The following is a 43,867-nucleotide window of genomic DNA, read 5'->3' as shown; positions in this document are numbered from 1 at the left end:
GGCATCTTGAGCAATAGCTTGCCCCAAAGTCATTGGCGTTACAGATAGGCGGCAAGTAAACAAATCCCGATGAGCGGACCCAAGTCAGTGATTCGGGTGCGTGAACGCAGCCAACAACCCTGCGGCGTTAAGGACGAAGGGGCCACAACCAGGCGGCACCACGAACCCCACTAGAATCCCCATGCAATGCCTTGCGGATTGGCGTTTCACACTCGCCACCGAAAACCCAGGGGCTGATTAATGCCGGTAATGTTTTATAAAGCCGATCGACATTACTCATTCCGCCGCCCAATACCACTACATCTGGATCAAATAGGTTTATGACATTCGCTAAGGACTTAGCCAATCGTTGCTCATAATTGGCCATAGCCTGCTCAGCGATGACATCACCTTGCTCGACCAAGGTCATAATTTCATCACCTTTAAGCGGTTTACCACTCAGCCGGAAGTAATCAGTGGCAAAGCCAGTTCCAGAAACAAAGGTTTCAATACAGCCTTTTTTACCGCAGTAACAAGCAACTTCCTGTTGATATTGCCGCTCTTCATCATTCTGCCACGGCAATGGGTTATGTCCCCACTCACCGGCGATACCATTCCCACCGGCATGAACGCGCCCATCAATAGCAATACCAGATCCACAACCCGTGCCAATAATACCCGCAAATACTAAATGCTTCCCGACACCTGCGCCATCAGTGGCCTCAGACACCGCAAGACAATTGGCATCATTAGCCAAGCGCACCGGGCGGGAAAGTAACCCTGAAAGATCTTTATCTACAGCCTGACCATTGAGCCATACCGAATTGGCATTTTTGACTTTGCCGGTAAAAGGCGAAAGTGTGCCAGGAATACCCACACCAACACTGCCCTGCTCCCCGGTAGCTTGTTCCGCATCTGCGACTAACGCCGCAATTGCCTGCAAGGTTTTTTGATAATCATGGCGCGGAGTATCGACTCTTTTACGAAAAAGTTCCTGTCCATCATTGGCTAAAGCAATAACCTCTATTTTGGTACCACCCAAATCTATACCAATGCGCATAGCGCCTCACCTCATTGACAGGTTCATGATAATAAGAGTTCTCTTCTTTCAGTTTGGACAATAGCTTGCCGTGACACAATCTTTGTCACCTGCAATTTTTCATTATGCGGTGTTTGAGTTCCTTCAGATAACAGAATTGTTTATAGAATTGCAGGCTGGCTCGGTTTTTTTCTTATTCTTTTTACTAGGGACAGGCGCATCAATTCGTTATCATGCCGCCCTGCGTTTGATTAACTCGCGCGCTTTAAGCGCGCCCGAGCCAGGGACAACACTATGCTGTGGTTTAAGAATTTAATGGTTTACCGTTTGAGCCGAGAAGTTTCACTGTCTGCGGATGAAATGGAGAAACAGTTAAGCGCCCTTAGTTTCACACCATGCGGCAGTCAAGATATGACGAAAACCGGTTGGGTCTCACCGATGGGATCACACAGCGATGCATTAACGCATTCGGTTAATGGTCAAATCGTCATTTGTGCCCGTAAAGAAGAGAAAATCTTGCCATCCCCGGTGATTAAGCAAGAATTGCAGGCCAAAATTGAGCGCCTTGAAGGCGAGCAACATCGCAAACTGAAAAAGACTGAGAAAGACTCATTAAAAGATGAAGTTCTGCACAGTTTGTTGCCACGGGCATTCAGTCGATTTAATCAAACCTTCTTGTGGATTGACACTGTCAATGACTTGATTATGGTCGATGCCGCCAGCGCCAAAAGAGCTGAAGATACCTTGGCATTGCTGCGTAAAAGCCTAGGTTCCCTGCCAGTAGTGCCACTAACATTAGAAAATCCTATTGAACTCACCTTAACTGAATGGGTTCGCAGTAAAGAATTACCTGCTGGTTTTGCCTTAATGGATGAAGCTGAATTAAAAGCTATTTTGGAAGAAGGTGGCGTGATCCGCTGTAAGAAGCAGGATTTGTTCAGTGATGAAATCGCGGTGCATATTGAAGCAGGTAAGTTAGTCACTAAGTTAGCGCTGGATTGGCAAGAGCGCGTTCAGTTAGTGCTGTCCGATGATGGTTCGCTAAAACGCCTGAAATTCTCAGACACCTTGCGTGACCAGAATGAAGATATTGATCGGGAAGATTTTGCTCAGCGCTTTGATGCTGATTTTATTCTGATGACCAGTGAATTGGCCGCCCTGATTAAAAATCTGATTGAAGCTTTAGGTGGCGAGGCGCAGCACTAGTAGCGCAGACACTTAAGGAAAGACATCGCCCTCTCTGGCATGGAGAGGGCAAAAATCAAAGAATCTATTAGCTCAAATATTTACACAAATACGAAGATGCTTCAGCAACTTGCAAATTAAACTCACTTTCCCCTGGGATATAGAAAGTCTCACCTGGCTTAAAAACTTCCCAACCTGATGAACCAGGAATAAGTACTTTTAAGCTACCGGTGATAACTGTCATCTCTTCCGCTTTAGCCGTACTAAAGGTGTACTCACCTTTTTCCATCACCCCAACGCTAGCTGGCCCAATGCTGTCACTGTCAAAACCAATTGATTTCACTTTCCCGGTAAAATACTCATTAAATTTCAGCATAGTTTTGCACCCGCGTATTAATCAATATTGAACTTTCATATTAGAGTCTCTGTAAACGCTCTGTCACTGATTATTATAGCGAAATGGGATCATAACCGGATTCACCGGTAAAGTTGCAGTAAAAACATACAATCGTCACCTAAACCCTACACTTTTATCCCCACCGTGAGGCGCTGTCCGAAGAAAATGAGCAATAGCAAACACCTTCACAGCTATGGGTGAAGGTTATTAGTAGAAAAGAAGAGTGATATTACAGGTTACGTAAAATATACAGCGCCAGCGAAGTTTCAAAGACCACTATTAATATTGACCAAAAAGCAGGCATAAAATTAGTGTGTTGGTGGATAAACAGTTTGAAGGTTCTCATCGGCCCGCCTTGATCGGCCTTGCCTTGATTGGCATTAATTGACGCAAATGATTTACGTCATAATTACTATGTAAGTAATAATTATACGCTTCGCGTAATTATCAGGCAATCAGCAGGGAAATATTCACCCTGCTAATAATCATTCCCAACTATTTTACTTTTTCATCAGCCAAAATCTGTAAAATTTGTTCAACAACATCTTCCGGCCGTTGGGTGGCATCCAGCACATGATGAGCAACTTCCTGATATAACGCCTCTCGGCTGGCCAGGACATCCAACATTTCCTCAACAATAGGTTTGCCAGTAAGACTTGGTCGCTGGGCATCCTCAGGATCTTCCGCTAATCGCTCAGCTAATACATTAGCAGAGGCTTGGAGATAAACGACCAGCCCGTGATTGCACATAAATGTCCGATTCTCATGGGACAACACCGCGCCACCACCAGTAGCAACCACAGTTTTAGGAGCGGTTACAGTCTGTAGAGCCATGCTCTCTCGCAAGCGAAAGCCGTCCCACCCTTCACGGGCGACAATATCGGCAACACTTGATTGCAAACTTTGTTGCATAAACAGATCTGTATCAATAAACCGATATCCTAGCGCTTGTGCCAACGCTTTCCCTATTGTTGTCTTACCTGCACCGCGCGCGCCTACCATGAAGATAGTCTGTGTCATTACTTGAAAGTCCTTTAGCATCAACTTCTGAGGATAAATTCTCAGTATTAAAAACCCGTCATCATTATTGGCGGGTTAAACAGGATTAACACTCAGCTCTACGCTGTAGATGCAAATCATACCTATAATTGAGGGTAGTGCAAACTTTACAATTTCGTAAATTTTACGATACAACGTATATAAATAATATTGTACAACAGCTAAGCATGCAGCATTACTTCACAGCTGGCGATGATTACAATTTAGAACTCGGTACTGGCATGCACCACAAGCCACCCACTCTCCGTCCCCTTAAAACCACCATTACCAAAGAGTTTAGGACTAAATAACTCACTATTATTGCCTTAGCAAAGAGCGCCTGACAGCAGTTGATGGGCCATACTGATGGCGTTAATTTACTGTCTGAACTAAGAGTGTTGGTGATAAAAGACCGACCTTTACCCGCAATAACATCAAAATTAACGTAACGAAAACCTGCCAGTAGCAGCGGTTTATGCATCAACTCAATGGCGTCATGCATAAACCAGGCGTAATTTTACATACTCTCATCCCAATGACTGTCTTTCTCACTCGCTGACATTAAAAACCTTATCAACCCTTAGATAAATAAAGATTTTTTAGCGGCTAACGCGGTTGGCAAATGTAAACCAAGGCAGGAGGGAAATTACGTACCACGCGGATTTTTCTCCATGTGAAATAGCGAGATAATAGGTGCTCGGAAAGATGACTATATTGGAATAAGACCAACACCCCTTGGTTTGCACGTAAACGTTGCTGGGACTGTTGTAATATCTTAATACTGATCTTGGTCGGGATAGAGAGTAATGGCAGGCAACAAAACACGACGTCGTAATCTTGGTCCAACTGCTCAGCAGATCGAAAAGCCACCTGCAAACGCGGGTCATTTATCTGATGTAATGCATGCACAAAGTGGGGTTGAATCTCGTATGCCTGTAAGCGGGAGTTTACTGACATATGTGACAGAATACGCTTTGTCAGCACTCCATCAGCAGCCCCTAACTCAGCAATATTACAGTCTTGTTTCCAATCTACCTGATTCAACATCGCCTGACATAGCCAAGGCGAAGACGGTGCCAATGTGCCAACAGTACGCGGCGAGGCAAGAAAGCGCTGCAAATAAGAGAATTGACTTTTAAAATTACGCCGAACAGTGTTTAACATAGCCGCTCCTCAGAAACTCAGATGGACTACAATAACACCTTATATTCCTGAAGTTATCATTAAGATTGCTCTAAAAACCAATTACTTTTAGTAGGTAAAATAGCAAAAAAAAGCCATATAAAGATGGCCAATATTGCAATAATTAGGCGCAATATGATAATGGATTTCTATCATCATATTGCGCTAATAATTAACGATAAATTTCGGCACTGGCACTGTAATTGCTTGAATCCCCTGGGGTACTCATACCAATTATCCGATAATGGCTGGCACCATCAGCACTCGCTTTCGCATTAAGTGCTGATTCTACATCCGTCGGTGAACCACTGACATTGGAAAGAGAAATGACACCCATACTTTGTAACTTAGCGGCTTGCTCCGAGCTGACTTCTTGTGCGGCCTGAGTGGCGAATGAAGCGGTAGCAATAAGTGCAGCAGCAATGACGGGTAATAGTTTCATAATAAACTCCAACTAGCAGATTAGATGTAATGACTTAGTGATACTAATTATGAGCGGAGCAATGCAAGGGGACGTAATGCTATGTAAAGAAACTCAATCATTGTGAGAGGAATAAGGAGGAAGTTAATCAAACCGTGTCAGAGTTAAATAAATGAGGAATAAAAATGCGGACACCGATATTTTATTATCAGCATCCACATTAACAGATGATTAATTACGTTTTGCAACAATCATCATAATATCGCTAGTAAACGAACCTTCATTTTGGATCTCATAATGATTAATCACACTGTCAGAGGCTGATTTTTGCAGTTCACGGATCGCAGTAGCAAAATACTCCGGTGTGCGCATTCTCGCAATCCAACTACTGAACTCTAAATATAATCTATCGGTAGTCACTTCATTAATGACCAATCCCGCCTCAGTAAACAGTGCCAGCCACTCACCAGGGGAATAGTTTCGTACATGGGAGGTATCACGTAAAACTTCCACCGTTTGCAGATAAATATCTAACACTGGCTGACCGGGGGAAACAACATCCATAAAAATAACCTTACCAGAGGGACGTAATACCCGTTTTACCTCACGTAATGCCTGGCCAACATCATGCCAGTGATGAGCTGAATATCGGCTAATAACAATATCGAAACTCTGATCATCAAAGGGCAATGATTCAGCGAGCCCTTGTGTCACTTCGATATTGGGCAATTTTTTATCCAATATTTCCTGACTTACCACTTGCAACATTTGCGCCGAAAGATCATAAGCAACCACCGACTTTACCGCAGCCGCCGCAGTAAAACTCGCATGTCCTGCACCACATCCAAGATCAAGCAGACGGGCATCACCATGAGGTTGCAGTAGTGTCGCCAGGCGCTGTAAATCTTTGCCCTGTGCATGAACCCTACTGGTTAAATAAGCATTGGCTTGATCACCAAATTGCCTTTCAACGGCATCTTTATGGCTATTTTTTATTGTCATTGCATCCCCGCCTGTAGTTAACCTTCTGATTTAGTTTATGTATCTTATTTCCTGTAAAGCGTTAATATATTAATCTCGAACGGCATCCGCCATATAGACCTAACTACCACAATAGCGCGATTTCATTAAGGAAAACATAATGGTAATACTCAGAGCAATGCAGTCTGATGAATTCAATGACTATCGGAAGATCTTTATCACCGAATATATGCAAGATTTATCATCTAACAGTGGTTATAGCCCAGAGCAAGCCCTGGCTCATGCAACACATAGTTTTGATAGCTATCTACCGGCAGGAATTAATAGCCCTAACAACACCTTATATTGCATCGAAAACCAAGATAATCCCCGTCAACTGGTTGGCTATTTATGGTATGGCCTAGGTAAAGATGATAACGCGGCCTTTATCAAAGACTTCTATGTGCTGCCGCAATATCAACGCCAAGGTTATGGTTCGTCGTGTTTACAAGAATTGGAAAGACTCTTAGTTGCTCAGGGGATATTTGAGATAAAACTGCGAGTTGCGGCTGATAATCCGCAAGCAAAAAGATTATATGAGCAAATGGCATTTGTCGTAACAGGCTTTAATATGTCCAAGTCATTGGAAGCGACAAACAGGTAATATTAGGAATAAGGACAATATTTATGAGTCGCTTGCAGGGTTGCAAACGAAAACGATGCAAAGGCTGAAGATCGGACAAACAGCATGTCAGGTGCTTTACCTGCTGTTCCTCTGAGAAATCAGTCAAATGGGACTGGCAACATTGGATTAGATTATTTAATCTCCGCCCATTTTTTGCAGCTGATTTTTATAGGATTTCACTTTCTGGCGTTTCTTCATCCAGATAGAGAATGATACGATAAAAATCCCACCAGCTAAGGTTAACACACCCAATTCATGCTGATAAAACAACATGATAACAAAATAGACAGCAGAAATTATTGCTACCCATTTAGCCGAATGACCAATAGAGCTTTTCTCATCAGTCAAACGGCGAATATTCTCTTCCTCGCTGATTCCCATGCTTATCACTCCTTAGTAACGAGCTTATAATATTGGGTCAATCACATGATAATTCAATATAATTTTTGTATTTTTTTGTTTTGTTGAGAAAGAGTTAACATTCTACTTCAAGCTGGCCCATGACATTTTCTTTGGCATTGCAGCAATAATCACTGTAGCAACGCCAATAATATTTAGTCTGGGTGTATTCAAAGACTAGATGCTGTCTTGAAATTTTCTCGCTTTGGCCATTTGCTGTTTTTCCAGTTCAAAAATAGCGCGTTGTAAGCCCTTTTCCTGTATTGGCGTTAAACAAGGGAATTTAAAACTCAAGCGCTGCACGGTGAGCGTTTCACCTTTGTTATTTACAATTTGTTTATCGATAGCTCGGATAAATTGTAAATCCAACTTAAAAATACCAAAACCACAGAGATCAACGGAGACATCGCGCAAGATGCCGCATCCCTGAATGGGGAACTCACTGCCTTTTACTGCATACAACCCTATTCCACCCAAAGAAACATCTGCCAGGGTATATGAGAACTTACTTCCATCTGCGAATTTTCCTGAACAATAATAAGCAGGCCATTGTGGAATATTTATCCGGAAATACTCTCGTCGTTGAATAAAATAGAGGCTATCTGGAATAGCAGTGCTAAAGGCGGGTAAAGATAAGTATTGTATTTCTTTCAGATGATTGCAGGTGAATTCAATTTTTGCCCCTGTAGGTTCTGCAATTACTGTCAGCTGATTAGCTGCAAGAGCTGAGATGTTTTCATGGGCTACACTACCGAAATCGAAAATAAATTGATTCGTTTCAGGTACCACATCCAGAATACGGCTAATAAATTGCCCACGAGCATGAATCATCATCACTGCAGTATCATTCTTCTTTAAGTCACGAAGAATTGCACAAATCGCTAATTTATTCGTTTTTATAAAATGCTCTTTAGACGCTTCGCTCACCTGCCATTCCCCATCTTTAATTTGTTGCTCTGGCTACCCAGATTATTATTAATATAGTATATAAATATCATAGATTGTTATCGGCAGAGCACTGGAATACTTTAATTATTTTTCTATAAAACATGGAGCTACAACATAGTGTTAGGCCATAATAGCAGTGGATCAATATCAGCACCTCCTCCTCAATAATTTTTACCACTCATCAAGGCCAATTTATCCCCGCCGGTTATCACGTTATTCGCCCTAAACTTCACTTTTACTTGTTCATTTTCCGGCAAGATGATTTTGAACACCTGTTTTCGCAGCTCAAAGCTTCGGGACTCAATTTGAGGCCGAACATGATTCAGACGGGTTATGACGTGGCGACTTAGCGAGGTTAAGATATTCTTGCCGATTATTGCCAACCAAAAGTTAGCGCTACAATTTTATAGCGCCCGCGAGTGTAATTATTGGCAGTCCCCAATAGTGATAATTGTGGATTTTTGGTAGTTAGTTTTAATCCGAGAGATTATAAAACTAATGACTATTGGGTTATCTATCCCATTTGGATGAGTGCATTAATCTTTTTATCGATAGATTAATGCACTAAGAATTATATTAATAACCGCCCGCATACTGACAGATGACGGGGATTAACTGCGGACTAAGTCATCGCCATAACCAATCCACTTATACGTCGTCAAGGCATCCAACCCCATTGGGCCACGCGCATGAAGTTTTTGCGTACTAACAGCGACTTCTGCACCCAAACCAAATTGACCGCCATCAGTGAAACGGGTACTGGCATTGACATAAACCGCTGACGAATCAACCGCGTGAACAAAGTATTCAGCACTGCTAAGAGAGCGAGTCAGAATAGCGTCAGAATGGCTGGTGCCATGTTCACGGATATGGTCAATTGCTGCATCAATATTGGCAACAATATCCACGTTGAGATCCAACGATAACCATTCATCATCGTAATCTGCGGCCTCCACGGCCACGACCTTAGCCTTACCTGGTAGCAGATACGGCATTGCCTGAGGACTTGCGTGCAGTGTAACGGCATGCATTCTGGCGCTCAATACCGGCAGAAAACGCTCGGCGATGTTCTGATGAACCAGCAAGGTTTCCAGTGAGTTACAAGCACTTGGCCGCTGGATTTTAGCATTTTCGATAACCAGCAAAGCTTTCTCAATATCGGCGCTTTCATCAACAAAAGTATGGCAAACACCAATACCGCCGGTAATCACCGGAATGGTCGATTGTTCACGGCACAGTTTGTGCAAACCGGCCCCACCGCGGGGGATAAGCATATCGATATACTGATCCATACGCAGCAATTGATTCACCCATTCGCGATCCGGGCTTTCAATCGCCTGCACCGCCGCCGCCGGTAAGCCGCATTGCTCCAATGCTTGCTGAATAACTTTCACCGTGGCCTGATTGGTATGGTGAGTCTCTTTACCACCCCGCAAAATAACCGCGTTACCGGTCTTTAGACATAAGCTAGCCACATCAATCGTAACATTAGGGCGGGCTTCATAAATGACAGCAATCACCCCCAATGGCACACGGCGACGTTCTAATTTTAGGCCGCTGTCGAGCAAGCTCCCATCAATAATCCGGCCAACAGGGTCATTGAGGCGGCATACCTGGCGCACATCATTAGCAATGGCAGCTAAGCGAGCAGGCGTCAGCAACAACCTGTCCAGCAGTGCTTCGCTCATGCCGCTGTCACTTGCGGCCTGCATATCTTGTTCATTAGCTTGTAAAATTGCCTGACTTTCAGATTCCAGCAAATTAGCTATTACTGCCAGCGCCTGATTTTTCTTTGCCGTGCTTAGCATGGCTAATTGCCAAGAGGCCTGTTTCGCCGCTTTTCCCATCTGTTCCAGCATGTTCATTCTTGCTCCTTAGCTGACAATCATATCGTCACGATGAACAGCCACCGGGCCGTATTCATACCCGAGGATTTCACTGATTTGTTGTGAATGGTGCCCTGCCAATAAGCGCAGCGCATCGCTGTTATAGCGCGACACGCCATGAGCTAAATCGCGCCCACTGAGATTGCGGATACGAATAACTTCACCGCGAGAGAAATTCCCTTTTACACTGCGAATGCCTTTTGGCAGCAATGAACTCCCCCGCTCCAGCATCGCGGCAACAGCACCATCATCAATGGTTATTTCACCCGCCGGTGGTGCGCCAAAAATCCAACGTTTTCGGTTTTCCAGTGGAGTTTCCAGTGCATGGAATCGGGTGCCTACTGGCGTCCCCTCAATCACATCAGCAATGACATTCACTTGACTGCCCGCAGCAATCACGACGTCAATACCGGCACGGCATGCCACATCTGCCGCCTGCAGTTTTGTCGCCATACCGCCAGTCCCAAGCCCTGAGACACTGTCGCCAGCAATCTCACGCAAAGCATCATCAATTCCATGGACTTCACGGATCAGTTCAGCGGCTGGATTATTACGCGGATCAGCTGTGAATAACCCTGACTGGTCAGTCAGTAATAACAGCTTATCAGCACCCGCCAGAATAGCCGCCAGTGCCGAGAGATTATCATTATCACCGACTTTGATTTCAGCGGTGGCAACAGCATCATTCTCATTGATAACAGGAACTATGCGATTATCCAGCAAAGCATTCATGGTATCGCGCGCATTTAAGAAACGTTCACGGTCTTCTAAATCAGCACGGGTCAGTAACATCTGGCCCACATGGATGCCATAGATGGAAAACAGTTGTTCCCAAAGTTGAATAAGCCGGCTTTGCCCCACTGCGGCTAATAATTGTTTTGAGGCAATGGTGGCGGGTAATTCTGGGTAACCCAAGTGTTCACGCCCCGCAGCAATCGCCCCGGAGGTGACAATAACAATACGATGACCTTTTGCGTGTTGCTGGGCGCATTGGCGCACCAGTTCAACAATATGGGCGCGGTTAAGACGACGGGAGCCGCCAGTCAACACACTCGTGCCCAATTTCACAACCAAAGTCTGGCTGCCACTCATAATTTTTCTGCCATTGAAATGAATAAAAGAAATGATTCAGGGATCGTTTTAGCAGGCGCGAGGCATTATGCCAACAGGCATAATGAGAAATTCCCCTTTTTATTGTGCTAAAGAGGAATTTTTCTTCTTAAATTACTGTGCAGGGGTGTTAGCTATTGTTCATACAACCGAATAACTTCCTCATGAAAGCTTATCGAGATGAATGATAACAACTAACAACTCTGCCTATTGAAAGGTGACGAATAGCTGTTTTATGCAGATAACTTAACCGGATGCTCGCTAAAATCCTGTGCTGGCAACAAGTTCATTTCAATCGACGTTAGCATCTCAGCAAGACGTTTGTGGAAACCACGCAAGGTAGTCTCCAATTTCTCTTGCACTTCAGGGTCTTTAATCTTTTCTGCTTTCCAGCTGCCATCTTTATTAAATAAGCCGAACTGGTAAACATAGGCAAAATGGTCAGGTGCCGGTGTCAGCTCTATCCACCATCCCCAAAACTCACGTTTTTCTGGAGCAAGTTTCACATTGACGCACACCGCTAAGCAATCAAAAAAAAACCGGTCGTTCTGGCACTGCCCTTCGCGCAAATATGGCCCTAAAGCTGCGAAACGTTTCATAAGCTTGCTTTTAGGATGAGCACTGGTTGACGTCATTCTTAAATCTCCTTATGTAGACTCACCTTTTTAGCAAATTGTTAAAAATTAGCAACTCATTAACGCATTTTATCTTCTAACCATTGGCTGGTCTGCAATAACGCGCGATGGAAATTGTCATACAATGGGGTTGATGCTATAGGTAATAATTTGCCGTCAGATGAAGAAGAACAGATAAGCTTGGATTCTTCTTTCGGGCTGAAAGGGTCGTTTTCCCAGAAACCTGCCAACATAGGTGTTTGACAGCGCCGCCCAAGCAATCCCTGTGTTTTCAATGAATAGCGGTTCATTTCTGTTTTAAGAATTTCATCTGATGCATCTGCCATACCCAAACGGCTGGCCATCACATCCATATACATATCTGGCACTTTGCGCTGCAAATCACTGTTACACAATAGATGATGAACAATCGGCCCAAGACAGGCCACGGCCCGCACCCGCTGAGGTTCCAAATACCCCAAACGCACCGCCACATTGGCACCAAAACGGAAACCGAAAACACTAACGCGTTGGTGATCAACCCAAGGGATATTCGGCAATGCGTGCAATACCTGTTGGTGTAAGAAGCTGGTGTCCTGAGTGAGTTTCCAACGCGATGACGCCCCAACAGAAGGCATGTCGATGGTCAACATGGCGATGCCTTTTGGCGCAAGATAGTCACGGAACAAGCGGTGATAATCACTTTGCAATGTATCTAATCCGCCACACATCAGCACTGTCGGGAAGGGCGCGCTACCGACGGTCGGCATATGCAAGAACCCGGTCAGGGTGCCGCCATCAGAAATCGCAAAACTAAGTTCTTTTAAGGTGTAAGGCAAATGCTCAGCGGCAGATTCATAAGCTCGGTTAGATAACACCTCGATTTGCTCGGCCAACTCATCGCCTTTTAGATGCGGATAACTGGCAATGCTGTATAAGTTCGCCGCATTTAGCCAATATTGGCCCGCTTTCATCGAGTCTGTTGTTTCCATGGCTTTTTGCTGCCAAAGCATCCCTTGATGGGCCCACTCATAAATCCAGTTACCATTGCGGTAACCCACCACGGTATCCAGTAATTCGTTATCGCTGTGCTCCGCCTTGGAGCAGGCAATGCGGGATAATACCTCTTCGATTTCCAGTGGATCAACCCCACGCCAAGTCCAGATAAGGCGGTTTATCATACGATACCAATGGCTGGCTGTATCTCCATCCAATGCTGAGTGAACACTCATAGGATGGTTACAATGGGCATGCCGCACCAGAGTCGAGGTTTCAGGATGCTTGAATTTGGGTTTGAACAGAATTTCAGAAAGGTTGGCTTGTGCCATGATAACAATAGCCTCCATAAGCCGTGATTCAGGCCCGATAAGGGCTGGTCAGATGGGGATAAGTGTACTCATACTGCGGGGAAAATGAAACGCCCGGTAAAGAGGTACCAGGCGTTTAAAATCGATTAAATTACTTACCGCTCAGAGGTGGGACGAAAGTTACCGCCATATCCCACGGCTGTTCAATCCATGTATCCTGAGGGATATCAACAACATAACTATCAACCAATGGACGACCAGCAGGTTTGGCAAACACAGTGACAAAATGTGCTTTCGGATACATGGCGCGAATGGCGACCGCAGTGCTACCGGTATCAACCAAGTCATCAATCACGACGAAGCCTTCACCGTCGCCTTCAGCGCGCTTTAAGACCTTTAAATCGCCTTGGTTATCATGATCATAGCTAGCGATACAGACAGTGTCTACATAACGAATACCCAGCTCACGCGCCAGAATACCAGCCGGTACTAACCCACCACGGCTAACCGCGATGATACCTTTCCATTGCTCGGCTGGCAGTAAACGCTGTGCCAGTTTGCGGACGTGAATTTGCAACATATCCCAGGTAACGACGTATTTTTCGCTCATAAAGTGTAATCCCAGCCAGTATAGGAGTGGCTTGCTATGTATCAGAAGGGGAAAAAAGGTTGCGCGAGATTATAGAGAGCCAGCCGAATAAAAACCAGCAATTATCCTGCTAATTAATCAGTTTTGGCGGAGGAATTGTGCTGTGATGCGCGCGCGAAGCCAATGAAAGTGATATTCTCAAACTATCTCGCCATCTTAATGGCGGTTTGTTGCAACCCCTAAAATCTTTAGTCATCAACCCAATAGCATCCTCCATTGTAAAGGAAATGCTATTACAGGAGACTTACAGTGTCTGAACTGTCTCAACTTTCGCCTCAGCCGTTGTGGGATATTTTCGCAAAAATCTGCTCTATCCCGCATCCGTCTTATCATGAAGAAGCGCTGGCACAGCATATTATGACGTGGGCCAAGGAAAAAGGCCTGCACGCCGAACGTGACCAGGTTGGTAATATCCTGCTGCGTAAGCCTGCGACCCAAGGGATGGAAAACCGTAAGCCCGTGGCACTGCAAGCCCATCTGGATATGGTTCCGCAGAAGAATAATGATACGGTGCATGACTTTACCAAAGATCCCATTCAACCTTATATCGACGGTGAATGGGTTAAAGCCCGTGGCACAACATTAGGTGCGGATAATGGCATTGGTATGGCCTCTGCGTTGGCCGTCCTGTCCGACGACAGTGTCGAGCACGGCCCACTGGAAGTGCTGCTGACCATGACTGAAGAAGCCGGTATGGACGGCGCATTCGGCCTGCAACCTAACTGGTTAAAAGCGGATATCCTGATCAACACCGACTCCGAGCAGGAAGGTGAAATCTATATGGGTTGTGCCGGTGGTATTGATTTTATCACTAGTATGGCGCTGAAACGGGAAGCTATCCCTGCCGGTTACCAGACACTAAAACTGACCCTTAAAGGCTTGAAAGGCGGTCACTCAGGTGCTGATATTCATCTGGGATTGGGCAATGCCAATAAACTGCTGGCCCGTTTCTTGTTCGAACAGGCAAAAGATTTAGACCTGCGGGTTATCGACTTGCATGGCGGTACGCTGCGTAATGCAATCCCACGCGAAGGTTCGGTAACCCTGGCCATTGCCGCAGATAAAGTCGAGCAGCTGAAAAAATTGAGTCAGGACTATCTGGCAATATTGAAAAACGAGCTTGCCGCAGTCGAAAAAAATCTGACTGTCTTGCTGGAGCCGGTTTCCACTGATGCAAAAGCGCTGACAAAAGAGACTCAGCAGCGCTTGGTTGCACTATTAAATGCCACACCAAACGGTGTTATCCGCATGAGTGACGCAGTGAAAGGCGTGGTTGAAACCTCACTGAATGTGGGTGTGGTTACCATGAATGAAAACGAAGTAGAAATCATTTGCCTGATTCGTTCTCTGATTGATAGCGGTAAAGATTACGTGGTGAGCATGCTGACAGCCGTGGGCCAGTTGGCTGGCGCAGAAACCTCACCCAAAGGCGGTTACCCTGGCTGGCAGCCTGATCCTAGCTCACCAGTCATGGCGTTAGTGCGGGAAACCTACCAGAAGCTATTTAACAAAACGCCAAATATCATGGTTATCCATGCGGGTCTGGAATGTGGTTTATTCAAAAAACCTTACCCAGAGATGGATATGGTCTCTATTGGGCCAACCATGACTGGGCCACATTCACCGGATGAACAAGTTCATATCGAGAGTGTGGGCCAATATTGGCAATTGCTGACAGCGCTGCTAAAAGCCATTCCTGAGCGCGCATAATATTCGGCATGCTACAAATTGCGGGATGTTGGTTTCATTCCCGCACCCCGGCCACTTACTCAAGTAAGTGACTGGGGATTTGCCCCCTTGCCATCCACCTGCAATTCGAATTATCTAGCGCTTATTAATATCAACCATGAGGGCCATACTGGCTCGCCCTTCTAGGGTTATTCCAAGCTCAACAGTAATTGCCGCTCAAGTTGTGGGTCGAGCAACGTCACATGTAACCCCACCAGTCGGACACCTCTACCGGCGCGCCGCTCATTCCATGCGGCTCGCGCGACGTGCAATAAATCAGCTTTATTCAGCTCCGGCCAAGCATGTTCTTGAGTCGTTTGCTGAAAATCATGAAATTTTAACTTAACGCCCTGCCGGGCAATATGCAGATCTGGCCTGACCTTACGCAAACGGGTTTCCAGTTCACTGTAGAGCTGCTCAATTAATGACTCACAGCTTTGCCAATCATGAATATCCTCCGCCAGGGTTCTCTCCACCCCGACGGATTTACGCAAGCGGTCGGGGGAAACTTCGCGCTCATCAATCCCGTGGCTCCGCTCCCACAGCACATGACCGAATTTTCCAAAGCGCTTTAATAATTCAGCCTGCGAAAAATTTTGTACATCACTACAGGTTATCAAACCCAACTCTTGTAATCGTTTGGCGGTTACTTTCCCCACCCCCGGAATTTTACTCAACGGCAAATCATGCAGAAAAGACAAAACCTTATCCGGCGTGATTACATACTGACCATTAGGTTTATTTAAATCAGAGGCTATCTTGGCCAAAAACTTAATCGGGGCAATCCCCGCGGAAGCCGTCAGATTCAGCTCCATCGCAATAGATTGGCGGATTTCCTGGGCAATTAATGTCGCAGAGCCGCTGCAAACCTGGCAATCGGACACATCCAGATAGGCTTCATCCAACGACAGCGGCTCAATTAATGGGGTATAGCGCGCAAAAATTTCACGGATATGCAGCGAGGCCTCTTTATAGGCCGCCATTCTTCCGGGGATAACTTTCAGTTGGGGGCAAAGTTTAAGCGCCATTGCGGTGGGCATAGCACTGCGCACACCATAACGCCGTGCCGGATAATTGGCGGTGCTTATCACACCACGTCGATCCCGGCTCCCGCCAATAGCAATGGGAATATCACGCAAGCTGGGATCGTCACGCATTTCAACTGCCGCGAAGAAGCAATCCATATCGACATGAATAATTTTTCGCATATTTATCCCCCCAACCAAACCACTGTATAAGAATACAGTTAAATGAGGATAATTCAAGATTATCCTCATTGCTGTCCGGCCACATTCTATTATGCCGAGAACGTGTTATGCACAATATACCCGGTTGGGAGACCTGCATGGGCGGAGCTCGCCGCCGAGCAGCTTATTGAAAAATAGAACTTTTCAGCGATTTATCTTGCTGGTGGCGATCTACAGCTAACTCAATAAGTGTGGTGATTAATTCCGTCGAGCCAATCCCCGTGGCGCGCCATAATTTGGGATACATGCTGATATTGGTAAATCCTGGCAAGGTATTTATTTCATTGATAATTACAGTATTGTCGGGCGTCAGAAAAACATCAACGCGCGCCATTCCCCTGCACTCAAGAGCACTAAAAGCCGCCAATGCCACGGCGCGGATGCGGTCGCTAGCATCAGTGTCTATTGCTGCCGGGATGATAACCTGTGCGCCACTTTCATTAATATATTTTGTGTCATAGGAATAAAACTCATCACTTATCACCACCTCGCCACACACACTGGCTTGTGGGGAGTCATTCCCCATCACGGCGCATTCTATTTCGCGGCCAACAATGGCGGATTCGACCAAAACTTTATGGTCAAAATCAAAAGCTAACGCTACAGCCTGTTGATACTCGGCGGCATTACGCACCTTACTGACCCCCACGGACGAACCTTGATTTGCTGGTTTAATAAATAAGGGTAAGCCGAGTTTTTCCGTGACCTGCTCAAAGCTATAGTTATCTTTGTTAGACCGCGTCAGAGTGATAAAAGGAGCAATATTCAGCCCAGCATCCCGCAGCAAGCGCTTGGTGATATCTTTATCCATACTGACCGCTGAACCTAAAACACCCGAGCCGACAAAAGGAATATTCGCCATTCGCAGCAGCCCTTGCAGGGAGCCATCCTCCCCTAATGTACCGTGTACAATCGGAAAAATGACATCCAACTGGGCCAACACAGCAGCATTGTCTGCCGCAATAAGTTGTTGATTTTCTTGCCCCGGAATTAATGCGACATTGCGGTTTGAATGGTTCAGAGAGATAAGTGCAGGATTTTCTGCATTTAACAAGTAACTGGATGCATCGTTAACATGCCATTTCCCTTGTTTATCAATGCCTAGCAGCATCACATCAAATTTATCGGTATCAATCGCCTCTACGATGTTTTTTGCCGACTGTAATGACACTTCATGTTCGGCTGATTTACCGCCAAAAATCACACCAACCCGCAATTTCGACACACTGCATTCCTTCTTAAGACCTGAGACTTAGGGCATAAACACCCAATGAAATTGCACATAACACTAATACAACCTTTGTATGCTTCACCAATCTTTTTTAAGATTACTTGGGAATTTTCTTGCCACACAGATTGATGAACACATTGCGTGTCAGGGGATGCTGTCAAGAAGGCGCTATCTCTTCAAAGAACAATGTGCCAAATGGCTAAAAGTCATAATCATCCTAATCAAAATGCCATTTAATTCAAAAAATAACAGAATTGAATTCTGTTATTGCCATATTTAGCCTTTCTGTCATTTATTTTTAATAAAAAATCATTAAATTTGACAAAGCAAAATAATATTATCTATATGATTAACATCCCTATAAAAATTCATTTAACAACAATGAATGGAAACTAAATATTATGCGAAATTATATAATGGCTACCTTATTACTCTCTACTGCTTTTGTAACACAGGCTAATTCAGTGACATCCACTGCTGTTATGCAGCCGCCCCAAATTATTGCTCACCGAGGTGGCACTGCCGATGCACCTGAAAACACCTTACCCGCCATCGAGAAAGCATTGGCAAATGGTGCCAATGCTGTCTGGATAACACTACAGCTGTCAAAGGATAATGTTCTCGTCTTGTATCGCCCTTCTGATCTTAAGGAATTGACCAATAAGTCTGGTAAGGTTTCTGACTATACAGCCGCACAACTCGCCCAGGTTGATGCGACTGTCGGCTACAATAAAAAGCATAATATTGTCACTAAGTCCGCTTCAAACGTGGGTATTCCTACTCTTGATGAAGTATTGAAAAAATTCCCAACCACGATATTTTATCTCGACATTAAATCCCCGGATGCAGACCCTGCCACCTTTGCCAAAGCCCTGCAAAATACCTTAACTGAGGCATCCAAAGGTGAAGACAGTCGCCTGGCCAGAACCCGCGTCTATTCAACTAATGATAACTATTTAAATGCCTTAGATGCGGTAAATCAGCACAGTGATAACGCACATAAAATTCAACGTTTTGAAAGCCGTGATTTTACTCGAACGCAATTAGCCAACATTACCATGGATCATAAATGCGAATTACCGACAGATAATAAAGAGCGTTGGTATGGTTTGGAATTGCACCGTAACGTCGAGGTCGTAGAGAAATATACCTTGGGTGAAGGGCGCTCAAATGCCATATTAAGTTGGGATAAGGAAGCGGTTGATTGCTTCCGTAAAAATAGAAATGCGCATATTATTTTCTTCGGCATTAACACGCCTGAAGATTATAACAAAGCGAAAGAATTAGGTGCTAATGGTGTTATGGTTGACTCGCCAGAATTGTTTAAAAAAATAACCAATGAAAATCAGCCTAAATAAGAAAGTCATTAATTTTCAATAGAGACCAACTGCCATAATGTAACAACCCCCAGTCAATATATTATTAACTGGGGGTTAGTTACCAGATTACCTGCTGCATCCCGGTTATTCATTGCCAGTTCTATGCAACAACTTGAATTCTGACTATAAAATACGATACTGCTCCAGCGCTTTCTTACGTGCCGCTTCTTTAGCCAAGCGTTTCTTACGCGAATCACAAGGCTCTGGGCAATCACAAACTTTCTCCATCCCCAAAGCCCCAATGCCACCGCAACTGCCCTGCAAGGTTTTACGTTTTATAATATAACCCAGCGACATCCCAGCGATGACCAAGAGAAAAAAGACAAAGGACGCGATAAAAACTGTCAACATATCCCTCTCCTATTAAGGCCGACCTTGCAGATAAGGTTTGAACGACTCAGAATAGCGCTCTTCAAAACCCTCATCTGTTTTGACTATCATAAATACAGGAATATCCAGTAAATTAGCTAATGCCATTCCCCGCTCAGGCCCAAGAACACCTAAGCCAGTAGATAAACCATCTGCCGTCATGCAGCTTGGATCTAAAACAGTAATTGAGACCAGGCGATGGTTAATTGGCCGACCAGTAGCAGGGTCAATGGTATGAGAATACCGCACCCCATCCTGCTCAAAATAGTTACGATAATCCCCTGAGGTCGCAATTGCCATACGTCCGGGTTCAATAATCTCTTGCGCACTTTGTTCAGCACCCGCTACCGGTTTTTCTATCGCAATACGCCAGGGTTTATTCTCACCATTATTTCCACGGGTACGGACTTCACCACCAATATCGACCATATAATTATCAATATGTTGAGATTCTAAATACTCAGCAATGACATCAACCCCAAAACCCTTAGCAATAGAAGAAAGGTCAACATACAGCTCTGGAATACGTTTAATCAACGAGCCTTTTTCTACTGCTAGTTTATCAATACCAACCCATTGCTGTCGTTTAGCAATATCTGCATCTGTTGGAACCGATGTTGGCCGCCCTTCTGGGCCAAAACCCCATAAGTTAACCAAAGGCCCGACGGTCACATCCAGCGCCCCATCAGTTAGACGATTAAGGCGGATAGCCTCTCGTACCACTTTTGCTGTAGCCGCAGAGACAGGAAACGGAGTATTCACAACCCGGCTTTGGTTAAAACGGCTTAATTCAGAATTTGGCCGGTAAGTCGACATTTGGTCATTGACCAGTTCCAGCTCACGGTCTATTTCCTGCTGCAATTTTTCCGAATCAGGCGCTGATGAGTTACTCACATATTTAATTGAATATGAGGTACCCATCGTCTTACCTTCGAGATTAATTTGCTCGGGGCCACATCCTGTAAGCAGCAAAATACCCACCGCAGCCATTAGCCAATGCATTATATGTCTCTGCACGATATCCTCAATTTTAAGTCTTTATGGTATCTGGCGTTACAGCAGATTAGCTGCAACGCCAGACTCTTTGGGGATACTTCCACTTACTGTGAAAACCCGAGTAATAATTAATCAACCACCGAAATCATCAAGCATAATGTTGTCGTCTTCTACACCAAGATCTTTCAGCATTTTGATAACTGCCGCATTCATCATCGGCGGGCCACACATATAGAATTCACAATCTTCAGGCGCTGGATGATTTTTAAGGTAATTCTCTAATAATACGTTATGAATGAAGCCAGTATAGCCAGTCCAATTATCCTCTGGCTGTGGATCTGACAAGGCGACATGCCAACGGAAGTTCTCATTTTCAGCCTGTAACTGGTCAAAATCTTCTTCATAAAACATTTCACGCCGTGAACGCGCACCATACCAGAAGCTAATTTTTCGCTTCGAATGCAGTCGTTTGAGCTGGTCAAAAATGTGCGAACGCATGGGAGCCATACCGGCACCACCGCCAATAAAGACCATTTCGGCATCAGTATCTTTAGCAAAGAACTCACCAAACGGCCCAGAAATAACCACTTTATCACCCGGTTTCAGCGACCAGATATAAGAAGACATTATTCCCGGAGGTGCATCAGGTACTGAAGGTGGCGGTGTGGCAATACGGACGTTCAGCATGATAATGCCGCGTTCTTCCGGGTAGTTTGCCATAGAATAAGCACGCACCGTCGGTTCGGTGACCACTGATTCAAACCGGAACAGATTGAATTTATCCCAATCGCCGCGATATTCCTCTGGTACATCAAAATCAGCGTATTTGACAGTATGAGGTTCAGCTTCAATTTGAATAAAGCCACCAGCACGGAATGGCACTACATCACCATCAGGGATTTTCAGTTTCAACTCTTTGATAAACGTCGCTTTATTATCATTAGAGATAACTTCACATTCCCACTTTTTCACCCCAAAGATTTCTTCCGGCAGCTCAATTTTCAGATTTTGCTTCACATTAACCTGACAAGCCAACCGGCATCCTTCTTTGGCTTCGCGCTTTGAAATATGAGAAAGCTCGGTAGGAAGAATATCGCCGCCACCTTCTTTAATGGTCACACGGCACTGCCCACAAGAGCCGCCGCCGCCGCAAGCTGAAGAAACAAAAATACCGTGGCTGGAAAGCATGTTAAGCAGCTTATCCCCAGCCGGAGCGGTGAAGCTTTTGTCCACATCATCATTTATATCAATTGTGATATCACCCGTATTCACCAGCTTTGATTTGGCAAATAAAATCATTACCGTCAATGCCAGCACGATCAGGGTGAACATCACTACGCCCAGAATTATTTCCATCAATTATTCCTGCCTTTATAAGTTCACACCGGAAAAAGACATAAACCCTAATGCCATTAATCCGGTGGTGATAAAGGTGATCCCTAACCCCTGTAAACCCGCAGGCACATTGGCATATTTCATTTTCTCGCGAATCCCCGCCAGCGCGACAATCGCCAGCATCCAACCGATACCGGAACCAAAACCATAAACTATAGATTCCGGGAAGTTGTAATCACGTTGCGCCATAAATGACACACCACCAAAGATGGCGCAGTTAACCGTGATAAGTGGCAGGAAAATGCCCAGCGCGTTGTACAGCGCCGGGAAGTAGCGATCAAGAATCATCTCCAGCACTTGTACAATGGCGGCGATAACCCCAATAAAGGTAATAAAGTTCAGAAAACTGAGGTCAACACCTTCAACTAAAGCGCCGTCTCGCAGAACTAAATTATAAACCAGATTATTCGCAGGCACGGAGATGCCTAATACCACTGTTACCGCAATGCCGAGGCCGAAAGCTGTCGAGACTTTCTTAGAGACTGCCAGGAAAGTACACATCCCCAGAAAGAAGGCTAATGCCATATTCTCGACAAAGACTGCGCGGACAAACAGACTGATGTAATGTTCCATCGTCAATTACTCCTTCTCAATCTGCGCAGGCTTCAGGGTTCGCAGACCCCAAATCAGCAAACCAATGATAAAGAATGCGCTTGGTGCCAACAGGAACAATCCATTCGGCTGATACCATCCGCCATTTTGAACGGTTTCCAAGACTGGGAAGCCAAACAATTTACCTGAGCCAGTTAACTCACGGACAAAGCCCACCAGTACCAGCACGACGCCATAACCCAAACCATTACCGATGCCATCCATAAAGCTTTCAATTGGCGGGGATTTCATTGCATAAGCTTCTGCACGCCCCATCACAATACAGTTGGTAATAATCAGGCCGACAAATACCGATAACTGTTTGGATATCTCATAGGCATAGGCGCGCAGGAACTGATCCACCACAATCACCAGCGAGGCAATAATGACCATCTGAACAATGATCCGCACACTGTTAGGAATATGGTGACGAATCAGCGAGATGAAGAAGCTGGAGAAGGCCGTTACCAAGGTTACTGCCAACGTCATCACTAACGCGGTTTCCATTTTGGTGGTTACCGCCAATGCCGAACATACCCCTAGGATTTGTAACGCAATCGGGTTGTTATCAAATAACGGCCCGAATAAAACCCGTTTAATCTCTTTGCTATCAGCCATTTTTTAACGCCCCTTCGCGCACTTTTTTCAGGAACGGGCCAAAGCCGTTTTCACCGAGCCAAAAATCAAAGCTATTTTGCACCCCATTGGATGTCAGAGTTGCACCTGACAAACCATCAATTGCATGGGGGTCATTAGCAGGGGCTCGCCCTTTAACGATACGAATAGCCGGTTGCCCTTGTTCATCGAATAACCGCTTACCAATCCACTGGTTACGCCAAATTGGGTTTTCAATTTCACCCCCCAGCCCAGGGGTTTCGCCTTGGTCATAATAGGTAATACCGCGAACTGTTTTACCGTCAGTATCAATGGCCACAAAGGCATACATCATTGACCACAAACCGGAACCATAAACCGGTAATACGATTTTGTTTATCTGACCGCTTTCACCGCGCACCAAATAAATTTCAACAGTATTAGCCCGACGACGAATACCGGCGATATCCTGTGCCGGTGTTAACGCCATACTCATTTGGTTATCACGCAATGCTGCCGCGCGATCAAATGTTGCCGGATCTTGCTCGATAAATGTGCCGCTTCGTAAATCCAGCAGACGGGGTTCAATCCGCTCAGCAAACTCACGTTGTACTTCTTCAGCTGGCATTCTCGGTTGTAGCAAACCCGCTACCGCCAGAATATTGCGCTGTTTATCCAGCAGACGCTGTTCCTGCTGCTTCGCTTTCAAACCCACCGCCGCACCCGCAACCACCACGGAACACACCAGACACAGCACCAACACCACCAGCAATGTTTTGCCGATGCTGTCATTATTTCTTGGTTTATCATTTGCCACGGGCTTTCCTCCGCTTGATGTTGGCCTGAACAACCACATAGTCGAACAGTGGCGCAAACAGGTTGGCAAACAGAATTGCCAGCATCATTCCCTCTGGATAAGCCGGATTGGCGACGCGGATCAAAACACACATCGCGCCAATCAAACCGCCATACCACCACTTTCCTTTGTTAGTAAAGGACGCGGATACCGGGTCAGTCGCCATAAAGATCATGCCGAACGCAAAGCCACCCAGCACTAAATGCCAGTACCACGGCATCGCAAATAGCGGGTTAGTGGTGGAGCCTATTAAGTTAAACAGATAAGCCGTCGCAATCATGCCAATCATGACCCCGGCAACAATGCGCCAGGATGCCACGCGGCCAAAGAGGATAATGGCACCACCGATTAAGATCATCAGTGTCGAAACCTCCCCAATGGAACCAGGGATATTACCGAGGAAAGCATCCATCCAAGTAATAGGTTGACCGCTAATCGTATTGACCAGACTTTGGCTGCCGTTAACACTCCACTGCGACAAAGGGGTCGCGCCAGAGAAACCATCCGCCGCAGTCCATACCAAGTCACCCGAGATTTGCGCCGGATAAGCAAAGAACAGGAATGCACGCCCAGCCAGTGCCGGGTTGAGGAAGTTACGCCCAGTACCACCAAAGATCTCTTTACCGACCACGACCCCAAAAGAGATCCCCAGCGCTGCCTGCCATAATGGCAAGGTTGGCGGTAAAATCAGGGAAAACAGAATTGAAGTAACAAAGAAACCTTCATTGATTTCATGTTTGCGGATAATGGAAAATACCACCTCCCAAAAGCCCCCAACCACGAATACCACGGCATAAATTGGCAGGAAATAGACTGCGCCGAGCAGCATTTTGCTTGCCCAACCGGCATCCGGTGTTAATGATGCACCTAATATTTCTGCCAGTCGGTAATGCCAGTCGCCAGCAATAATCTGTTGTAGTTGCGCACCACTGTAGAGCTGATTCAAGGCAGGAATTGCCTGCGCCCCGACGTTGTACATGCCCCAGAACATCGCCGGAAATACTGCCAGCCACACCAAAATCATCATGCGTTTCAGGTCGATGGCATCACGAACGTGAGAGGCCCCCGGTGTCACTTTACCCTGAGTATAGAAAATAGTGGCAGCCGCTTCGTACAGTGGATAATACTTCTCTAGCTTTCCACCGGCTTCGAAGTGATGCTCTATTTTCTCAAGAAAACTTTTCAGACCCATCAGTTATCCTTCCTGCTCAATCTTGGTCAGTATGTCGCGCAATGCCGGCCCGTATTCGTACTTTCCGGGGCAGACAAATGTACACAGCGCCAAATCTTCTTCATCCAATTCCAGACACCCCAGCGCCTGGGCGCTGTCGGTATCACCGGATAACAGGTCACGCAGCAAGTGTGTGGCCAGAATATCCAGCGGCATAACCCGCTCATAGTTGCCAATGGGCACCATAGCGCGCTCCCCACCGTGCATATCCGTGGAGAAAGCAAACAATTTATGTTTGAAGAAATGCCCCAGAGTGGTGCGAGTAATGGAGTATTTATCAAGGCCTGGCATCACCCAACCGAATAATTCTTTTTCTCGCCCTTCACGGATAACCGACACTTGCTGATGGAAGCGCCCCAAATAGCCATGAGTGGCGGAGAAGGCCGTGCCGCTCAGCACTGAACCCGAGATAATGCGGTTATCACCGTCTTTCAGTCGGCCAGCAGTCAGCTCAGATAAACTGGCACCAAGCCGGGTGCGCAGCAATATTGGCTGATTCACCTGTGGGCCAGCCACGGCGACGATACGGTCAGTCCACAGCTCACCACGGGTAAACAATTTGCCGATGGCAATAACATCCTGATAACCCACATGCCAAACAGTTTTGCTCAGGCTCACAGGTTCAAGGAAATGGATGTGGGTGCCAACCAGCCCCGCAGGGTGTGGGCCGGAGAACTCATTGTAAGTTACCTGTGCGCTCGAATGGCTGGCAACCACCTGCCCTGGAGCATGACAGACATGCACTTTGCCTTCAGTTAAACGAGTTAACACGGTTAAGCCGTGGTTAAACGCGTCAGGTTCAGTGGCAATTATTACCCGAGGGTCGGCCGCCAAAGGTTGGGTATCCATCGCACTGACAAAAATAGCCCGTGGGCGACTACCTGGAACCGGGGTTTTGCTAAATGGGCGAGTACGTAGTGCTGTCCATAAACCAGAAGACAATAACTGGCTTTGAACTTGTTCCTGACTCAGTTGCTTGAGGTCGGCCTCAGCAACATGTTCGAAAGGAATTTGCTCATCCCCATCGACTTCAATCACGACAGATTGCAGAACCCGGCGCTCACCACGATTAATGGCGCTGACTTTGCCACTGGCGGGCGCAGTAAACAGCACGCCAGGATTTTTTTTATCTTCAAACAGCGGTTGGCCTTTCTTAACCCAATCACCTTCTTGTACCAACATTGAGGGGCGCATGCCCACATACTCTTCACCGAGGACAGCGACATGATGAATAGCTGGCCCCATTTCTATCACTTGCTCAGGTGCTCCAGCGATGGGAAGGTCAAGACCTTTCTTTATTTTAATCATAGAGTTGAACAACTTTATTAGTTATAGCAAATGCTGCACTTAGCCCAGAATGTACAGCTACGCAAAGATAAGATAATTTCATAGTTCAGTTAAACGACAGCTGAATATTCAGTCGATTCGACCAACATAACGACTGATAGAACAATCTAACAATTAATGCCGAACCCATATTGAATATCACTGAGCTCAATAATACAGAACTGACCATTAATTGAGCACAGCATCAGCCGCGGGCAATTTTAGCATTTCCATCCCACAGTGTCTGACAAATGCAGTGACTTACGTCATGCAAATACAAATAATTTACTGCCAAATTTTGTATATATTCGGTAAAATCATTTCCTCAATTAATCTTTACTGATTTTGTATTTATTTTATACAAAACATATATTGCTAAAAAATTTCTGACTGATAATCTGCGCTTATATATTTCCCTAAAATAATTGAAATTGCTGTCAGATGGCAAATTGAATGCATTCCGCTAAGTTGACTTAAGTCAGTGATGCAGATTAGCGATAACCGTTAACAAGATAGCAACATTGATTAGAGTGGAAACATCAGAAAAGTCAGTGGCATCTATAAGAATAAGTAGGAATAATAATGGGCAAAATCGCGCCGTTGTCTGCGATAATAATGCTTGCGATGATAATTTGTTTACCGGCGGTATCCTTCACCAGCTCAGCCAGTGAGCCTGTGGCGGTATCCAAAGAGCTAAAACAGCAATTACTTGGCTCATCGGTCTATATTCAAATCTTCAAAGAAGAACGCACCTTGGAATTATATGCCAGGCTGCAAGGCGAGTATCGTTTAGTACAAAGCTATCGCATCTGTGAATTTTCAGGCGGCCTTGGCCCGAAACGCCGTGAAGGGGATTTTAAGAGCCCGGAAGGTTTTTACAGTATTGATATGCGCCATTTAAAACCTGACAGTAAGTTTTATCGAGCAATCAATATTGGTTTCCCAAATGATTTCGATAAGTCGCAAGGTTATTCAGGGAAATATCTGATGATCCACGGCGCGTGCAAATCAATCGGCTGTTATGCAATGACAGATGCCTATATGGACGAGATATTTAACTACGTTCAAACGGCATTTATCTTTGGTCAGGAAAAAGTGGATATCAGTATCTATCCCTTCCGCATGACTGAAAAAAATATGCAACGCCACCGTAACTCTTCAGATTATAATTTCTGGCGTCAGTTACAGCCGGGTTACAGCTATTTTGCCAAAAACCGGATGCCGCCGTCGGTCTCGGTGATTAACGGGCAGTATGTGTTGAGCCGCCCGCCTGTTTCCAGTGCACCAGAATCTCAGTATGCATCGACCCAATCAAAGCTGCTCACCAAAACAGAATAATACAAATTCACCTGGTGCAATCTTGTGCCAGGTTTCATTGCCCGTCAGAGGCGCGGTGGCAATCAAGGTGACCACATCTTGGGGTGTGGTCTGGCGTTGAAAATCAATTTCAACATCTTGATCCAGCAAGGTTGCTTTACCAAAAGGCGCGCGACGAGTTATCCAATATAAATTGGTTGAACAGAACGCCATCACAAAACGCCCATCCGAGAGCAACATATTAAAGACGCCCTTGGTGCGCAACTGCTCACATAATTGGCCAATATAACGAAATACTGCCGGCCAGTTACTGGGCTTGCGAGGATAACGTTTTGCCAATTGGTTAAGTAACCAGCAAAAAGCATATTCGCTGTCGGTCTGGCCAATGGGCCGGAAAGTGCCGGTATCTAATTGACGATATCCTTTAAGCTGGCCGTTATGGGCATAAGTCCAATTGCGCCCCCACATTTCGCGGGTAAAGGGGTGGGTATTTTCTAACGCGACTTCACCCCGGTTGGCTTGACGAATATGGGAAATCACCGCGCAAGATTTGATGGGATAATCTTGAACTAGCCGGGCAATGGGTGAATTAAAGCTGGGTTGAGGATCTTTAAACGTGCGACAGCCATTACCTTCATAGAAAGTAATTCCCCAGCCATCTTTATGTGGGCCGGTCCCCCCGCCTCGTTGCACCAGGCCGGTAAAGCTAAAGCAAATATCCGTGGGGACATTTGCGCTCATCCCGAGCAATTCGCACATATCGTCCTCCGCATCGCCCTATTGGGCCAAAAACCGACTCGGCCTTACCCTGTATTGACTGACAGTCAAGGTGACCAACAGCACTGCTGATCACCTTGCAACATCAGGCTTTTACCATCTCTTTTTCAATCAATTGAATCAAGATATGAATCGCCTTGATATGAATTTCCTGAATACGATCAGCATAACCGAAATGAGGAACGCGGATTTCTATATCCGCAGAGCCCGCCATTTTACCGCCATCTTTACCTGTTAGCGTGATGACTTTCATGCCTTTGGCACGAGCCGCGGCAATGGCTTTAATGATATTACCTGAATGACCTGAAGTGGAAATGCCCAATAACACATCCCCCTCACGGCCTACCGCTTCAACATAGCGAGAGAAAACATAGTCATAACCAAAGTCATTGCTGACACAGGACAGATGGCTGACATCAGAAATAGCAATCGCCGGATAACCAGGGCGATTTTCGCGGTAGCGGCCAGTTAGTTCTTCAGCAAAATGCATGGCATCACAGTGGGAGCCGCCATTGCCGCATGACAAGACTTTGCCGCCCGCTTTAAAAGAGTCAGCCAATAAAACAGCTGCGCGCTGGATGGCATCAATATTGGCATCATCTTTTAGAAAATTTGCCAGTGTGTCTGCTGCTTCGTTCAGTTCACTGCGGATTAAATCGTGGTACATGGGAGCCTCTTTATAGTCCTATGGCATCAATGTTCTTCCTGTCCCAGTGTACCGGATAGCACAAACTGCGAGAAGTGCCGTGATGAATTAGACAGAACAGTTTTGGCACCCGATGAGAGCAATTTGTGAGATGAGTTGTAAATAATATGTAATGGTATTGATAAAGATCATGAGATGAACTACAACAAATGTATCACTCAACAGGTCAGACCTCCTACATCTCAGGAGCTTTATTATGATGGTTCTTAGCATTGTTGCCTTGCTGGTTCTTATTGGTGTGCTGTTCTATCACCGGGTGAACCTGTACCTCAGTAGTTTGATTCTGGTGGTTTATACCGCCGCTTTAGGGGCGTCGCAATTATGGTCATACTGGGTATTATTGCCGCTGGTGATTGTTTTGCTGCCGCTGACACTAAAACCACTGCGCCAATCGCTGTTTTCATCCAAAGCTTTGAGTATGTTCCGCAAAGTCATGCCGGCAATGTCGCGCACCGAAAAAGAAGCCATTGATGCGGGCACGACGTGGTGGGAAGGCGATTTATTCCAGGGAAAACCCGACTGGAAGAAATTGCACAATTACCCAAAACCGCAATTAACGCCAGAAGAGCAAGCTTTTATCGACGGGCCAGTTGAAGAAGCTTGCCGCATGGCTAACGACTTCCAGATTACTCATGAACTGGCTGATTTGCCGCCAGAGCTTTGGGCCTATCTGAAAGAAAATCGCTTCTTTGCGATGATAATTAAGAAAGAATATGGCGGTCTTGATTTCTCTGCTTATGCACAGGCGCGAGTGTTGCAAAAGCTGTCTGGTGTCTCGGGTATTTTAGCCATCACCGTCGGTGTGCCTAACTCCCTCGGCCCCGGTGAATTATTGCAACACTATGGTACTGAAGAACAAAAAAATCATTATTTACCGGGTTTAGCCCGTGGCGATGAAATCCCTTGCTTCGCCCTGACCAGTCCAGAAGCCGGTTCTGATGCCGGTGCCATCCCAGATACTGGCACAGTTTGCATGGGTGAATGGCAAGGTAAGCAGGTGTTGGGCATGCGCCTAACCTGGAACAAACGCTATATTACTCTGGCCCCCATTGCCACCGTGCTCGGGCTGGCCTTCAAGCTGCACGATCCGGAGCACCTGCTGGGCGATACTGTTGATTTAGGTATCACCTGCGCACTGATCCCCACCAATACCCCAGGGGTAGAAATTGGCCATCGCCACTTCCCATTAAATGTGCCATTCCAAAATGGCCCGACACGCGGTAACGACATTTTTGTGCCGATTGACTACATTATCGGCGGGCCAAGTATGGCCGGGCAAGGCTGGCGGATGCTGGTGGAATGTCTGTCCGTTGGTCGCGGCATTACCTTGCCATCCAACGCCACTGGCAGCTTGAAAAGTGTGGCAATGGGAATTGGGGCTTATGCCTATATTCGTCGTCAGTTCAAAATCTCAATTGGTAAAATGGAAGGGATTGAAGAACCCTTGGCACGAATTGCCGGTAACACTTATGTGATGGACGCCGCCGCTACCTTGATAACCAGCGGTATTATGCTGGGCGAAAAGCCCGCAGTATTATCCGCCATTGTTAAATATCACTGTACTCACCGCGGCCAGCGCGCCGTGATGGATGCAATGGATATCGCCGGTGGGAAAGGTATTTGCCTTGGCCCAACCAACTTTATTGCCCGTAGTTATCAAGGTGCGCCAATTGGTATCACAGTTGAGGGCGCAAATATCCTGACTCGCAGCATGATTATCTTCGGTCAGGGAGCTATTCGTTGCCATCCGTTTGTGCTGGATGAAATGGCCGCCGCGCAATCCAATGATGTTGCTGCCTTTGATAAAGCGCTGTTTGGTCATCTGGGTCATGTGGCCAGCAGCAAAGTGCGCAGCTTCTGGTTAGGGCTGACCAATGGTCGTACCAGTGCTACGCCGGTAAAAGACAGCACACGCCGCTATTACCAGCACTTAAATCGCCTGAGCGCCAATCTGGCATTGCTGTCTGATGTCTCAATGGGGGTATTGGGTGGCAGTTTGAAACGTCGCGAACGAATTTCTGCCCGCTTGGGGGATATCCTCAGCCAAATGTATTTGGCCTCTGCCACACTGAAACGTTATGAAGATGAAGGCCGCCAGAAAGAAGATTTGCCGCTGGTGCACTGGGGCGTGCAGGATGCGCTGAATCAAGCAGAGATTGCTATGGATGATTTACTGCGCAACTTCCCCAATAGATTTATTGCCGGGGTATTGCGCATGGGGATCTTCCCATTTGGTCGAGTGCACCGCGCGCCTTCAGACAGGCTTGACCACCAGTTGGCACAATTGCTGCAAGTCCCGTCAGCCACCCGCAGCCGCCTGGGCCGCGGTCAATATCTGACACCGAGTGAGTTCAATCCAGTAGGTTTACTGGAAGCCGCATTACAGGATGTGATTGTCGCAGAACCTATTCATAAACGTCTGAGTAAAGACGCGGGTAAAAGCCTGCCCTTTACACGGCTGGATAAATTGGCTCAACGCGCCTTGGCTGAAGGTAAAATTAATGCCGAAGAAGCGGCAATACTCACCAAAGCCGAGGAAAGCCGTCTGCGCTCTATTAATGTAGATGAGTTTGAAGCGGATACACTGGCGGTCAAACCAGAGGTAAAGCCGCGCGCCAAACAACGCCAGACTGAAGCGGCTTAATACCTGCCCTTATTGATGTGAGTGTCTAACTCTATAACCCAGCCTCCAATTCATTATTGGAGGCTTTTTTATCATCCAACAAGCCCCGAACAATCAAGCCAAACTGTTCCGGTTTACCGGTAAACAGCACATTATCTGGCTGAATTTGTAGCAATTGGCGTCGCAAACTATGGCGCCATTGGGTATCGGTAATTAGCCGAACTGCCGCCGCGATATATTCAGTCAAGTTATGTGCGATGAGATCCTCAGCCAACCCCAGCCGGCGGAATAACCCTTCATCAATATGCTCATGAACTTCTTCTCCACTAAGACAAACTCCGGGTAACCCTTGGCGAACCGTGTCGACAATGCCATTGGTATTGCCGAAAGGAAATGGATTGATAAATAAGTCGCACTGATTAATGACCTGCAAATAATCCAAATATCCTAAGTGTTCATAAACTTTGGCTTGGGGAAGCCGGTCATTGACCGCTTTTTTCATTACCCGATGAGTAATACCCCAGCAAAAACCCACCAGAAAATGAAAAATTATGGGTGTTGATACTCGTAAAGCTATTTCAGCGCAAGTCGCTAAAAAGCGAGGATTAATCTTCATCGCAGAGGCACAAACAGCAATATGCACAGCAGGCCGCTCATCAAAATATGCTATGGGTTTCGGCTGACAAATGTTGGCTGGCGGAACATAAGGTAAGCAATCCTTGGGCAAGGAGACGATTTTTTCAGAAAAACACCCGCTATCGCCCAAATAATCCTCCTCCACCAAAACAGCATCAATATACTCGGAATGAGTGGTGGCGGGGTGGCCTAAGGCCATCACTTGCAAAGGGGCCAGCCGCAAATTGGTCAGCGCTATGGTCAGCGGGAACATCCCGACACTGGGGAAATAGATAACATCAGGCCGTAATTGCTGTGCTAATTCAACCATTGCCTCCACGGCCCCCGCGCGGTTGACCTCCGTGAAATCATCAAATACCTTGCGAGTTATCGCATCTGTTGCTTCAGTAATCGTGGCCCCGTGGGTGGAAAAATGCTCACGAGCGGCACGTAAGGTACTGGAATGAGTGCGATAAATAGAATGGCCGCTGTTAAACCACTCTAAGATAACTAGCATCAATGGTTTATCGCGCGATGGTGGCTGCAAGTGATTATCAGATAATCCATTGTGCAGCAGTGTATTACGTAGATGAAAATTAATGCTGCGTTTTATGGCATGCTTTTCTGCCAGATCGGCATAACTGCAATGCATATAAACATCGTGCAAAATACGTTCTGGTAAAAGCTCAAGACTGGTCAGTGTTAATAGCTTTTCCGGTAACCAGCGCAACAGAAACTCACGTTTTGCATGCCCGACGGGGCGGGGTAAAATACGTGGGGATAATAACGCCAGAAATAATGCCGCCGCGGCATTCGGATTAAATTGCCATAATATTTCCGGCTGAAGCGGAATACCTGATTCAGGTAAATACATCACGCAGAATTTTAGGAAGTTATTTTCCTCAAAATGCAAAGGATGCGCACGCCCTTCTCCCGCCTGATTAAGGTTGGTAATCACATGATCTGCATGCCCAAAAGGAGAGGCGGCAAAAATTAATGCAATCCAACGATGGAAATTAATTAATTGTATAAATCCCTTTTCCGACAGTATAAAACCGGGGTCAGAAAACAGATTTCCAATGGCAGCAGCCAACCTATTACAATAATGTTCCTGCTGCTGTAGTGATTCTTTATTAAGCGAAAAAACATCCCAACGCCCATAATGAGTATCTAATTGTTCCAACATCTGTAGCAATATTCGCCCTGATTCCTCATAACGTCGCGCACAGACTAAAAACTCAAAATAAGACAATGAAAATACGGCTGAATTCTTAACTAGCGGCGCTATTGCAATAGATTTTTCCACCATTCTTAGCTCTCCCTGGCGATAAAATGCATGCCATTCATTACTGATAAAATCATCCGCCGCAAAGCCGCGGGTTATTTTGGTTGCTCTGTTTGAGGCCAAGGTTTCCAGCGGCCCAAAAGATGTTGGTCGCAAGATTCCTGTTCAGCCGATTGGGTAGCAATACCCTGTAGAATACAAACCGCGATACTGACATTAGCGGTAATATCTTTCTCAGAGTCGGTCACAATAGCCGGAGGAAGCCGCTCCCCTTCAATGGCGCTGAGGATCTGTTCTCGTTTCATCAATAGTATTTGCAGAAAATCCACTGGCACCGATAAGGTCATTTTCGGCCCCTTCCCTGCCGTTTTATCGCCCGTGATCTGGTCTGGTTTAGTTGGGTCTGGCTTGGTTTTATCAGTATTAGGATTATCGCCTTCGCGCCCGGTATGGCTTCCTGGATTAGTTATATCGAAGGGTTTTCCGTTAATTGTTACATTTTCACCAATAAGCTGTGGTGATGTTATATGCAACGGGGTTTTATCCGAATCAGTACCTCCCGTAACAACAAGCTCAGTTAGCCCACCATTTTCAGCAAGATAAACACCGTGGTTATCACCAGAATAACCATTGATTAGCCCCCCATTGACTGGGCCATCGGCATGCACGCCATGACCATTACCCGAAGCATTTCCCGAAATGGTGGTGTTGCCCTGATTGGTCAGCGGCCCATTGATTTCCACACCATGCCCACCCGTGGCATTGCCCGCCAGCGAGGTATTCTCCAGTATATTATTGCCATCGAGTTGCACCCCAATGCCTTTATCGCCGCTGGCATTGCCGGTTACCGTCAGCGGATCATCAGCGCCACCGCCGGTCAGAATGCTATTATCACCCGCCTCGACCCCAGTACCATTCACCGTGTCACCGCGCACCGCACTACTTTGGTTACCGGTGAGATTACCTGCAATCTCTACCCCCTTGCCAACAGTGCTATTGCCCATAAGTGCAGAGTTATTCAGGATACTGTCGCCATCAATTTTTAGCCCACTACCACTCTTTGAAACACCACTAAGGCGGCTATCGGCAAGCGAACCATTAACCAGCACACCAGTGCCACTCAAAGCACTGCCATTAACAACACTGCTGTTCAGTGAGCCATTAATTTGTACCCCTATACCGCGACCGGAGGCCGTGCCATTTAATCCCGAACGAGCATTATGCAGCGGGCCGGTAATATCCAAAGCAATGCCATCTACAACAGATGCATTTAAACTGGTATTGCTTAAATCATTATTACCTTTAAGTTTTATCCCAGTGCCAATTCCTGTTGTAGCAATACCTTTGAGTGTGAGTAAATCTGTTTCACTGGTGCCAGTAACATTTACGTTTTCGGCAATATCAATGCCATGTCCCGCGCCATTCGTTATTCCATTAATGGTACTTTGGTGAATACCATTTATATCGCTGGTAATTTCCACTCCTTTACCATCGGTACTGATGCCATTGAGTGCAGCATTATCCAAGACGGCGTGGGTAGTGGCACTGAAACCAACTTTAATACCGCTGCCATTTATTGAGTTCCCACTGAGTTGGGTATCAGTAATGGTTGCATTGCCGCTAATTCGCAGGCCTTCAGCATGAGTAGAGTTCCCAGCAATATTAATGCGATTTATTTGATGTTCAGCACTAAAAATATGGACTCCGGCGCCATCAACACTGATACCTTCTATCGTTACCGGGCCAGTACTATTATTCACCACTCCGGAAATAGCGACCCCGCTACCAGCAACACTGCTACCTTTAAGCAGCGTTTCGCCGTCGCCATTTAATATCACCGTATTATTACTGGCAGGGAAGTTAATCCCCGCACCGCTAGTTGAGCGGCCGTCCATAATTAAAGAGCCATTATTATTGACTGTGAGTTTAATCGGGCCGGAGTGAGTGATACCATTTCCCCCCGCAGTATCTTGTGCGCCTTTATTTTCTCCAACTAAAGAAAGTTGGCTTTCTTTAGCAATATTAAGTGTATTGACACCATAAAAATCGATGCCTTTACGTGTTGCTCCTGTACCGCCAGTTTCACCTTGAAATGCAATATTACCTTCAATGGCTAAAACACTATTTGCTCTAAAACCAATACCGGCCCCCTGTGTCGTATTTAACGCGTTACCAATCAAGAGGCCATTCTTGGCCTTTATGGTATTATTGCCCCCCAGACTTAATGCTGAAATTATGGCTGAGGTAAAAGCAGCCTGTGCTTCGGCATAAACAGAAACATGGCCCTCAGTGGCATTTAACTCAATATTAGTAAAATGAACATTTCCTGAACCAATGCTATTAATAGTAATATTACCTGCCGCTGATGCTAAATTAACATTCTCTAAGGTCATTGATTTACTTTGGCTGCTGCCATTAATATTATTTGCATCCAGGATAATATCTCTCCTGGCAACAATGTTACTTCTTGAATTATTTGCAGAACCATTAATAATAACCCCTTCACCAGGAACAGTGGACTTACCAACCAATACAACATCTCTATTTGAAGTCAAGGTTGAATTCCCTTTAATCCACACGCCTTTATTTATTGCTGATGCATGAGCATTAATATCTCCCGCAACTGAGGTTAGAGTAGAGTTCTCTAATACGATGCCACCCGCACCAGTAGCATAGCTTTCCAAACCAATCTGTTGCGCACTTACCTGTGAAACATTCAAATAAATACCAGGATTAGCAGAAGAAATAACATTGCCATTTAATTTAATAGCAATATTTCCTGAGTTAGCAGTTAAGTTACTATAATTAAATTCCAACCCACCCAAAGCAGCACCATTGACGTTAAATATAATATTTCCCCCACTAACAATGGCCGTATTAGTGAAGGAGCCTATCCATGCAGTTTTAGAATTGGAAGTAAGGTTAAATATCACATCCCCTTGGCCCGTTAAAGTAGAATTACCAGAGATATCAATACCACGCCAGCCTTGCCCGTTAGCATTACTACTTTCACCAGATATATGTGTTTTACCTGCTACAGTAATATTAGCACTATTACTGATATTAACCCCGATCTGTGAAGCCACTCCCGCATTGCCTTCCAGAGTCAGGTTACCAACCTCATATTTACCCCCGACGATGCTGATACGCGCCGTGTTATTATCATTAGCATTCTTTGCTAATAAATCTCCACCATTTAACAATACATCACTATTGTTTAATATAATTTCCGAGTCTACCGCTGAGTTTCCTGACAATAAATTAAGATTCAATTTCCCTGCATTAGCAGTGATACTACTATTTGAGATAACACTTCCATCTGCATGTAGCGTCAAGGTTGCATCTGTACCGGCAGTTTTATTAATATCTGCTTGTACTGTAATATTACACCATCGACAACTCGGTAAGCTGTTATTACTGGTGGTGATAGTGACATTCGCACCTTTGTCGAGTTGAGCATTAATACTGCTATTTAATATTTGAGCAATATTGGCCGTTGGAATAAAAACCTGTGCATTGCTTGCATATCCCGCAGGGATGTCTCCCACCGCCATCGAAGTACTGCTTTCAGTGCCGCTAACAATAGTGACCTCTGCCGGATCCAGTAGCCAAGTGCCGTGTTGGCCATAATTAGCTGCAGTATCCACCTGGCCAAAAGCTTGTAAATTTTGCAGACTGGATGTTTCGACCTTCCCGCCATCACCTGATTCTGTTCCACCGCTGGCTTTAATCTCACCATAGAAGCCGGTGTAATTATCCGACCATAAAACTGCCGTGCCGCCATCCCCCTTGCGCATGGCGGAAACATCAATCTGGGCTGCTTTATCAATAACAACTGAATGGGAATTATTTATCAGCCTATTATTTCCCTGCCAACCGCCACCCACCCATACATTGCCACCGCCATCATCCCCGCGCGCCTCTATTTTACTGCCAGCAACCAAATGAATATTTTTGCCATGCAGGATAACCTCCCCACCACGTCCCTGTGGATGACTCGCATTTATCACTCCTTGTTGTTTCACAACACCGTCATCACCACCATCAAGCTGGATAACGCCATTATTTTCAGACAACCCCTTGGCCTGCAAAATACCGGTATTATCAATTACGGTATTCATCAACATATCTTTACCGCGGGCAGTTAATTGAATAACCCCGCCGTCAGCTTTAATTAGTCCACCATTTTGGATTAGCGCTGCAACTTGCTCCCCCTGAATTTGTACTCCTAGCAATTGTCCGTGATCCAAATTAAGTGTGACATGCTGTCCTGCTGCTAATATTGCCCTGCCCCCTTTGGCATCAATAACGCCCGAATCTTGGTTATTAACTCGCTGGCTCACTAATGCAATATAGCCTCTCGCTATAGTCCGTAAATTAGCCTGATTAATTACGCTACCTTCCTGTTTGGGACTTGTGAGCCTATAACGCCCATCAATAAAATCCTGATCAGAAAGTGATTTAGTCGAGGCTACCAGCCCACCTACATTAACTTCTGCTCCTTTACCAAATAAGACACCATGTGGATTAAGGAGGAATATCTGCCCATTAGCTTTGAGACTGCCATATATCTGTGATGCATCCCGACCGACTACTCGGTTCAACACAATACTGTGGCCCCCTGGCTGGTTATAAATAACACTATTCCCCTGCGCAATATCAAAACTGCCCCAATTGATGGCCAACTGGTCAGATTGCTGAGTCACAGTAAGAGTGGTGTTATTGATATCCAGCCTACCTTGGCCGATAACTATTTTACCGTTAACCGGTAATGAAGGATGGGCCAAAACCAGTAAAGGTAATGTACCCAGGGCTAACCCAGTCATTATGGCCAGATAACTTATTATTCCGAGTCTGGTGCGCCTCTCTGTATTTAATTTTCTACCTGTAGCCGAAAATGATTTGCCATAAGTTTGGGTAAATTCTCCTACGGCAATCCAGCATCCCAACCGACGACAAAAAACAAGTTTGTATAATTTACTGTTCATTAGTCACGTCCATTAAATCTGACAAATATGCCGGTTAGCGCTAAAACATCTTATAAGCGCTGAGCCACAGTTGGTCGTTATCCTGATTACGTGTTACTGCCTGGCCGGTTCGGTGTGCCCAAGTCAGATTTAAGGCGTAATCTGCTGGGCGAGCGAATGTGATATAGGCACCAAAGCCCGATAAATTAATCTTGTTTTCTGATAAGCCGTCGATCGGCTGACGATAATAAGCCCCCCATCCTTGATCAAAAAAAGCCGCAAGCGTTATTTGGTTCCCTACTCCGGCCCAAGAGGGAAATAGCGGCTGCCAGCGAGTATGTATTTCCGTGGTGAAAATAGTGCCTTTATCCACCGCACCTTCTCCAATACCATAGGCACGAACGGCTAATGGCCCGCCGAGTAATAACTTTTGCGAGCTATCTAAATTCTTACTGGCCATTTGGCCGGTAAATTGATTAAAGAATGAAAAATAATGGCCAAAACTCTGGTCATGGCCAGCACGATAATTAAAACGGGCAAAATCGCCGCCAATTTCGGTGAGGGTATTTATGCTTTGGCTAAATTCGTCATCTAAAGCAAGATGACCAGCAGTACCGAGTAAATTGAAATTACTTAGCCCCCCAGGTAATGCACTAAAGGTTCCATCAATAGCAAATTCACCCGCATTAAGATTACGTTTTTGCTCTGGCAGCATAATCAGTGAATCACGCATTCTGGACTGATAATAACCGACATCCACATTAATCCGAGCTTGAGAGTGGTATATCCAAGGATGACGTAAATTAAGGCCCCAGGTATCAGAGTGCCCGTGAGCATCCAAGACTTCAAATGGCCCGGTGAGACTATAATTCAAATGGCTATACTTAAGTGCTGCACGGGTACCATAGCTATTAATCGGGAAGCTGTAGTCCAACACACCACTAAAAACATCCGTCGAACTGGATAAAATTAAACCTGCACCTAATTGATCCCCCCACCCCGTCAGATTATTAAGCACACCTCCCGCTAATAACCTATTATGACCAGAATAATCATTACCTTGATTATCAGCTCCGAGATATCCCGATACTATTGCCCCCGGCGTAATATCAGCATAAATTCGTGTCATTCCTGATTGGGTACCCGGTTTTAATGCCAAAGAAGCATCAATACCGGGTATTTCATTAAGAATAAGAGCAGTACGTTCCAGACGGGATAATTCGACGGGTGAAGCAAAACACTCTTTTTCACCCAAGAAACCCACTTCCTGACTGCAACTATTACTTTCAATCACCGCAGTAGCAAACTGAGTATCTAATCGACTCTGATTATTAAGCTCTGGCCTATCTAATCGACCAGAAATAACCCTAACAACAATAACACCCTCCTGAACAGTTTGAGGTGGTAATATTGCCTGAGCAGCTACCCATCCTTGATTTCGGTAAAAGCGTGTTACCGCCTGTGTCAAACTCTGCAAATCAGCAAAGGTTAATGTTCGGCCTAACCAAGGATTGACTACAGCTTGCAAAGCATTATTTGAGGTCTTTAATAACCCAAGTTCCCCCTCAAACTTTACCTTGCGTAGCTTAATATGAGCCGATGTAGCAGGTTGTTTTAACGGTGATATTGGCGCTAATGGTAATAATTTTATTTCCGCTTCACGCGGGGCAAGTGCTGGTTCTATTCTCGCTTGCCTAATTTCATTACCAATAGCCCCCGCATCCGGTATATTGCTAATTTGTGGTACAGCCTTCAGTGATGGTGCAATAAATACTGCAGGAAACAAGATAATAATAAATAATGTCGCACTCAATGTTGATTGGTTTAAGGATGCTACTGGACAATAAACATATCGCATAAAACCCGCCCATGTTAATAGGGATAACACCAGAGAAATAATAAGTAAGCTCATAGTTTAATACTAACCGCATGATTGGTTATTTTTAATTAGCAAGTAAATACTTTTCAGCATAACACTCAAATTCAATAGCCAAACAAACACATACAGACAAAATGGTTTTATTTATTCATCACTGGAACAGCCTAATAGAATAGGTATCTTTATCACAAATAGTGATTAGTGATAAACTTAAGATTATCAACACGAATTAATAATAAGTTACCACAAGCAATATTAATAAATATATTCACTTGCATATAATTAAAAAAAGTCAGGGGGGGGAATTAGCTCAATAAAAACAGTATTTTTCATCAGTAAATAAATCATAACCTTAAAATGATATTTTTAATAAAAAAAATCCCACATTATTCTGTGGGATATTTATTGGTGCGAGTCTTACTCATTCTATTGGCAGAAGACAAAATTCACTTACCCATTTTGTCTGACGCGTGCAATAAAACCATCAACACTATCAATGTGTTGTGCCGCCAATATCAATGTATACCCTAAGCTTAAAGCATGGCGCTGGCAGGCCCGGCGCATTTCTTCATCGGCAATGCTATCCAGGTCAGCAACATGTGCCAAACCAATAGTGCGCCTGATTAATTCGCAGCCACAATAACCGATAGCATCTTGCCAAACTTGTTGCAGAAATAGCGGAACATAGCCCTCTGTTGCCAGTGTGGCGTCCTGTGTTTTTTCCTGACTTAATGTCAGAAAACGTGTGGCGAAGGTTTCCCACAAAATAGCAATATCTTTCAGTCGTTGTTCGCGCCCGGCAGCGGCATCCCGTGGGCCAACCAGCCCAGGCAAACCACAATAATTAAGCAGTAAATTACCCAGCGCAGTACCTATATCAAAGCCCATCGGACCATAGAAACCAAATTCCGCATCAATGGCTTTTAGGCGGCCATCGGCAACAAAAATTGAACCGCTATGAATATCACCATGAAGCAATGCCTCGGCTTTACTCAGGAAACGATGCTTAAGTGAAGCCACCGCCAATTTGAGTGCATTATCCTGACGCAATGCCAGCACATCAGGTAATAATTCGAGATCAAAATTATTACGTTCATGGTCGATATAAGGGTCAGTAAAGAATAAATCTTCCGTGATTTGGCATAATTCCGGGTTGGTATATTGGCTAACTGCGGCTTTTTTAGCTTGTGCTGATTGGTAAAAATCTGAAGTGTGGAATAAAGTTTGTGCCAAATACTCAGCTAATTGTCCGGCGGCCTGTGGATAATGTTTCCCCGCCAGCAATTCACTGCGCCAGATTTGGTGATCAGATAAATCCTCTTGCACCATAACCGCCAGTTCTGCATCGTGATGCAGTACATTTACCGTGTGTTGTGGGCAAAATTGGCTGTGTGTCAGCAAGGTTTCTGCTTCAATTCTGGCGCGATCTAAGGTCAATGGCCAGGACTCACCGACACAGCGCACATAGGGCAACGCCTGTTTGACAATCACTCGGCTAACCCCTGCTGCATCACGGATTTTAAACACCAGATTGAGATTACCATCGCCAATTTCATCCGCCGACACTAATGTCAGTGGGTCGGCCACTTGACCAAATTGACGAGCATATTCAACAGCATCCGCAGCAGTAAATGTATGGTAGCGCGACATCTTCAACCTCTTTATTCTTGATTTGATTTTGATTCACTCACCGCCAACCATTTGCTTAGCTGTGAAATTATTCCCTGTTAGAGCAAAAAAATCCGTATTAGGCGTAAAACCATATAGACGTCTACACATCCATAAGTTATGTTGGCAGAATAAGAAACCAGATGCAATAACGCAACATGGATTTAACTGACAATGCAGACCTTTAACACTCTCGATTTACAGACCACCAGCTTAAAAATTGCCAATGGACAGCTTTGGATCCTTGACCAACAGGCGCTACCGCAGCGTCAAGAATGGCTGTCCGCCGACACACTGGAATTGCTCATTGAGCATATCCAAACCTTGCGTGTGCGCGGCGCACCTTTGATTGGCTTGTCCGCCAGTCTGTTGCTGGCATTGCTGGCCGAACGGGGTTTGTCGCAAGCTCAACTTGAGCAAGCTCTTATTGCCCTGCGAGAGTCCCGGCCCACTGCGGTGAATCTGATGAATAATCTGGCGCGCATGCAACAAGCGCTATTGCAAGCCAATTGGGTTGAAGCTATGACTCACGAGGCGCTGCACTTGGTCGAGGAAGACCGACAATTGTGTGAGCGCATTGCTCAGCATGGTGCGCCATTGGTGAAGCCCGGCAGTAATTTACTGACCCATTGCAACACTGGCGGTCTTGCGACGGCAGGTATAGGGACGGCTATCGGCGTTATATTGCGGGCCCATCAGCAAGGCAATGTCCGCCAAGTGTGGGTCGATGAAACCCGCCCCTTGTTGCAAGGGGGGCGTTTGACCGCATGGGAGTTAGGTGAACTTGGCATTCCATATCAATTAATTTGTGATTCGATGGCGGCGAGCCTGATGGCTCAAGGGAAAGTTGATGCGGTCTGGGTTGGTGCGGATCGCATTGCCGCTAATGGCGATGTGGCGAATAAAATTGGCACTTATAGCCTGGCGGTATTGGCCCAATATCACCGCATTCCCTTCTACGTCGCGGCCCCGCATACAACCCATGACCCGGCGTGTCCTAATGGTGCGGCGATCCCAATCGAGCAGCGCGCGGCCAGCGAGGTCACTGGTGTGTCAGGCGGTTTTGGCAGTTGCCGCTGGGCACCAGAAAATGCGGGCGTGTATAACCCAGCATTTGATGTCACACCCGCGGCATTAATCAGTGGTTGGGTGTTAGATAGCGGCGTTATCAGGCCAGAGCAAGTAACAGCAGGTTTTTTCCAACCGAAGTAAGTAAAGAACCTCAGGCGGCTTTGTGCCCCTGAGGTTTATTCCGAGGAGCTTACTCAAGTCAATGATTCGGGTAAGT

36 protein-coding genes are annotated in these 43,867 nt (G+C 45.7%); 7 read left to right on the top strand and 29 right to left on the bottom strand.

Going from position 1 to position 43,867, the window contains the following annotated elements; genetic code table 11:
* Nucleotides 1–127: 127 nt before the first annotated feature.
* The gene (mak, locus tag YROHD0001_RS02580) at nt 128–1,039 is read right to left on the bottom strand and encodes a fructokinase (RefSeq protein WP_004716286.1); all 912 of its coding nucleotides are present in this window, start codon (nt 1,037–1,039) and stop codon (nt 128–130) included.
* Nucleotides 1,040–1,312: 273 nt separating this feature from the next.
* On the opposite strand from mak, the gene rdgC reads away from it, so the two are divergent.
* Nucleotides 1,313–2,224 carry a recombination-associated protein RdgC gene (rdgC, locus tag YROHD0001_RS02585; protein ID WP_004716285.1) on the top strand — a complete coding sequence of 304 codons (912 nt, stop codon included), beginning with the start codon at nt 1,313–1,315 and terminating at the stop codon, nt 2,222–2,224.
* Between the two features lie 67 nt (nt 2,225–2,291).
* Here rdgC and ppnP read toward each other — a convergent pair whose 3' ends face one another.
* From ppnP to YROHD0001_RS02610, 5 genes are all read right to left on the bottom strand, one after another.
* A complete protein-coding gene (gene ppnP / locus YROHD0001_RS02590) occupies nt 2,292–2,579 on the bottom strand; it encodes a pyrimidine/purine nucleoside phosphorylase (RefSeq protein ID WP_004716284.1) in 288 nt (95 codons plus the stop codon).
* A gap of 516 nt (nt 2,580–3,095) precedes the next feature.
* A complete protein-coding gene (aroL, locus tag YROHD0001_RS02595) occupies nt 3,096–3,620 on the bottom strand; it encodes a shikimate kinase AroL (protein WP_032817986.1) in 525 nt (174 codons plus the stop codon).
* Between the two features lie 624 nt (nt 3,621–4,244).
* Nucleotides 4,245–4,802, bottom strand: a complete 558-nt coding sequence (locus YROHD0001_RS02600; protein ID WP_004716281.1) for a class I SAM-dependent methyltransferase — start codon at nt 4,800–4,802, stop codon at nt 4,245–4,247.
* Between the two features lie 190 nt (nt 4,803–4,992).
* A complete protein-coding gene (locus YROHD0001_RS02605; protein ID WP_004716280.1) occupies nt 4,993–5,262 on the bottom strand; it encodes a YdgH/BhsA/McbA family protein in 270 nt (89 codons plus the stop codon).
* Between the two features lie 210 nt (nt 5,263–5,472).
* On the bottom strand, nt 5,473–6,243 hold the full coding sequence (locus YROHD0001_RS02610; protein ID WP_004716279.1) for a class I SAM-dependent methyltransferase: 771 nt from the start codon (nt 6,241–6,243) through the stop codon (nt 5,473–5,475).
* A 139-nt stretch (nt 6,244–6,382) separates the two neighbouring features.
* On the opposite strand from YROHD0001_RS02610, the gene YROHD0001_RS02615 reads away from it, so the two are divergent.
* A complete protein-coding gene (locus tag YROHD0001_RS02615) occupies nt 6,383–6,865 on the top strand; it encodes a GNAT family N-acetyltransferase (RefSeq protein WP_032817984.1) in 483 nt (160 codons plus the stop codon).
* A gap of 156 nt (nt 6,866–7,021) precedes the next feature.
* Here YROHD0001_RS02615 and YROHD0001_RS02620 read toward each other — a convergent pair whose 3' ends face one another.
* The 7 genes from YROHD0001_RS02620 to gpt form a co-directional block, all read right to left on the bottom strand.
* Entirely contained in the window at nt 7,022–7,267 is a 246-nt protein-coding gene (locus YROHD0001_RS02620) for a hypothetical protein (protein ID WP_004716277.1), read from the bottom strand.
* Between the two features lie 195 nt (nt 7,268–7,462).
* Nucleotides 7,463–8,212 (bottom strand): flagellar brake protein, encoded by a 750-nt coding sequence (locus tag YROHD0001_RS02625; RefSeq protein ID WP_004716276.1) that lies wholly within the window; start codon nt 8,210–8,212, stop codon nt 7,463–7,465.
* A 632-nt stretch (nt 8,213–8,844) separates the two neighbouring features.
* Nucleotides 8,845–10,092 carry a glutamate-5-semialdehyde dehydrogenase gene (gene proA, locus YROHD0001_RS02630; protein WP_032817993.1) on the bottom strand — a complete coding sequence of 416 codons (1,248 nt, stop codon included), beginning with the start codon at nt 10,090–10,092 and terminating at the stop codon, nt 8,845–8,847.
* Nucleotides 10,093–10,107: 15 nt separating this feature from the next.
* Nucleotides 10,108–11,211 (bottom strand): glutamate 5-kinase, encoded by a 1,104-nt coding sequence (proB, locus tag YROHD0001_RS02635; RefSeq protein ID WP_004716273.1) that lies wholly within the window; start codon nt 11,209–11,211, stop codon nt 10,108–10,110.
* A 251-nt stretch (nt 11,212–11,462) separates the two neighbouring features.
* Entirely contained in the window at nt 11,463–11,864 is a 402-nt protein-coding gene (gene crl / locus YROHD0001_RS0118600; protein WP_032817980.1) for a sigma factor-binding protein Crl, read from the bottom strand.
* A 59-nt stretch (nt 11,865–11,923) separates the two neighbouring features.
* Nucleotides 11,924–13,171, bottom strand: coding sequence for an esterase FrsA (gene frsA, locus YROHD0001_RS02640; RefSeq protein ID WP_032817977.1), 1,248 nt, complete (start codon nt 13,169–13,171; stop codon nt 11,924–11,926).
* 130 nt (nt 13,172–13,301) lie between these two features.
* Complete coding sequence (gene gpt, locus YROHD0001_RS02645; RefSeq protein ID WP_004716270.1) at nt 13,302–13,760, bottom strand: xanthine phosphoribosyltransferase; 459 nt, start codon at nt 13,758–13,760, stop codon at nt 13,302–13,304.
* A 288-nt stretch (nt 13,761–14,048) separates the two neighbouring features.
* Here gpt and pepD point away from each other — a divergent pair, with 288 nt between their 5' ends.
* Nucleotides 14,049–15,509, top strand: coding sequence for a beta-Ala-His dipeptidase (pepD, locus tag YROHD0001_RS02650; protein ID WP_004716268.1), 1,461 nt, complete (start codon nt 14,049–14,051; stop codon nt 15,507–15,509).
* A gap of 167 nt (nt 15,510–15,676) precedes the next feature.
* On the opposite strand, the gene dinB is transcribed toward pepD, so the two are convergent.
* A complete protein-coding gene (dinB, locus tag YROHD0001_RS02655) occupies nt 15,677–16,735 on the bottom strand; it encodes a DNA polymerase IV (protein WP_032817975.1) in 1,059 nt (352 codons plus the stop codon).
* 163 nt (nt 16,736–16,898) lie between these two features.
* The gene (gene ddlA, locus YROHD0001_RS02660; RefSeq protein WP_004716266.1) at nt 16,899–17,999 is read right to left on the bottom strand and encodes a D-alanine--D-alanine ligase; all 1,101 of its coding nucleotides are present in this window, start codon (nt 17,997–17,999) and stop codon (nt 16,899–16,901) included.
* A 407-nt stretch (nt 18,000–18,406) separates the two neighbouring features.
* Between ddlA and YROHD0001_RS02665 the strand changes: the two genes are divergently transcribed.
* Nucleotides 18,407–19,363, top strand: coding sequence for a glycerophosphodiester phosphodiesterase family protein (locus YROHD0001_RS02665; protein WP_032817973.1), 957 nt, complete (start codon nt 18,407–18,409; stop codon nt 19,361–19,363).
* Nucleotides 19,364–19,507: 144 nt separating this feature from the next.
* Here the strand turns inward: YROHD0001_RS02665 and nqrM are convergent, their stop codons facing one another.
* The 8 genes from nqrM to YROHD0001_RS02700 all read right to left on the bottom strand — a co-directional run bounded on the left by nqrM (nt 19,508) and on the right by YROHD0001_RS02700 (nt 26,724).
* A complete protein-coding gene (gene nqrM / locus YROHD0001_RS0118595; protein ID WP_032817970.1) occupies nt 19,508–19,735 on the bottom strand; it encodes a (Na+)-NQR maturation NqrM in 228 nt (75 codons plus the stop codon).
* Between the two features lie 12 nt (nt 19,736–19,747).
* The gene (locus YROHD0001_RS02670; RefSeq protein ID WP_004716263.1) at nt 19,748–20,755 is read right to left on the bottom strand and encodes an FAD:protein FMN transferase; all 1,008 of its coding nucleotides are present in this window, start codon (nt 20,753–20,755) and stop codon (nt 19,748–19,750) included.
* 126 nt (nt 20,756–20,881) lie between these two features.
* Nucleotides 20,882–22,105: an NADH:ubiquinone reductase (Na(+)-transporting) subunit F gene (nqrF, locus tag YROHD0001_RS02675; RefSeq protein ID WP_004716262.1), complete on the bottom strand. Its 1,224-nt coding sequence runs from the start codon at nt 22,103–22,105 to the stop codon at nt 20,882–20,884.
* Between the two features lie 15 nt (nt 22,106–22,120).
* Nucleotides 22,121–22,717: an NADH:ubiquinone reductase (Na(+)-transporting) subunit E gene (gene nqrE / locus YROHD0001_RS02680; protein ID WP_004392325.1), complete on the bottom strand. Its 597-nt coding sequence runs from the start codon at nt 22,715–22,717 to the stop codon at nt 22,121–22,123.
* Between the two features lie 6 nt (nt 22,718–22,723).
* Nucleotides 22,724–23,353 (bottom strand): NADH:ubiquinone reductase (Na(+)-transporting) subunit D, encoded by a 630-nt coding sequence (locus tag YROHD0001_RS02685; RefSeq protein WP_032817967.1) that lies wholly within the window; start codon nt 23,351–23,353, stop codon nt 22,724–22,726.
* Nucleotides 23,346–24,146 carry a Na(+)-translocating NADH-quinone reductase subunit C gene (locus YROHD0001_RS02690; protein ID WP_032817964.1) on the bottom strand — a complete coding sequence of 267 codons (801 nt, stop codon included), beginning with the start codon at nt 24,144–24,146 and terminating at the stop codon, nt 23,346–23,348. The genes YROHD0001_RS02685 and YROHD0001_RS02690 overlap by 8 nt, the downstream gene beginning before the upstream one ends.
* On the bottom strand, nt 24,136–25,377 hold the full coding sequence (locus YROHD0001_RS02695) for an NADH:ubiquinone reductase (Na(+)-transporting) subunit B (RefSeq protein WP_004716259.1): 1,242 nt from the start codon (nt 25,375–25,377) through the stop codon (nt 24,136–24,138). The genes YROHD0001_RS02690 and YROHD0001_RS02695 overlap by 11 nt, the downstream gene beginning before the upstream one ends.
* A gap of 3 nt (nt 25,378–25,380) precedes the next feature.
* The gene (locus YROHD0001_RS02700; protein WP_004716258.1) at nt 25,381–26,724 is read right to left on the bottom strand and encodes a Na(+)-translocating NADH-quinone reductase subunit A; all 1,344 of its coding nucleotides are present in this window, start codon (nt 26,722–26,724) and stop codon (nt 25,381–25,383) included.
* Nucleotides 26,725–27,324: 600 nt separating this feature from the next.
* Here YROHD0001_RS02700 and dpaA point away from each other — a divergent pair.
* On the top strand, nt 27,325–28,080 hold the full coding sequence (dpaA, locus tag YROHD0001_RS0118590) for a peptidoglycan meso-diaminopimelic acid protein amidase (RefSeq protein ID WP_032817962.1): 756 nt from the start codon (nt 27,325–27,327) through the stop codon (nt 28,078–28,080).
* Here the strand turns inward: dpaA and YROHD0001_RS02705 are convergent.
* Both YROHD0001_RS02705 and lpcA read right to left on the bottom strand, forming a co-directional pair.
* Nucleotides 28,054–28,818 (bottom strand): class II glutamine amidotransferase, encoded by a 765-nt coding sequence (locus YROHD0001_RS02705; RefSeq protein ID WP_004716256.1) that lies wholly within the window; start codon nt 28,816–28,818, stop codon nt 28,054–28,056. The two genes, dpaA and YROHD0001_RS02705, sit on opposite strands and share 27 nt — an antisense overlap.
* 103 nt (nt 28,819–28,921) lie before the next feature.
* On the bottom strand, nt 28,922–29,503 hold the full coding sequence (gene lpcA, locus YROHD0001_RS02710) for a D-sedoheptulose 7-phosphate isomerase (protein WP_004716255.1): 582 nt from the start codon (nt 29,501–29,503) through the stop codon (nt 28,922–28,924).
* Between the two features lie 235 nt (nt 29,504–29,738).
* On the opposite strand from lpcA, the gene fadE reads away from it, so the two are divergent.
* On the top strand, nt 29,739–32,186 hold the full coding sequence (gene fadE / locus YROHD0001_RS02715; protein ID WP_004716254.1) for an acyl-CoA dehydrogenase FadE: 2,448 nt from the start codon (nt 29,739–29,741) through the stop codon (nt 32,184–32,186).
* 31 nt (nt 32,187–32,217) lie between these two features.
* Here fadE and YROHD0001_RS02720 read toward each other — a convergent pair whose 3' ends face one another.
* From YROHD0001_RS02720 to mtnK, 4 genes are all read right to left on the bottom strand, one after another.
* On the bottom strand, nt 32,218–34,089 hold the full coding sequence (locus YROHD0001_RS02720) for a glycosyl transferase (protein ID WP_032817989.1): 1,872 nt from the start codon (nt 34,087–34,089) through the stop codon (nt 32,218–32,220).
* A 71-nt stretch (nt 34,090–34,160) separates the two neighbouring features.
* Entirely contained in the window at nt 34,161–39,053 is a 4,893-nt protein-coding gene (locus YROHD0001_RS02725; protein WP_032817959.1) for a two-partner secretion domain-containing protein, read from the bottom strand.
* 40 nt (nt 39,054–39,093) lie between these two features.
* Nucleotides 39,094–40,890, bottom strand: a complete 1,797-nt coding sequence (locus tag YROHD0001_RS0118585; protein WP_081452079.1) for a ShlB/FhaC/HecB family hemolysin secretion/activation protein — start codon at nt 40,888–40,890, stop codon at nt 39,094–39,096.
* Nucleotides 40,891–41,361: 471 nt separating this feature from the next.
* Nucleotides 41,362–42,561, bottom strand: coding sequence for an S-methyl-5-thioribose kinase (gene mtnK / locus YROHD0001_RS02730; protein WP_004716250.1), 1,200 nt, complete (start codon nt 42,559–42,561; stop codon nt 41,362–41,364).
* Between the two features lie 192 nt (nt 42,562–42,753).
* Here mtnK and mtnA point away from each other — a divergent pair, with 192 nt between their 5' ends.
* Nucleotides 42,754–43,791, top strand: coding sequence for an S-methyl-5-thioribose-1-phosphate isomerase (mtnA, locus tag YROHD0001_RS02735; protein ID WP_004716249.1), 1,038 nt, complete (start codon nt 42,754–42,756; stop codon nt 43,789–43,791).
* Nucleotides 43,792–43,867 lie beyond the last annotated feature (76 nt).

The organism is Yersinia rohdei ATCC 43380 (genome assembly GCF_000173775.1).
Classification (GTDB): Bacteria; Pseudomonadota; Gammaproteobacteria; order Enterobacterales; family Enterobacteriaceae; genus Yersinia; species Yersinia rohdei.
Note: the sequence above shows the minus strand (reverse complement) of the source record. Positions and strands in the feature narration are given on the sequence as shown.

Excerpts from the sequence above, each read along its gene's own strand:
- mak (WP_004716286.1), bottom strand. The coding sequence starts at position 1,039 with ATGCGCATTGGTATAGATTTGGGTGGTACCAAAATAGAGGTTATTGCT.
- rdgC (WP_004716285.1), top strand. The coding sequence starts at position 1,313 with ATGCTGTGGTTTAAGAATTTAATGGTTTACCGTTTGAGCCGAGAAGTT.
- ppnP (WP_004716284.1), bottom strand. The coding sequence starts at position 2,579 with ATGCTGAAATTTAATGAGTATTTTACCGGGAAAGTGAAATCAATTGGT.
- aroL (WP_032817986.1), bottom strand. The coding sequence starts at position 3,620 with ATGACACAGACTATCTTCATGGTAGGCGCGCGCGGTGCAGGTAAGACA.
- YROHD0001_RS02600 (WP_004716281.1), bottom strand. The coding sequence starts at position 4,802 with ATGTTAAACACTGTTCGGCGTAATTTTAAAAGTCAATTCTCTTATTTG.
- YROHD0001_RS02605 (WP_004716280.1), bottom strand. The coding sequence starts at position 5,262 with ATGAAACTATTACCCGTCATTGCTGCTGCACTTATTGCTACCGCTTCA.
- YROHD0001_RS02610 (WP_004716279.1), bottom strand. The coding sequence starts at position 6,243 with ATGACAATAAAAAATAGCCATAAAGATGCCGTTGAAAGGCAATTTGGT.
- YROHD0001_RS02615 (WP_032817984.1), top strand. The coding sequence starts at position 6,383 with ATGGTAATACTCAGAGCAATGCAGTCTGATGAATTCAATGACTATCGG.
- YROHD0001_RS02620 (WP_004716277.1), bottom strand. The coding sequence starts at position 7,267 with ATGGGAATCAGCGAGGAAGAGAATATTCGCCGTTTGACTGATGAGAAA.
- proA (WP_032817993.1), bottom strand. The coding sequence starts at position 10,092 with ATGCTGGAACAGATGGGAAAAGCGGCGAAACAGGCCTCTTGGCAATTA.
- proB (WP_004716273.1), bottom strand. The coding sequence starts at position 11,211 with ATGAGTGGCAGCCAGACTTTGGTTGTGAAATTGGGCACGAGTGTGTTG.
- crl (WP_032817980.1), bottom strand. The coding sequence starts at position 11,864 with ATGACGTCAACCAGTGCTCATCCTAAAAGCAAGCTTATGAAACGTTTC.
- frsA (WP_032817977.1), bottom strand. The coding sequence starts at position 13,171 with ATGGCACAAGCCAACCTTTCTGAAATTCTGTTCAAACCCAAATTCAAG.
- gpt (WP_004716270.1), bottom strand. The coding sequence starts at position 13,760 with ATGAGCGAAAAATACGTCGTTACCTGGGATATGTTGCAAATTCACGTC.
- dinB (WP_032817975.1), bottom strand. The coding sequence starts at position 16,735 with ATGCGAAAAATTATTCATGTCGATATGGATTGCTTCTTCGCGGCAGTT.
- YROHD0001_RS02665 (WP_032817973.1), top strand. The coding sequence starts at position 18,407 with ATGCGAAATTATATAATGGCTACCTTATTACTCTCTACTGCTTTTGTA.
- nqrM (WP_032817970.1), bottom strand. The coding sequence starts at position 19,735 with ATGTTGACAGTTTTTATCGCGTCCTTTGTCTTTTTTCTCTTGGTCATC.
- YROHD0001_RS02670 (WP_004716263.1), bottom strand. The coding sequence starts at position 20,755 with ATGCATTGGCTAATGGCTGCGGTGGGTATTTTGCTGCTTACAGGATGT.
- nqrF (WP_004716262.1), bottom strand. The coding sequence starts at position 22,105 with ATGGAAATAATTCTGGGCGTAGTGATGTTCACCCTGATCGTGCTGGCA.
- nqrE (WP_004392325.1), bottom strand. The coding sequence starts at position 22,717 with ATGGAACATTACATCAGTCTGTTTGTCCGCGCAGTCTTTGTCGAGAAT.
- YROHD0001_RS02685 (WP_032817967.1), bottom strand. The coding sequence starts at position 23,353 with ATGGCTGATAGCAAAGAGATTAAACGGGTTTTATTCGGGCCGTTATTT.
- YROHD0001_RS02695 (WP_004716259.1), bottom strand. The coding sequence starts at position 25,377 with ATGGGTCTGAAAAGTTTTCTTGAGAAAATAGAGCATCACTTCGAAGCC.
- YROHD0001_RS02700 (WP_004716258.1), bottom strand. The coding sequence starts at position 26,724 with ATGATTAAAATAAAGAAAGGTCTTGACCTTCCCATCGCTGGAGCACCT.
- dpaA (WP_032817962.1), top strand. The coding sequence starts at position 27,325 with ATGGGCAAAATCGCGCCGTTGTCTGCGATAATAATGCTTGCGATGATA.
- YROHD0001_RS02705 (WP_004716256.1), bottom strand. The coding sequence starts at position 28,818 with ATGTGCGAATTGCTCGGGATGAGCGCAAATGTCCCCACGGATATTTGC.
- lpcA (WP_004716255.1), bottom strand. The coding sequence starts at position 29,503 with ATGTACCACGATTTAATCCGCAGTGAACTGAACGAAGCAGCAGACACA.
- fadE (WP_004716254.1), top strand. The coding sequence starts at position 29,739 with ATGATGGTTCTTAGCATTGTTGCCTTGCTGGTTCTTATTGGTGTGCTG.
- YROHD0001_RS02720 (WP_032817989.1), bottom strand. The coding sequence starts at position 34,089 with ATGGTGGAAAAATCTATTGCAATAGCGCCGCTAGTTAAGAATTCAGCC.
- YROHD0001_RS02725 (WP_032817959.1), bottom strand. The coding sequence starts at position 39,053 with ATGAACAGTAAATTATACAAACTTGTTTTTTGTCGTCGGTTGGGATGC.
- YROHD0001_RS0118585 (WP_081452079.1), bottom strand. The coding sequence starts at position 40,890 with ATGCGATATGTTTATTGTCCAGTAGCATCCTTAAACCAATCAACATTG.
- mtnK (WP_004716250.1), bottom strand. The coding sequence starts at position 42,561 with ATGTCGCGCTACCATACATTTACTGCTGCGGATGCTGTTGAATATGCT.
- mtnA (WP_004716249.1), top strand. The coding sequence starts at position 42,754 with ATGCAGACCTTTAACACTCTCGATTTACAGACCACCAGCTTAAAAATT.